Here is a 57,671-nt window from a genome sequence, read left to right as displayed (position 1 = left end):
CCGGGCGCGGGTTTCCTGAGACGCGAGAAAGACGCCGGGCGCGGTGGAGGGATCCTCCACCGCGCCCGGCGTCATTGCGTCACGAGCACCACGTCACGAGCACCGCCTCACGAGCAGCGCGTCACGAGCACCGCCTCACGAGCACCACGTCACGAGCACCGCCTCACGAGCACCACGTCACGAGCACCACCTCACGAGCACCACGTCACGAGCACCACCTCACGAGCACCACGTCACGGGGTGAGCGCGGGCTCCTTGGCGACCTCGCCGGACGGGTCCTCGTCCGCCGCGCCCTCCAGGTGCTGCTTCGGCCTGGCCGGGAGCAGGAACATCCCGACGAAGATCAGCGCGCAGACCCCCGCCACGACCCACAGGGAGCGCTGGAAGGCGTCCGAGAAGGCCGGGCCGATCTCGGTGAGCTGGAGGTCGTCGCCGATCGCGCCGAAGAAGACGACCGAGACCAGGCCGAGGCCCAGCGCGTTGCCCATCTGCTGCACGGTGTTGATCAGGCCGGACGCCGAACCCGCGTGCTCCTGCGGGACCTCGGAGAGGACCGCGTCGGTGAGCGGGGCCACGATCAGGCCCATGCCGATGCCGAGCACCACGAGCGGGAGCGCCATCTGCCAGGGGGCGATGTCCATGCCGTAGTGGCGCGCCTCCCAGATGTAGATCAGCAGGCCGAGGGCGGTGATCAGCGCGCCCGCCTGGAGCACCTTGCGGCCGAACTTCGGCACCAGCGACTGCACCGACATGCCCGCCGCGGCCGACATGGCGATGGAGAACGGGACCCCGGTCAGACCGGCGCGCAGCGCGCTCCAGCCCAGGCCTATCTGCATGTACAGCGTCCAGACCAGGAAGAAGATGCCCATCGCGAGGCCGAACGTCATCTGGACCGCGATGCCGGCCGCGAAGCTCTTCACACGGAACAGCGACAACTCCACCAGCGGCGAGCCGTCCTTGGCCGCCTTGTACTTCTCGTACGCCACCAGCGCGCCGAAGACGACGAGGCTGCCGGCCATCGACAGGTGGCCCCACAGCGGCCAGCCCAGCTCGCGGCCGCGGGTCAGCGGGTAGAGCAGCATCAGCAGGCCGAGCGTGACGAGCGCGACGCCCACCAGGTCGAGCTTGAGCGCCTTGGGCGCCTTGGACTCGGAGATGAACTTGGCGCCCAGGACCAGGCCCGCGATCCCGACCGGCAGGTTGATCAGAAAGATCGGGCGCCACTCCAGGCCGAACAGGTTCCACTCGGTCAGCAGCGCGCCCAGGATCGGGCCGGAGACCGCGCCCAGGCCGATGACCGCGCCGAACATGCCGAACACCTTGCCGCGCTCCTCCGCCGGGAAGGTCGCGTGGATGATCGAGAGCACCTGCGGCACCATCAGGGAAGCCATGCCGCCCTGGAGGATGCGGGAGGCGACCAGCATCTCCGGGTTGGCCGCGAAGCCGCAGAGCGCCGAGGCGATGGTGAAGCCGGTCATGCCTATGAGGAACAGCTTCTTGCGGCCGTGGATGTCGCCGAGGCGGCCGCCGGTGATCAGACCAGCGGCGAAGGCCAGGGCGTACCCCGCGGTGATCCACTGGATCGAGGCGAAGGTCGCTCCGGTGTCCTTCTGGATCGAGGGAATCGCTACGTTGACGATCGTGACGTCGACCAGGTCCATGAAGGCCGCGGTCATGACGATGGCCAGGGCGAACCACCGTCGGCGGTCGTTCGCGGCGGCCGCTGTGCCGGGGGCCGCGGCTTCTGGGGGATTGGTCGTGGTGGAGGTCATGGAAGAGAAGTTAGACCCCATGTAGGTCAGATGGCGTCCTAATTTTCCCGCATCCTGGATCTCATGACGGACACCCCGGCTCGGCTCCTCCAGCTCCTGTCCCTGCTCCAGACGCCCCGCGAGTGGCCCGGCGGCGAGCTCGCCGACCGGCTCGGCGTCTCGCGGCGCACGGTCCGCCGGGACGTCGACCGGCTGCGGGAGCTCGGCTACCCGGTCCAGGCGACGCTGGGCGCGGACGGCGGGTACCGGCTGGTGGCCGGGAAGGCGATGCCGCCGCTGGTCCTCGACGACGAGGAGGCGGTGGCCATCGCGGTCGGGCTGCGGGCGGGCGCGGGGCACGCGGTCGACGGGGTGGAGGAGGCGTCGGTACGGGCGCTGGCCAAGCTGGAGCAAGTGCTGCCGTCCCGGCTGCGGCACCGGGTCTCCAGCCTCCAGGCCGCGACGATGCCGCTGGTGGGGCCGTGGCGCGGCGACGGCGCGAGCGTCGACCCGCACACGCTGACCGTGATGGCGTCGGCCGTCACCGGCAAGGAGCGGCTGCGGTTCGACTACCGCAAGGGCGACGGCAGCGAGTCGCGCCGCCAGGTCGAGCCGTACCGGCTGGTGTCGACGGGGCGGCGGTGGTACCTCGTCGCGTACGACATCGAGCGCGAGGACTGGCGTACGTTCCGGGTCGACCGGGTGGCCTCCCCGTTCGCCACCGGATCGCGGTTCGCACCGCGGGAGCTGCCCGCGCAGAACGCGGCGGAGTTCGTGAGCCGGTCGCTGTCCCGGATGCAGCCGGAGCTGGATCTGGACGTGACGTTCGAGGCGCCCGCGGACTTCGTGGCGGCGCGGCTGTCGGGGTCTTTGGGGACGCCGGTTGCGCTGGGGGAGGCGCGGTGCCGGCTGCGGGCGCGGGCCACGGAGTCGCTGGAGTGGGTGGCGATCCGGTTGGCGCTGGTGGATTGCGAGTTCACGGTGGCGGGGCCGGGGGCGCTGACGTCGTATCTGGCGGACCTCGGGTCCCGGCTGACCCGGGCGACGGGCTCCTCACGGACGTGAGTGAGCCCCCGGCACCAGGGGGGGAGGGTGCCGGGGGCTCGTCCATGGGGGCGCGCTTCCGTCTGCGGGTCGGTGGTCCGAGACGTTCGGCGCCGGGGGCCGGGGGCCGGGGCAGAGCCCCGGGGGCCGGGGGCCTGCGGCCCCTGCACCCCGCTTCGGCTCACGCCGCCGCGTCGAAGCCCGTGTCCCTCGCCATCTTCTTCAGTTCCAGCAGCGCGTGCTTCTCTATCTGGCGGATGCGCTCACGGGTCAGGCCGTGCTCCTTGCCGACCTCCGTCAGCGTGCGCTCGCGGCCGTCGTCGATTCCGTACCGCATCTTGATGATCGAGGCGGTGCGCTGGTCGAGCTTGCCGATCAGGTCGTCGAGCTCCTCGCTGCGCAGCAGCGTGAGCACGGACTGCTCGGGGGAGATCGCCGACGTGTCCTCCAGGAGGTCGCCGAACTGGGTCTCGCCCTGGTCGTCGACCGCCATGTTGAGCGAGACCGGGTCGCGCGCCCAGTCCAGGACGTCGATGACCCGCTCCGGCGTGGAGCCCAGCTCCGCCGCCACCTCGGTCGCCTCCGGCTCCCGCCCGTTCTCCCGGTTGAACTCGCGCTGGACGCGGCGGATGCGGCCCAGCTCCTCCACCAGGTGGACGGGGAGGCGGATGGTGCGGGACTGGTCGGCTATCGAGCGCGTGATGGCCTGGCGGATCCACCACGTCGCGTACGTCGAGAACTTGAAGCCCTTGGCGTAGTCGAACTTCTCCACCGCGCGGACCAGGCCCGCGTTGCCCTCCTGGATGAGGTCGAGCAGGGGCAGGCCCGCCCTCGGGTAGCGCCGGGCGACGGCGACGACGAGGCGGAGGTTGGAGCGGATGAAGAGGTCCTTGGCCCGGTCACCGGCGGCGACCAGGGCTTCGAGCTCCTCGTGAGAGGCGCCGCCCGCCTTGCTCTCCACCTCGCCGGCGAGGATCTGGCGTGCGTACACACCCGCCTCGATGGTCTGGGAGAGCTCGACCTCCTTGGCGGCGTCGAGCAGCGGCGTCCGCGCGATCTCGTCGAGGTACATCCCGACCAGGTCGCGGTCGGCGATCTCCCCGCTGACGGCGCGAACACTGCTCCCCGACCCGGATCCGCTGCTGGCGGTCCGACGGGCGACGGCGCGGGTTGCCATGCGTGCTCCCTTGCTGTGTAGGTCGCGACACCCTCCCGGGTGCCCTGCATCCGATGGAAACAACGGCTGGAATCCGGACAGAATTCCCGACCCGCCCATCGATTTTCCTGATCATGCAGTACCCTGTGCCGCCACCAGGGGCGGACGGATGCCGCGGGAACGTACAGAGGCGCAGGTCAGAGCCGGTGCCGGGACTCCGCGTCCACAGCCGCGAGCACCGCTCATATGAGACCGGCGTCACACCCGAAACAGTTGCCTTACCCCGGAAGAGCCCCATCCCCGTTTCGCTCTCCCACCCAGAAGACGACCCGCACCGCCTTCTGGTTGCTCAGGATGTCCAGACTGCCCGGCTTCCCGGCCACCCGTATCAGCAGGTCCCCGTATCAGCCGAACTGCACCGACCTCTTCGCCAGCCCCATCCAGAAGCCCTCGATGACGCTCCGGGCTCCGCCCAGCTCCCCCTCCGAGGCGCCCAGCGTCACGAACAGCGGGGCGAAGTGCTCGGTGCGGGGGTGCGCGAGGCGGCCCGCCGGGGATTTGTGCTCGAAGTCGAGCAGGGCGTCCACATCGGCAGCGGCCAGGGCGCGCGCTCCCCAGTCGTCGAACTCGGCCGACCACCCGGGCACCCCGCCCGCGTGGCGCAGCGCCGCCAGGTTGTGGGTGAAGAAGCCGCTGCCGACGATCAGCACGCCCTCGTCGCGCAGGTGCGCCAGCTTGCGGCCGATGGCCATGAGCTCCTGGGGGTCGAGCGTCGGCATGGAGATCTGGAGTACGGGGATGTCGGCGGCTGGGTACATCTCCACCAGGGGGACGTAGGCGCCGTGGTCCAGGCCGCGGTCCGGGATGTCCTGCACCGGCGTTCCTGCGCCGCGCAGCAACTTCCGTACACTGTCGGCGAGTTCGGGGGCACCCGGAGCCGCGTACCGCACCCGGTAGTAGTGCTCGGGGAAGCCCCAGAAGTCGTACACCAGCGGGACCGTCTCGACCGCGCCGAGGGCGAGCGGGGCCTCCTCCCAGTGGGCGGAGACCATCAGGATCGCCTTCGGGCGGGGCAGCCCGGCCGACCAGGCGGCCAGCTCGCCCGGCCAGACGGGGTCGTCGGCGAGCGGCGGGGCGCCGTGCGAGAGGTAGAGGGCGGGCATCCGCCCCGCACCGGAACCGGAGGTACCGACAGCACCGGCCGCGTCGGCGGCCACACCGGCGGCGCCTGCGGTGACTGCGGCGGCTGCGGAAGTGGCGGCCATGGCGGACTCCCTGTCTACTGGACCCTGATGTCTACTTGAACTTTAAAGCTTTCCGCTATGTCGAGATTAGCGGTACCTTGTTCAACTTTCAAGGAGTGGCCTTACAGTGGAGACCATGACCACCACCCCCGCCGAGGAGCCGCGCTGGCTCAGCGACGACGAGCAGCGCACCTGGCGTGCCTACCTCCACGCCACCACGCTCCTGGAAGACCACCTGGACCGCCAGCTCCAGCGTGACGCCGGGATGCCGCACATGTACTACGGCCTGCTCATCCAGCTCTCCGAGGCGCCCCGGCGGCGGCTGCGGATGACCGAGCTGGCGATCGGCGCCAAGATCACCCGGTCCCGGCTCTCGCACGCGATCGCGCGTCTGGAGAAGAACGGCTGGGTGCGGCGCGAGGACTGTCCCTCCGACAAGCGCGGCCAGTTCGCGGCGCTCACCGACGAGGGCTTCGCCGTCGTGGAGCGCACCGCGCCCGGCCATGTGGCCGCCGTACGCCAGGCGATGTTCGACCGGCTCAGCCCCGAACAGACCGAGCAGCTCGGCCAGATCATGCGCGCGATCGCCGAGGGGCTCCAGCCCAAGGACGCGAACGCGGACCTGCCCTGGCTCCGCTGAGCCGGACAGGTCCGCGTTCGCGTTCCGTTCCCTCGCCCTACGCGTCCCCCACGTAGGCGGCGGGTGTCAGTGGGCGACCACCGGGACCCGGATCTCGTCCTCGACGCCGTCCGCGTCACCCGAGCCGTCGAGCGAACCGGTGTCCGGGCGGCCGGTGTTGATGAAGGTCACCGCGATCGCCGAGGCGACCACCAGGATGCCGACCGCCCACCAGATGGCGCTGGTGAAGCCGTGCACCATCGCCTGGAGCTTCAGCAGCTCCAGGCTCTTGGCCCCGGCGGCGTGCGAGGTGGCGTACGCCGTGGTGGCCGAGGCCGCGATGGTGTTCAGCAGGGCCGTGCCGATGGCGCCGCCCACCTGCTGCGAGGTGTTGACCATGGCGGAGGCGACACCCGCGTCACGCGGCTCGACCCCGATGGTGGCCAGCGACATGGCCGGCATGAACGCGGTGCCCATGCCGAGGCCGAGCAGGATCTGCGCCGGCAGGATCAGCCCGGCGTACGAGGTGTCGATCTGCAGCTGGGTGAGGATCAGCATGCCGACGCCGGCGGTCAGGAAGCCGGGGCCCATCAGCAGGCGCGGGGGCACCCGGGTCATCAGGCGGGCGCCGATCTGCGTGGAGCCGGTGATCATGCCCGCGATCATCGGCAGGAACGCGAAGCCGGTCTTGACCGGCGAGTAGCCCTTCACGACCTGCAGGTAGTACGTCAGGAAGAGGAAGAGGCCGAACATCGCGATGATCGCGAGGCCGAGGGAGAGGTAGACCCCGCCGCGGTTGCGGTTGGTGATCACGCGCAGCGGCAGCAGCGGGTGCTTGACCTTGGCCTCGGTGGCGACGAACGCGAACAGCAGCACGACCGCGGCGACGAACATCGACACGGTCAGCGTGTCGGACCAGCCGGCCGACTCGGCGCGGGTGAAGCCGTACACCAGGGCGACCAGGCCGAGGGTGGACAGGACCACGCCCGGGACGTCCAGCGGCGAGCGGTTGCGGGTGCCGGAGGGCTCACGGATGACGAAGTAGGCACCGGCGGCCGCGACGATCGCGAACGGGATGTTGACGAAGAAGGTCCAGCGCCAGTTCAGGTACTCGGTGAGGAAGCCGCCGAGGATCAGGCCGACGGCGCCGCCGCCGCCCGCGATCGCGCCGTAGATGCCGAACGCCTTGGCGCGCTCCTTGGCGTCGGTGAACATCACCGCGAGCAGGGAGAGCGCGGCGGGCGCGAGCAGCGCGCCGAACGCGCCCTGGAGCGCGCGGGAGCCGAGCAGCATGGCCTGGCCGGTGGCGGCGCCGCCGAGCGCGGAGGCCGCGGCGAAGCCGAGGAGGCCGACGACGAAGGTGCGCTTGCGTCCCCAGAGGTCGGCTATGCGGCCGCCGAAGAGCAGCAGACCGCCGAAGGCGAGGGCGTAGGCCGTGATGACCCACTGCTTGTTGCCGTCGGAGATGCCCAGGTCGGTCTGGGCGGAGGGCAGGGCGATGTTCACGATCGTCGCGTCGAGCACGACCATGAGCTGGGCGAGCGCGATGAAGGCGAGGGCCTTCCAGCGACTGGGGTCAGGAGCGAGGTCCTGGGGCTCGTTCTTCCGAGCCTGGACTGTTTTCGACATGGGTGTAGCCACCTTGGGACGCGTTGTGCGATGAGCTGGTGCTGACGTACGGGTGCGCAGGGCGAGGACGCCGCCCGTGCGCGGGATCGGTTACGGCTGGCTGAGGTCCTGCAGGGTCGCCGCCGTCCCTGGCAGCCCGGACCGCGCCGGGGCCATGAGCCCGTCGAGGAAGAGCTGGAGATGGCGGTGGACGAACCGGTCCATGTTCGGGCAACCGGTGCCCGGCAGCGGCCGGGTGAGCTGGGTGAGGGCGACCATCAGATCGCCCACGTCGACGTCGTCGCGCAACTGGCCGCTGCGCCGGGCCCGCGCCATGAGATCCCGGACGGCCTCGTCCAGTCGCTCACGGGAGGCGTTGAGCTCCGGCAGGTTCTTGTCGAAGCCCTCGGAGAGCATCGGGCACAGGGCTCCGATGCGCTCGTCGGCCGCCGCGAACACGAACCGCCGCAGCGCGGCGAAGGCGTCGGGCTCCTCGGCGGTCGCGGTCTCCGCGGCCGTCGAGACCCGCTCCATGACCGCGAGCACCACGCTGGTGATCAGCTCGGCGCGGTCATGGAAGTGCCGGTAGAGGGTGGCGTTGCCGATGCCCGCGCGACGCGCGATCTCGTCGAGCGGCACCATGGCGCCCTCCTCGACGAACATCTCGCGCGCGGCCGCGATGATCCGCTCCCGGTTGCGCAGGGCGTCGGCCCGCGGCCGCGGGGCGCGACGGGGCTCCGCTGCGGTGGTCGGGGTGGCGGTGGACACGGCGTGCTCCTTCTTCTCCGGCCACTTCTGGCCTCTGGTTGCTTCCGGCTTCGCCGGCTGCTTCTGGCTTCGCCGGCTGCTTCTGCCTGCTGCGTACGAAGTCGTCGTCACACCACAAGCGGGGAACCTCTCCCCGTTTTGGCGGGACACAGGTGCAAACGGGGAAAGGTTCCCCGGTTATTTCCGGCCGGGGGAGCTGTTTCCTGTGACCTGAGTCACACCTTCCTCCGGCGAAACCACACGCCCGGCCCACCCAGCGCGCGCTCGCGACACGCCCGACACAGGGTGATCGCACGAGCGCAGTCAGGAACGGCCTGCTGCCGGTGGCCGAAGGCGAGCGTGGCGCGCATGGAGGAGTCCGGCAGACCGCGCCGTCGGATATCCCGCGGGCCGCGCGACCCGCGCCGCCGCCGCACCCTCGCGGGCGCGGCCCTCGCCGCCGTCGTGCTCGCCTCGATGACCTCGGGCAGCACCACCCTGGCACCCCCCTTGCGGGCGTCGGCCGGACCGGTGGCCGCCGGCGGCGAGACGGCGCTCGGCCCGTGCCGGATCACGGCCACGCTCGGCGTGCAGATGTCGGAGGGCCTGCCCACCCCGCCCGGCTACGCCCACTCCACGGGCACGGTCCGCGCGCTCACCCTGATGGTCGACTTCCCGGACGCGCAGGGCACGGGGTCCGCGCTCAGCCGGTACGCGGAGTTCTTCCCGCAGACCACGCAGTGGTTCCGCACCGCGTCGTACGGGCGGCTGGACTACCGGCCCGACGCCCCCCTTCCGCAGTGGCTGCGGATGCCGCAGGCGTTCTCGGCGTACGGCATCGAGCGCGGCTCGCCGTACGAGCCGGGCTACCGGCACCTCGTCAAGGACATCGTGGCGGCGGCCGACTCACGGGTGAACTTCGCGGAGTACGACCTGGTCAACATCCTGATGTCGCCGAACGCGGGGCCGTCCGCGCTGGACACGGTGCTCTCGGTGACGTTCTCCGGGAACGAGGACGCGCCGCTCGCGGACGGCGTCCCGCTCTCCAACACGTCCTTCGTCTACAGCCGCCAGGACGACGGCTCCGGCTCGTACCGCGAGACGGGCTACCGGGTGCTGCCGCACGAGAACGGCCACGTCTTCGGCCTGCCCGACCTGTACACGCCCGAGGGCGGGGGCGCGGTCGGGCACTGGGACATCATGTCCGAGGACTGGGGTGCCAACAACGACATGCTCGGCTGGCACAAGTGGAAGCTGGGCTGGCTGGACAACGCGCAGGTGGGGTGTGCGGGGCGGGCGGGCGTGAGCGAGTACGTCCTGACCCCGCTCTCGGCGCCGGGCACCGGGCGCAAGCTGGTCTTCGTCCCGCTGTCGGACGAGTCCGGGTACGCGATGGAGGTGCGGACCCGGACGGGGAACGACGAGGCGGTGTGCAAGCCGGGGGTGCTGGTCTACCGGGTCAGCACGGATGTGGATACGGGGCGGGGGCCGGTGACGGTCGCGGACAGCGCGAAGGACAGCGGCGGGTGCACGCGCCGCCCCAACGTCCAGGCGGAACTGTCCGACGCGCCGTTCGGGGCCGGGGAGGCGTTCATCGACCGGGAGCGGGGGGTGCGGGTTTCGGTGCTGGGGGTGGACGAGGGGGGGAACTACCGGGTGCGGGTGGCGCGGACCTGAGGGGCCCCCACCCCGCCCCTGACCACCAAGGGGCGCGGGGAACCGCGCGAGCAACCACAGACGGTCCGCATCCGAACGGCAGCCCTCGGAGAGTTTCGGGAAGGGGCGGGGTGGGGGCTCAACGCCCCAGCCACCCCTCCACCTCCGCCCGCAGCTCCCGCTTCAGTACCTTGCCCGTGGCGTTCCGCGGCAACGGGTCGAGGCGTATGAGCACGTGCACAGGCACCTTGAAAGCGGCCAGCACCCGCCCCGCGTACCGCCGCAGCTCGTCCGGGGCGACGGGGGAGGCCACCCGCACCACCGCCGCCACCTCCTCCCCCAGCTCCTCATGCCGCGCCCCCACCACCGCCGCGTCCAGCACCGCGGGGTGGCCCAGCAGGACCGATTCGACCTCCACGCAGTAGACGTTCTCGCCGCCCCGGATCACCACGTCCTTGATCCGGTCGACGACCGCGTAACGGCCGTCCCGCGCCACCGCCAGGTCGCCGGTCCTCAGCCAGCCGTCGACGAAGGCGCGTTCCGTGGCGGCGGGGTCGTTCCAGTAGCCGCGCACGTTCGCCTGGGCGCGCAGCCACAGCTCGCCCACCTGGCCTTCGGGGACGTCGGCGCCGTCCTCGCCGACCACCCGCACCTCGGTGGTGGGCGTCGGGCGGCCCACGCTGCCGGGCCACTCCCGGTACTCCGCACCGAAGTTGGCCAGCACTCCCCCGCTGGTCTCGGTCAGCCCGTACCCGTTGCGCGGCTCCACCCGCTCGCCGTAGCGGGCGGTCAGGCGTGCCACCAGGCCGGGCGGGGCGGCGGACCCGCCGGTGTTGAACATGCGCAGCGACTCCATCGGGTCGCCCGCCCGCTCGGCCTCGTCGAGCAGTTGCAGGGCGGTGGTGGGGACGCCCGCGTAGTGGGTCACGCCGTGCTCGCGGATCAGCGCGAGCGCCCTCCGCGCATCCCACTTGCGCATCATGACCAGGGTGCCGCCCGACCCCATCACTGAGTAGAAGCCGCTGAAGCCCGCGACGTGGAAGAAGGGGTATGTGACGAGGGAGACCGGGGCCGGGCCCTGGCCCGGCACCACACCCCGGCCCAGCGCCGACATCGCCGCGTGGAAGCGCGGGTTCATCGCGGCCCCCGCCTGGGCGAGGTGCGTGGCGACGGCACCCTTGGGGCGGCCGGTGGTGCCGGAGGTGTAGACGATCGTGGCGTCGTCCTCGGGCGAGACCGTCACGTCCGGCGGCCCGGCGGCGGGGTCGGCCCCGCCCAGCTCCTCGTACGCCTCGAAGCCCTCGGGCAGCGGGCCCACCCCCGCGAAGACGACGCCCCGCACCCTCGCCTCGCGCGCCCAGCCCTCGACCCTCGCCATCCGCTCCCCGTCGACGAGCAGCACGCCGGGCGCGCAGTCGTCGAGCGCGTACGCCAGCTCGGCCTCGGTCCACCACGCGTTCAGCGGCACCGCCACCAGACCGGCGAGCTGGGCGGCCCAGAACGCGATGTGCCACTCGGGGAGGTTGCGCATCGCCACCACCGCCCGGTCGCCGGGCCGCAGCCCGTACTCCCCGGCCAGGCGGCGGGCCAGCGCGGAGGCGGCCGCGAAGAACTCCGCGTAGGTGTACGTGCCGCTCTCCGCCACCAGGAACGGGCGCTCGCCGTACGCCCAGGTCACCTCCACGAACTCGCGCAGGGTCCGTGGACCCCCCACGTAGACGGGCACCCCGTCCGGCCCCCGCTCGACGGCGAAGGGCGCCCCGGGTGCGGTCAGGAGCGCTTCTGCTGCGGCGGGGGTGTATGGCACGAGGGGCCCTCCTGGGCGGCGGGTGCGGGGCGCGGGGCTCCTCGTAACATAAACGCCGGCTCAGCCGGAGCCGAGACCGCCCGGGCAGGAGCGGAGTGCTCCGGTCAGCGCCTCGGCGAGGATCCGTACGCCGTCCTCGGTGAGCACCGACTCGGCGTGGAACTGCATCGAGGCGAAGCCCGGGCCGCGCAGCGCGTGCACCTCGCCGGTGGCGGGGTCCCGGCTGATCTCGATGACGCCGTGGTCGGGGTGGGTAAGCTTGTCGTCGGCGCTGCGGGCCGCGAACGTGTTGTAGAAGCCGACCCGCTCACCCACCCCGAACAGGTCGATCTCCTTCTGGACGCCCTGGTTGGGGGTGTCGCGGCGGGCCAGGCCGAGGCCGAGCAGCGTCGACAGGACCTGGTGGCTGAGGCAGACCGCCACGAACGGGCGGCGGTCCGCGAGCAGCCGGGCCACCGCGCCCCGCAGATGCGCGATCTTGAGGTGGGCGGTCTCCCGGGGATCGCCCGGACCGGGGCCCATGACGACCAGGTCGTGGCCTTCGGGCTCGTACGGCTCGTCGAAGCGACGGACCGTCACATCCAGTCCCAGGGAGGCCAGTTCGTGGCCGATCATCGACGTGAAGGTGTCCTCCGCGTCCACGATCAGCACCTTGCGCCCGGCGAGCTCCTCGACGGGGGCGGACCGCTGTCCCGGCTCGCGCAGCCAGAAGCGGGCGATACGGTCGTTGCGCCGCTCCAGGGCCTCGCGCACCCGCGGGTGCCCGGCGAACCGCTCGACGAAGGCCGCGCCCGGCGCGCCGGTGGTGTCCGCGTCGAGCGCGGCGAGCAGCCCGGCGGCCTTCGCCCGGGTCTCGGCGACCTCGCTCACCGGGTCGGAGTGACGCACCAGGGTCGCGCCGACGCCGATGCTGAGCCGCCCCTCGTCGCTGATGTCGGTGGTGCGGATGAGGATGGCGGAGTCCATGGTGCGCCCGCCGTGCTCGTCCCGGCCGATGAGGGCCATGACGCCGCTGTAGTAGCCGCGCCCCTCCGGCTCGTACCGGGTGATCACCTTGCAGGCGCTCTCCAGCGGGCTGCCGGTGACGGTGGGGGCGAACATCGTCTCGCGCAGGATGTCGCGCACGTCGTGGTCGGTGCGGCCCTCGATGAAGTACTCGGTGTGCGCCAGGCGGGCCATCTCCTTGAGGTACGGGCCGACGACCCGGCCGCCGCCCTCGCAGATCCGCGCCATCATCTTGAGCTCTTCGTCGACGACCATGTAGAGCTCGTCGGCCTCCTTGCGGTCGGCCAGGAAGGCCATCACGCCGGGCAGGTCGGGGCCCGCCGCCGGGTAGCGGTAGGTGCCGCTGATGGGGTTCATCACGGCGGTGCCGCCGTGCAGGCTGACGTGCCGCTCGGGGCTCGCGCCGACGAAGGTGCGCCCGCCGGTGTGCACCAGGAACGTCCAGTACGCGCCGGACTCCCGCTCGACCAGCCGCCGGAAGAACGACAGCGCGCTGTGCGGCGTGTACGGGGTGATGTCCGCGACGAACGCCCGCTTGATGACGAAGTTGGCGCCCTCCCCGTTGCCGATCTCGCGCTCGACGACGTCGCGCACGATCGCCGCGTAGCTGTCGTCGTTCACGTCGAAGCGGCCGTCGGCGAGGGTGACCGGCTCGTCGGGCAGCCGCCGCAGCGCCTCGGCGAGCGGCAGTTCGCCCTGCTCGGCCACGGCCATGACGAGCAGCGGCTCGCCGTCGTCGGTGCTGGTGAAGCCGCGCTCGGCGATCTGCCGGTACGGGACGACCGCCAGCACTTCGTGGCGGGCGCCCGGGCCGGCGGGCGCCTCGGGCAGCGGTATCTCCGCGAGCGTGCCGGCCGCCGACACCTCACCGAGCAGCACTTCGAGGACGTCACGGCCGACGGTCTCGGGCCGGTGCAGCAGGGCGTACGCGGCGGGGTCCCGCGCCAGCACCCGGCCCAGCAGGTCCGCGTCCGAGGGGAGTCGGTCCACTTCCGAGGGGAGCCGGTCCGCCGTCATCGGCCCGCCCCGTCCACGGGCGCGAGCTCGGCGAGGACCGACTTGGTGGTGGTGACCACGGCGCAGCGCTCGGCCGCGTAGTCCAGGGCGAGGCGGTGGTACCGCTCGGAGAAGTCCGCGACCGCGTCCGCGACCACGAAGGTCCGGATGTCGTTGGTGAACGCCTCCACCGCCGTCATCAGGATGCCCACGTGCGCGTACACCCCGCAGACGATCAGCTGGTCGCGGCCGGCCGCGCGCATCCGCTCCAGGAGGTCGGACTTGAAGAAGGCGCTGTAGCGCCACTTGGTGAACACCCAGTCGTCCGGGCCGGGTTCGAGCGCGTCGGTCACCTGGCGGTCCTCCGGCGCGATCCGCATGCCCGGCCCCCAGAAGTCCTTGAGCAGCCCGCGCTCCTGGTCGCTCATCCCGCCGGGCTGGGCGGTGTACGCCACCGGGATCCCGGCCGCCGCGCAGCTCTCGCGCAGCAGCACGGCGTTGCGCACCAGGGCCGCGCCGGGCGACCGGTCGGCCGGGAACGGCCGCAGGAAGTAGCGCTGCATGTCGTGGACGAGCAGCACGGCGCGGGTTTGGTCGACCTTCCAGGTCGCGGTGTTCGCGGGGAGGTCGCCCTCGGAGGGCATCGGGTACGGGTCGATGGTGGGGAGGCCCGCCATGGTGGTCCTTTCGCTGTGTGCTCGCGTGCCGGTGCGTACGACGCCGTGTTCGGCTGCGGGTTGTGTGTGGCTGGTCGCGCAGCCCCCTGGACGTCAGCCCGGCCAGGCCGAGGCCACCGAGACCGCCTGGCGCGGGTTGAGGCGCGGGTCGCAGAGGCTCGTGTACTTGTCGCCGACCTCGTGCAGCCGGTCCTGGTCGGTGACGCACTCGGTGACGTCGTCCGGGGTGGTCTCCAGATGGATGCCGCCGGCGGTGCCGCCCGCCGCGGTGACCGCGCGGTGGAACTCCACGACCTCCCGTACGACGGTCTTGACCAGCCGCGTCTTGAGTCCGTCGGGGCCGCTGACGGTGTTGCCGTGCATCGGGTCGGTCAGCCAGATCACCGGGTGGCCCGCCGCCCGCACGGCCGCCACCAGCGACGGCAGCCGCTCCCCCACGGTGTCCGCGCCCATCCGGGCGATCAGCGTGAGGCGTCCGGGCACCCGCTCGGGGTCGAGCCGCTCGCACAGCGCCAGCAGCTCCGCCGAGGTCGCCCCCGGGCCGATCTTGCAGGCCACCGGGTTGGCCACAGCCGCGAGCAGCGCCACATGGGCGCCGTCCACCTGGCGGGTGCGCTCGCCGATCCACGGCCAGTGGGTGGAGGTGAGCAGCGGGCGGCCGTCGTCCTGGGTGCGCACCATCGGCAGTTCGTAGTCGAGCAGCAGCGCCTCGTGGCTGGTCCACACCGGCGCCTCGTGCCGGGCCCCGCGCGCCGGGCCGCTCCAGCCGAGCAGCTCCAGGATGCCGCGCGCCGCCCGGTAGCCGGTCAGCATCCGGGTCGGGTCGGGCCTGCGTAACTCGGGGTCCGGCTCGGGGCCGTTGACCATATGGCCCCGGTAGACGGGGAGTTCGACCCCGGCGACGGTCTCGGTGGGCCGGGAGCGGGGCTTGCCGTACTGGCCCGCGAGGCGCCCGACCCGTAGCACGGGCTTGTGCGAGGTCATCCGCATGACCCCGGCCAGGATGTCGAGCAGCCCCACCTTGCGGGCCACGTCGCCGTGGCCGTCCTCCGCCCAGTCCTCGGCGCAGTCGCCGCCCTGGACGACCTGGACCCGCCCGGCCGCCACCTCGGCCAGCCGCGCCCGCAGCCGCTCGACGTCGTCCGCCTCGACGAGCGGCGGCAGCGCGGCGAGCTCCTCTCTCACCCGTACGAGGTCCGCGTGGCCTTCCCAGTCCGGTTGCTGCACTGCGGGGAGCGAGCGGAGGAACGCGTGGACGCTGTTCACCTGATACCTCCCAGGGGGCGTGGGCACCGCTCACCCGGGGGCGGATCGGCAAGCGGCCGGACGCCGACTCTCGCCGACCGCGCGAGGAAAACCGAAGCCTGTTTCCGCGACTCCCGGAAGTGCGGGCGCAACCTGGGCCCCGACTTGACGGAGTGTCCGCCGCGTCGGCGCGCTCCCAGTGCCGAGCCACCCACGCGGCGGCGCGACGGGGTGCCCCGTACACCTCGCCCGTCACACCGGGCCCCGGACATTCTCGGAACGGTGGCCTCGACCAGCCGCCCGAACAGGTCTTGGAGGGGGTTTCTGTGAGCGTTCCCGCCGGCAGTACCAGGTCTGTGTGGAACCGTCGCGCCGTGCCGTCGCAGCGCACCGCACCGGCGGTCATGTACGAGCGCGAGTTCATGCTCAGGGACATGAGCAACGTGCTGTTCGCGTCCTTACCCAGGCGGGACCAGCGGCACAAGGGCGAACAGTATCTGCGCGGGCTGCTCACCGCGAAGGGGCGCCGGTCCATCAGGAACGTGGCGGCCTGTCTGGGCGATCCCACCCTGGAGCAGACCCTGCACCACTTCATCTGCAACTCCACCTGGGAGTGGCAGCCGGTGCGCGAGGCGCTGGCCTGCTGGCTCGGCCAGGTGATCGCGCCGCAGGCCTGGGTGGTGCGGCAGATGTCGATCCCCAAGTCGGGCAGCCACTCGGTGGGTGTGGGCCGCAGCTTCGACTTCTACCGCAACCAGATGTTCCACGGCCAGCAGGCCTTCGGCGTGTGGTGTGCCTCGCAGGAGGCGGGGGCACCCGTGAACTGGCGGCTGGTCCTGCCCGGACGGCCGGGCGACGAGGAGGGTACGGCCCCGGGCGCGTCCCGCGGAAGGTCCTCGCGCCACACCGCCGAGACGCCGGAGGAGTGCGCCACCACCGCCGCCCTGGAGGTCGCGGGTCTGCACGGCGCGCCCCTGCTGCCCGTGGTGCTCGATCTGCCGGTGCGCGACCCGGGCGCGGTCGTACGGCGCTTCGGCGCGGCCGGGGTGCCGGTGCTCGCGCGCGTCGGGGCCGACGCCCTGCTCACCGTGGACGAGCCCGCGCCGGCCCGGTTCGGCACGGGCGCGCTGCCGGTGCAGCAGATCCTCGACTCGGTGAAGGGGCGCCGCCAGCGGGTCGGCAGGTTCGACCCGGGCGCGCCCTCGGGCGTACGGCACGCACCGGCGGTCAAGGTACGGGTGGGGCTGGCGGGCGGGCCGCCGGTGTTCCGGGACGCCCGCGAGGGCGGGCTCGCGCTCCTCGGGGAGTGGGCGGACCAGCACCGGGCACCCACCCAGCTGTGGCTCACCAACCTGGGCGGCCTGCCCACGTCCACGCTGCTGAGCCTGACCCGGCTCGCCGACCGGGTCGGCCGGGACCTCGCGGACCACGGGGACCGGTCGGGGCTGCGGGACTTCGAGGGGCGCTCGCTGCGCGGCTGGCACTGCCACATGACGCTGGCGTCGGCGGCCCTGGCCCTGGAGGTCCTGACCGCGAGCCGCAGGCGGTCGCAGGGCTGCTTTCCCAAGGTGTCCTGAGCCGGCGGGGATATTTCCGGAGGGTGACCGAAGCCCGCGGGGGTATTTCCGGAGGGTGGCCGGAGCCCGCGGGGGTATTTCCGGAGGGTGGCCGGAGCTCGTACGGCCACGGCCGCAGGGTGACCGGAGCCCGTACGGCCACGGCCGCAGGCTGACCGGAGCCCGTACGGCCACGGCCGCAGGCTGACCCGAGCTCGCTCGGCTACGACCCCAGGGCGACCGGAGCTCGCACGGCTACGACCCCAGGCTCTCCGGGCCGCTCCCCAAGGTGTCCTGGGCGTCGGTCGCGGCCTCCCGTCGGCCGAGCACCGCCTCCCGTCGGCGGCGCAGGACGTCCCGGGCGCGCAGCAGCCGTAACGCGAGCTGGGCTTCGGTGGCGCGCTCGGGCTGCTGCCAGCCGGGGCCGAGCAGCTCCGTGATGCGCTCCAGGCGGCGGGTCACCGTGTTGGGGTGGACGTGCAGGCCGCCCGCCGCGCGGGTCGGGCTGCTGCCCGCCGCGAAGTACGCCTCCATCGTCGCCGCCAGCCGCGTCGCGCGCTCGGCGTCGTGGTCGAGCACCGGCCCGATGACCGAGGCGACGAACCCGTCGACGTCGTGGTCGTCGGAGAGCAGCAGCCCGAGGAAGCCCAGGTCGTCGATGGAGGCGGCGCTGCCCGCGCCGTCGAGCGCGAGCAGCGCGTCGAAGCAGCGCAGCGCCTCCTGGTACACCTGGGCCACCGAGGCGAGCGAGGCGGCGGGGCCCGCCGACGCCACCGTGACGGGCGCGGCGAGCAGCGGGGACAGCTCGCCGGAGACCGCGCGGGCGACGGCCGAGGCGTCGGTGCCGGGCAGCAGCAGCACGATGTCGCCCTCGTGCACCTTCATCAGACCGGAGCTGCGGTACGCGTACGACGAGGACCACACCACCGCCTTGGCGTGCTCGCCGCCCTCCGGCCGGGCCACCACCACGACGTGCGGCGCGTCCGCGTCGAGCCCCAACCGGTAGGCCTGGCGGGTGAGTTGGCCCGGCGGCTGGGTGGCGTCGGTGAGCAGCCCGGCGAAGAACTCGTCGCGCAGCGGCCCCTCGGCCACGGCCGTGCTGCGCTGCACCACCAGCAGGAGCGCCACCGCCCGGCCCACGGAGGCGAGGAAGTCCCGCTCGTCCTCGGTGAGTTCGCGCTCGGCCCGCAGCAGCACCAGGCCGCGCTCCTCGCCCGCGCCGACGGGAGCCGCCCAGACGTTCGGGGCGATCTCGACGGGGCCGCCCGCCGCGTGCGCTTCGAGCGCGGCGTCGCGCGTACGCGCCCCGTCGAGCTCGGGGGCCTCCCCGGCGCGCGCGAGAGTGCGCCCGCAGCCGTCGCTCACCACGAGCCCGGCGTCCAGGGTCCCGGCGGCGGCCTTCACGAGTTCGTGCAGATCGCCGCCGCCGAGCACCAGGCCGACCAGCGAGGCCAGGGCCCCGGACAGCTGCCGCAGCCGCGCGATGGTGTCCTGCGCGCGCACGCCCTCCGACTCCAGCTCGACGATCTCCTTCCGGGAGCGCTCCAGGAGGCGGGCCTTCTCCAGGGCGACCGCGGCGAAGTCCGCCAGGTACCGCATGAAGCTGATCTCGTCGGGCGTGAAGTGCCGTACGACCCGGTCCGCCCCGTATAACGCCCCTATGGAGACGCCGCCCTGGCGGATCGGCACCACCATGATGGCGTGCAGCCCCTCGGCCCGTACGACCGCGTCGAGCTGTTCGCCGTGCGGGATCCGCTCGTCGTTGAGGTAGTCCGAGGTCCAGTAGGGCGCGCCCGTCTCGTGCGCCAACTCGCCCAGGCCCTGGCTCTCCTCGACCACGAGCCCCACGTTGAGCGAGGTGGTGTCACCGTCCGAGCTGTGCACGTACGAGCCGCCGCCGGGCCTGCGCAGACTGATGTAGGCCATGTCGAACCCGAGCAGTCTTCGAGCGCGGCTCGTGATGACCTTGAGCAGCGTGTCGGGGTCGTAGGGGATCGTCATGTCGTGGACCGTGTTCACCAGGTCGGCCATGATCGACTCCCGTTGCCGGCGCTGATGGCTGGAGGCCTGGATTTTCAGGGCGAGACGGGTCGCCCTTTCGAGTTCCTCCAGCGGCTCGCGAGGCAGGTTTTCGCGGCGGGCGCGGTCGAGCAACTCCTGAAAGTGCCCCGGGGGTGAATCCAGTGCGAGCAGTTCCAGAACGGCCAGCGCCGGGGCATCCGCGAATGCCTTGCCATCCACCATGTCGCCGCCCCCCATTGGCTCGGAACAGGGCGCAAGCCCTCATCGAACTTACGTTCCCGAGTAGGGCGGGTCAAGTCGCCGACCAGCGGGCGGCGGGGCCCCGAGCGGCGATCGGGCGAGGGCCGTCGATGCCGCGAACAGGCCGTGTGCGACGCGGAGATGAACGCGCGGGGTCCGGCCTCACAGGCCGGCCGACCAGCCCGCACGGGACGAAATCCGGGCGCGGCGCGTCGGTCGGGCATCGACCATTTCGACAATGGCGGCGCGTTTAGGGAAGGGGCCGGGCCGAATCGCCGGTATTCGGCGATGCCGATTCCGCAGGGGGTTCGGCGGGGGATTCGGCTCGGCGGGCGATTCGTTGGGGGGCGGCGTGAATTCGCCGCGCCTCCGCGAATTCGGCGATGCCGCTCAGCGGGCGGCGGGGCGGGGCGGCGCCCCGTACATCCGTAGCCGGGAGCGCGGCCGTCGGCGTCGCCCCCACGGTTGCGCATCCGATCACGCCGATGCCGGGCATGGGGTGCTCCCTCCGGGTGCTCCCTCCGGCAGAGGGCCCGGGTCAGCGGGCGCCGACCGGGCCCGGGTCAGCGGGCGCCGGACGGGCCCGGGTCAGCGGGCGCCGGGCGGGGCCGGGTCAGCGGGCGCCGGGCGGGGCCGGGGGGGATGGGGTGGTAGCCGCGGAACAGGTTCCCGGGGTCGTACACCGCCTTCAGCGCGGTCAGCCGCTCGTGGTCCGCCGCGTCGTAGCAGGCCCGCAGCTGCCCGGCCGTGACGGGCCCGCCGAGCAGGAAGTTCGGCGCGATCCCGAGGACCCGGTCGCCGAAGAGGGCGTAGACCCGTTCGTGGCGGGCCCGCTCGGCGCCCGCCACGGCCTCGCCCGCCCCGGGGGCGAGGCGGCTGAGCACCCGTACCAGGAAGCGGGCGTCGCGGTGGCCGACCGCCGAGGGCACGGCGGGGCGGCGGGCGAGGGCGCCGCCCAGGTGACTGATCTGAACGATGCAGTTCAGCCCCGACCCCGGCCCGGTCAGCTCCGGGATCCGCCCGGCCGTCGCCGCGTCGAGCCCGTCGAGCAGGACGTTGGTGCCGTAGTACGCCATCGGGCCCGGCGGGTCGCGGTAGATGGAATCCGAGGCGGTGTACGGCATCTCCGTGAGCGTGTCGAGCACATACGGCCCGATGGAGCGCAGCGGGGCGACCGCCGCCGCGCCGTCGGACGGGCCGCCGGTGTGGGCGATCCGGATGTGCGCGGCGTACCGGCCGCGCACCGGCGCGGGCACCGCGGGCTTGTCCGGGAAGGCCACCAGACCGATCGAGGAGGTCGTCTCCTCGCCCACGCCCGCCGTCCACTCCAGCCAGGAGCGCAGGGCGTCGGGCACGTACCGCTCGGCGAAGTACAGCCCGCCGCCGTAGATCCTGGGCTGGCGGACCAGCTCCAGGTCGAGCGAGGTGACCACGCCGAAGTTGCCCCCGGCGCCGCGCAGCGCCCAGAACAGATCGGGGTCGCTCCCGGCGGTGACGTGCCGCAGCTCGCCGTCGGCGGTGACGACCTCGGCCGCGGTGACCCGGTCGGCGGCGAAGCCGTACGTGCGGGCCAGCAGGCCGATGCCGCCTTCGAGCGTGTAGCCGATCGCGCCGACGCCGAACGTGCTGCCGGACAGCGGCGCGAGGCCGTGGAGCCCCGCCGCCCGGATCACGTCGCCCCACGGGGTCCCGGCCCGGATCCGGGCGATGCGGCTTCCCGGGTCGACCTCCACGCCGCGCATCCGCGCCGTGGTCACCAGGACGCCGCCGGTGCGGTCGCCGGGCAGGCCGTGGCCGGTGGACTGGACGGCGAGGGGCAGCCCACGCCCGACGGCCAGCCGGACGGCGGCGCGGACGTCGCCCGGCCCCGTCGCGCCGACCACGACGTCCGGCCGCTGGCCGAACCCGAGCTGGTGGGCGGCGAGTTCGTCCTCGTACCCCGCCGAGCCCGGGCCGAGGACGGGCCCTTGGGCGCCGATGTCTACGGGCAGGGGCGCGGGCACTGGCACTGGCACTGGCACTGGCACTGACACTGACACGGAACAGCCTCTCTGTCCGTATTCGCTCAGACGTAGATCGTGCCGCGAGCGACGACGGCGCCGTGCCCCCCGACGTGCACCGCCCCGACCCGGTCGCCCTCGCCCTCGGCCTTCGCGTACATGGGGGACGGCCGGCCCATCTCGACGCCCTGGAGGATCTCCAGGTCCTGGCCGTACGCGGCGAGCCCGTGGCGCGCCAGGTGGATGGCCAGCGGCCCGGCCGCGGAGCCGGTCGCCGCGTCCTCGACGACGCCGTACGCCGGGGAGAACATCCGCGAGCGCCAGTGCGTGCCGGAGCCCGCGAAGCAGTAGGCCGACATGTCGGGGAAGGCGCGCAGCGCGTTGTGGTCCGGGGTCAGGGCGGAGAGCGCACCGATGCTCTCCAGGCCGACGAGCACGTGCCGGGGCCCGTTCCGGTACGCCTCGACGGGGGTGACCGACGCGTCGAGCCCGAGCGCCGCGAGCAGCGGCGCGGTGTGCTCGTACGGCTCCCAGACGGGGGTGGGCTGGAGCATCCGTACGGAGGTGGCGTCGTCGTCGTGGACCAGCTCGAAGGGGATGGCGCCCATGGCGGTCTCCAGGAGCAGCCGGTCCGCCTTGCGCGGGCGCCCGATGGCGACCGCCGTACCGAGGATCGGATGCCCGGCGAACGGCAGCTCGTTGACCGGCGTGAAGATCCTCACGCGCGCGTCGCCGCCCTGCTCGGCGGGGAGCACGAAGGTGCACTCGGAGAGGTTCATCTCCTTGGCGATCCGCTGCATCACCTCGGCGGGCAGGTCCCCGGCGTCGAAGAACACGGCCACCGGATTGCCCGCCAGCGGGGTACGCGCGAAGGCGTCCACCACCGTGTACTCGTGCATCAGGTGGGGATTCCCTCGCGCTTCACCACCGGGACCGGGATGCCCAGGGCGCGCAGCTGCTGGTTCGGGTTCATGAACTCCCGCTGCAGCTTGATCTTCCCGTTCTCGAACTCGAAGGAGTGGAGGAAGTGGTTCTGGTAGTACCCCTCGGGATAGCCCGGGAAGAGGATCTTGCCTTCGCCGTCGCACTCCACCCAGAACCGGTTCGGGTCCTGCGTCTCGAAGATCTCCACGTTGATCCACGCCCAGTCCGGGAAGCACTTCAGCGACCACACCGCGTGCTCGCCGAGCGTGTCGCGCCCGCGGATGGCGATGGGCTCGCCGGTGTCGGTGGTCCACAGCCCGCCGACGCCGTCCTCGGTGAAGAGCAGATGACGCTTCAGCCGGTCCTCGCCACGGCAGTTCATGTACTGCTCGACGACGGCGCGGTTGTTCCGCCGAACCTGGGCGTCGTCCTGTTCGTGGAAGGGTTGGGGCTGGGGGGCCTGTTCCTGGGAGGCCTGGGTGGTCTCGGACATGGCTTGTCCTCCAAGTGCGGCGTGCGCCGTGGCCGGGGGCGTGTGGTGTCGTGTGGTGTCGTGTCGTGTCGTGTCGTGTCGTGTCGTGCTGCGACCCTGTTCCGGGGCAAGGCGCACTGGCAACCGGGCATCGGGGACTTTGGCAAGTACCGGCGAGAGAGCGCGCGGACCTGACGGAGTCCGGGGCTGCGGCTCGGCTTCAGCGTGCTCGGGGCGGCCGAGTGTGCGGATCGGGGCTCAGCGCGCCTGGGGCAGGGGGGTGCGGGCGTGGGCGATGAGGGCGGCCCCGGCGGGGTCCCCCTCGCCCCACGACGGCGGACGGACCGGCGCACCCCGGCACCGGCCCGCCCGCCTCGCCGCCCCAGCACCATCCGCTACCCTGTCCTGGGCTGCCCACCACGGGCGGGCCGGACGCGCCTCCGTAGCTCAGGGGATAGAGCACCGCTCTCCTAAAGCGGGTGTCGCAGGTTCGAATCCTGCCGGGGGCACAGTTGTGTGACCAGCGCGCTTGCCTCTCCCGGGCAGGCGCGCTGTTCGTCGTGGCCATGGCATTAGCCATGAATTGGTTCCAGATCCAGGCCCGGGGCCACGCCGGGCGGGGCCCGCTGACGAAGGAAGAAGGACGTCTACTTCCACGACCAGGAAGCGACCCGCGTGACGTTCCTCTGACGATTGCACGCCATCTCCTGGTCTGAGGTGAGCGGTCGCGGCGGTCGGCTTGCGAACCGGATGCGCAACCGCGCGCCCAAGTTGAGGCTGCGTATCGGTTCGCAGCCCGGTTCTGACCAGGCGCGGAGCACACAGCCCATGGCATACTTGAAGTATGGCAACCCGGAAGATCACCATCACCATGCCGGAAGAGCTGGTGGAATCGATCAAAGAACGCGCCGACGCGCGCGGGGTGTCCGGCTACATCGCCGCCGCCGCCGCTCATCAGGACGCCATGGACCGACTGCGCGAGTTGGCCGAACGTCTCGAAGAAGAGCACGGCGCTGTGACGGACGACGAGCAGCAAGCAGCACTGGACCGCATCGCCGCCATCGACGGATGGCATGACGAGCAGCGATCGCGGCGTTCGGACGAGGTCGCGTGACCCGCACCGCCCGAGCGAAGCTGCACCAGCCGCGACAGCGCGTCTTTGTGTTCGACTCCGAGGCTCTCTCCAAGGCCGTTCAGGGCGATCGGGAGATGGCTGCGCTGATCAAGACGGCTCCGCGGCTCGACATCCCGATCGTCACCTCGGCCCTCGCGACCTTGGAGGCGTGGCACCCTCGCGAAACGTCGAGGCAGGCGCTGTGGAACTGGACGCTGTCCCGGATTCGCATCGTGCATACGGACGACCAACTGATCGCCATGGCCCGCGGCATGCTGAAAGCAGCCAGCCTGCATGGGCACAAATATGCCCTTGACGCCATTCTGGCGGCTGTGGCCGGGCGGGAAGCCGCGCAGGGAGCTCAGGCGACCGTCTTCACCTCCGACACCGACGACATGAATCAACTCCTCGCCGGACACTCCGTGCGAGTCGAGAAGGTCTGACGCGACGTCGCTCGCACCTCACTCCGACCACGCGCCGGCTCCCCCGAGCACCCCGTGCCCGCGTCAGACAGCGTCGGCCGGCACGTATTCCGTACGCACGGGAACGGGCTCTGGCTCTTCGCCGTAACTCCCGCACTGCATACGGTCTGACGCGTGCTGGATACGACCTCACCCGCTAGGCGATCCCCGATCTCGTACGGGCGTCGCCCCGGCCGCTCCAGCGGCTGGCAGCGACCCACGCAGAGACCAGCGCCCGCCCCCGGTTTCGTGACCAGAGCCGGGGGCGGGCGGTCATCGGGGCAGCGACGGCGGCTCTGCGTACAGCGGATTTCCCGGGGCCGGGCTGACCCGGGCGAACGAGGTCACCAGCGCCCGGAACCCGTCGTGGTCGTGTCGGCGGGCGGTGTGCTTGATCGCCCAGTCCTCCGGCCCCTCTGGCGAGGCAGCGGGCTCAGACGTGGCGAGGCACGTCGTGCACTCCATCACGAAGATCGGCTCGGAGGCTCCCGGCGTGGTGTCCCTGCCGAGCATCCACTCCGCGTAACGGATCACCGAGCGGGGGCTCACAGCGTCCGCTCCGGTGCCGGCACCTGAAGCAGCCTGCCCTGCCCCAGCGCCACCAGGTCGGCCACGGCCCGCGCCGCGCACACGCTGCCCACCGCGCTGGGTGGCACGGCCCAGTACGGGCCCGGCCGCGCGGTCAGGTCGAGGCGCGGCACTCCCAGCCACGTTCCCGGCCGCAGACACTCGACGTCCGGCACCCGCCAGTCGGCGTACGTGCCCGGCGGAACGAGGGCGTAGTACCAGACGCCAACGCCGTACGCGTCATGGATGACCGCCCCGTCCTCGAGGACCTCAGCGAGGAACGAGGCGACGGCGTCCGGGTCTTCGCTGTCCGCCGCCGCGTGGACGACGGGGGCGGGCAGGCGGATCGCGTCGAACACGGCGCCCGTCCGCAGGAGCGCGATACCCACATCGAGCTCCCGCCCGGCCTGCGCGGGCACGTGGTGCGCGGAGGCGAGCCAGTCGGTGATGGCTCTGCTGGTCTGGTTCATCACGGCGTGATCACCTCGGTGGGCTGGACGTAGCGGATGAACGCGGCGGCCGCGCGGCCGCGGAGCGGGAGCGCAACGGCGAGGTGAGCCTCCGACGGCGTCACGACCCCCTCGATCCGCCCGTCCTCCATGAGCCGCAGCACGCGTACCAGGCCCGGCCGTTGGTCCTTCGCGCGGTCCAGCGGCCCGACGTCGTACAGGGCGGCCGTCACCGTCCATGCCTGGGCCGTGGCGTACATGCGCAGCGCGTCGAGCGCTACGTCCGGGTCGTTGCCGTCTGAGATGGAGGCGTACAGGGCGACGTTCACGCCTTGCCTGCCGGTTCCGATGGGGAGAGCGAACACGGGACAGCCCCTTGTCAGTGGTGGGTTGGCTCCACCGACGACCGTAGGAGCGTGCGGGCGACATCATGGGTACGGCCCGTGCCTACTCGATTACAGGTACAACCCGTACCTACGCGGGGACGTCCCACGCGCGAGCCAGCCCACGCGCGTCAGGTCGAATTGCTGCCGGGCCCGCCTCGACGAGGTCCACCACTGTCGCTCGCGCAAACAGGTTGTACCGGGCAGTCTCCGGCGACAGCGTCTCGGCCTGCTTGAGGAAGTGGACGACGGCGATGTCCTCGCCCGCCAGGCTGTATGCGCGCGCCGACTCGATCGCGTGGAATCCCCGCCGGGTCGCCGACGGCATCGAGGACACGTCGAGGCCGCCGGCCGCGTCGACAGCGGGACCGCGCTGAACGAGATCGACGCGCATGGTGAGTTGGTAGGCGTCCACCATGCCCCGCCCAAAGATCAGGTACGGGTGGCTGTACGACGCGCCAAGTGCCCGCGCCGCATCGTCTGCCATGTCCCAATGATGCTCGGCCGGCCCGGAACGGCCGGTCTTCGCGTACGACAGAGCGGCTGCCAGATGCAGGAGTCCCCAGCGCGCGGTGTCCTCTTCCCCGCGGTCCCGACGCAGTAGCTCGGCAGCCCGCATGGCGAGGTCCACGCGGGCATCGGCCGCCTCCCCGGCGTCGCGGTAGACGTGATTCATGTACCAGGCGGCCCCGGCGATCGCGCGCGGATCGTCGGCATCCTGCGCGGCTGCCATGGCCCGGTCCCCAGTCAGCAGCACGAGCTCAGGCACGGGCTGGAAGGACAGGTAGAGCTGGGTGAGGTGGTACACCTCGGCGAGCGCAGCCAGGGCCCGACGCCGCGGGCTGCCGTCAAGGGTCCGCGTTGCGGTCTGGAGATCGGTCAGCAGCCCGGGCAACACATCGGCGACATGGGTTCGATGGTCACCGATGCCGTGCCACAGCAGCCATGACTGGCGTACGCGCGCGGTCAGATCCTCGATTCGAGGCGGCTCGGTGTCCGGGATGGTGAGCGTGTAGGCGGTGAGGGCCTTCTTCACTCGCTGGAGCGATGGGTGGGCAGCGTTGCGGTACGTGGACGCGGTGACGCGGTCGTCGCCGGTGAGGTCGGCGAGGGACGCGACGTCGAGGGTGTCGGCCATGCGCATGAGCATGGGCAGGCGCGGCATGCGGAGGTGTCCGGATTCGATGGCTTTCCACCATTCCATGGACTTGCCTACTCGGGCAGCTGCGTGAGCGCGCGTCATCCCTTTCCGCTCCCGAGAGCGTCGCACGCGCTGCGCAAAGGTTTCGGTGTCCGGCGCGTTGTCAGTCTGATCGGGCATACTGAACTCCGTTCTGAACCTGGACAGTCAGAACGCTACTCCCCTTGGTGTACGGGGAGATGACGAAAGTGCCGCCTCCCTCCCGAAGGCGAGAGGGGGTGCAGCACATCATCTGCCCGGGGAGACGCGCGCGCTGTTCGTCGTGGCCGTGGCATTAACGTCAGCGGGTTCCCCAGCACGCGAACGCCGATCCCAAGCCCGCTCAGCGAGGCGGCATCCGATGCTACGGATCCGGCTACAGGCCGGCGTCTGTGTGTGCCGCGCACGAAGAAGATCTCCCTCTACGAGGGGGCGGTCGCACCTGGCGCTGACGCCGGCCAGGAGCTCTTCCGGAGCAGCCCGTTCCCTCCCTGCCCCGGGCACCCGCACCCGATGCGCGTGATGACGAGCGCCGAACAGGTCTACTGGGCCTGTCCGCGACGTCCTGAAGTGTCCGTGGCGTTCATCTACGCCAACCACTGAGCTCGACAACGCCACACGGACCGCACCCGGGCACCCGGGCCCCACCCAGGCACGCGCGCCCCGCCCGCGGCGGCTCGGCCTCCGTCCCCGTGGATGCCGAGGCTCAGCCCATGGCCCGCAGGGACGACTCCCTCGGCGTGAGGCGCGCCGGGACGGTCTGTCCAGCCCCGCCTTGGCCGCCCTCGACGAGGTCCGCGAGCGCGGCCACCGCGGCCCCGGCCGTGCGGTGCGGGGCGAGCGTGACGGTGGAGACGGGCGGGGCGGTGGTCTCGTACGCCGGATCCTCACTCGCGCACACCACGAGCAGGTCGTCCGGCACCCGCAGTCCCCGGCGGGCCGCCGAGGCGAGGAGGCGGTGGCCGCACGGATCGTAGAGGCCGTACACGGCGTCCGGCCGGCCGGGTCCGCCGAGCAGGGCGTCCAGGGTGCGGCCGTCGCGGTCGCCGAAGTCCAGCGGCACGACCCGGGGTTCGGCCGCGTGCGCGGCGCACCACTCCTCGTACGCCGCCCGGCAGCTGCGCGTGTAGTGCTCCTCGCCCGGCCCCGCGATCAGGGCGATCCGGCGCGCGCCGCGCTCGGCGAGGTGGTCCAGGACGTCGTGCGTGGTGGCCCGGTGGTCGTTGTCCACCCACGCCTCGCGCGCGCCGAGCCGGGCCGGGCGGCCGTCGAAGACCAGCGGCAGGCCCCGGGCGCGCAGGATGCGGACGACGGGGTCGTCGGCCGGGCTGTCCAGGAGCACCACCCCGGCGACGGGCACGGTCCGCCACAGCGTCTCGGCGGGCGCGGCCGGGAGGGCGATCAGGGCGTAACCGCGCCGGTGGGCGGCGGCCGTGGCGGCGCTGATCGCGCGGGCGTAGAACGGGATGCCGGCGAAGTCCCAGGAGAGCGTGCCGTACGTGGTGACGGCGAGGGCGAGGGTACGCGGCGGGGGCTCGCCGTAGCCGAGCGCGGCGGCGGTCGCCCGGACGCGAGCCCGGGTCGGCTCGGCCATGCGGCCGGTGCCGTTCAGGGCGTTGGAGACGGTCGCCACGGACACCTCGGCCGCGCGGGCCACGTCGGTGAGGGTCACTCGGGGCACGGGCTCAGCGTACGGAATCCGTCGCCCGAGCGGGAGTTCGCGGGGCAGATCGGCTGCGCCGGGGCGGTGGTGGTTAAGGGATTAATCGCGAAGGGTGCGGTGTCGGACGAGCCGCTGTGCGGTGGCGGATGAGCCACTGCGCCGTGGCGGACGAACCACTGCGCCGTGGCGGACGAACCACCGTGCCGTGGCGGACGAACCACCGTGCCGTGGCGGACGAACCATTGCGCCGTAGCCGACGAACCATTGCGCCGTAGCCGACGAACCACTGCGCCGTAGCCGACGAACCACCGTGCCGTGGCGGACGAGCCACTCGAACCCCCAGGAGTCCCCGTGAATCCGAGCTCGACACCTTCCCGCCGCCGGATCCTGGCGACGAGCCTGGGCGCCGCGGTCGCCCTCCCCCTGGCGTCCCCGGGTACCGCCTCCGCCTCCGCCTCCGCCTCCCGGCGGCGCTCGGCGGCGCTGGTGGTGCACCACGCGCGGGTCCTCACCGGCGAGGCGCACGCACCCGTCGAGCAGGCCGTGGCGGTCGGCCGGGACGGGAAGGTGCTCGCGACCGGGAGCGACGCGGCGCTGCGGCGGTTCGTGGGGCGCGACACCGAGGTGGTGGACGCGCGCGGGGCGACGGTCATGAGCGGCATCCACGACGGCCACGCCCACCCACTGGGCGCGGGCGAGCGCTCCCTGCACCCGTCCCTGGGCGGAGCGACCCTGACGGTCCCCCAACTCCAGGACGCCGTACGGGAGTTCCTGTCCGCCGACGCGGCGCACGAGCCGGACGGCTGGCTGGTGGTCGAGGACTGGAACCCGGTCGGGCTGCTCCCCGCCGGGACCGTCCCGCACCACCGCGTGCTCGACGCGCTGCCCACCCGCCGCCCGATCGCGCTCATCGGCAACGACGGGCACAACGCGTGGGCCAACCAGCGCGCTCTGGACCTCGCCGGGATCACCGCCGCCACCCCCGATCCGGCGGGCGGCCAGATCGTGCGCGACGCGGACGGAAAGCCGGGCGGCCTCCTGAAGGACACCGCCCAGGACCTCCTGACGAGGGTGATCCCGCCACCGACGCGGGCGCAGCTCCTGGACGCCTGTGCGAAGGCACTGGCGCAGGCGGCGGCGTCGGGCATCACCACGTTCATGGACGCGTCGGTGGACACGCACCAGCTCGACACGTACGCCGCGCTGGCCGCCACGGGCCGCCTGCCCCAGCGGATCGTGCCCGCGCTGCTGATCGGCCCGGACCTGGCGAAGGACCCGGCGGGGGCGCTGCGTCACGTACGGGACCTGCGGGCGCGGTACGGGCAGGTGCCCGGGCTGCGGTTCGGGACGGCGAAGGTGTTCCTGGACGGGGTGATCGAATACCCGTCGCAGACGGCGGCGCTGCTGAGCCCGTACCTGGACGCGGAGGGCAGGCCGACCGGGCACCGGGGTGATCTGTACGTCTCCGCCGCCGACTACGGCCGGCTGGCGACGGTCTTCGACCGGGCGGACTGGCAGTTGCACGCGCATGCCATCGGGGACCGGGCGGTACGGACGGCGCTCGACGGGTACGAGGCGGCGGTGCGCGCCAACGGCCGCCGCGGCAACCGCCACACCGTGGCGCACCTCCAGCTGGTCCACCCGTCCGACCACCGCCGCTTCGCGCCGCTCGGGGTGGTGGCGTGCATGCAGTTGCAGTGGGCGATGCGGGACATCTGGACGATGGAGGCGCTGCTGCCGTACATCGGGGCGGAGCGGCACCGGCTGATGTACCCCGCGCGCAGCCTGGAGCGCCACGGGGCGGCGCTCGCGGGCGGCTCCGACTGGCCGGTCGACCCGCTCCAGACCTGGAACCAGATCCGCACGGCGGTGGACCGGGAGGGGGCGGAGGCGGGGGAGGGAGCGCTCTACCCGGAACTGGAGGGTCTGAGCCGCGCCTCATCCCTCCGGATGCACACGGCCGGGACGGCGCACCAGCTGCGCATGGAGCGGGTCAGCGGGCGCCTGCTGCCGGGGATGGCGGCGGATCTGGTGGTGCTGGACCGGGACGTGACGCGGGTGCCGATCGCGGAGGTGTCGGGGGTGGGGGTCCGTCTGACCCTGGTGGGCGGCCGGGTGGTGCACGAGGGCACCACACCCCCGCCCCGGCCCCGCTCCGCACCCCGCCCGGCCTCCCTGACAGGCGTACACGGCGACCGCCACGGCGCGTGCGGGTGCGGCCGGGGCTGAGGCGGGGGCGTACCCACCCGCGGGTACACGGCGACCGCCACGGCGCGTGCGGGTGCGGCCGGGGCTGAGGCGGGGGCGTACCCACCCGCGGGTACGCGGCGACCGCCACGGCGCGTGCGGGTGCGGCCGGGGCTGAGGCGGGGGGCGTGCCTACCCGGCAACGGGGTGCCGCTGTGCCCACCCGTGCCGCCCTGGCGGCACGATTGCCCACAGCTGGGGGGGGAGGCGCCGGAGCCCTGAACAGGGGGGAGGGGCCGCAGGCCCCGTCCCTTAGGGGCGCGGGGAACTGCGCGACCAGCCCCCACCGGCCCGCAGACGAACAGGGGCCGGGGCGAAGCCCCGAAGCGGGGCGCAGGGGCCGCAGGCCCAGGGGCACAGGGGCCCGAGGGCAGAGCCCCGCACCGGGGGCCGCAGGCCACGCGCCGACGGGGCAGGGGCCCGGGGCCGCAAGCCCCCCACCCCCGGGGGGGCGGGGGCGTAGCCCCCGGGGCTAACGGTCCGGGCGGAGTTCCGTCGGGCACGCCGTCCCCCGGCGGAGACTGTACGGCGCGGCAAGCCGATACGTACCGGCATGCGGAGCCAGCAGCTCCGTCCACTCGTCCCCCGCCGCGTCCTCCGCCGCCTTCCACAGGCACCCGTTCGGATTCGTGTACGTCTTGGGCTCCCCGTGCCCCCGCCGCTTCGACTCCGCAGTCTCCTGCGGCGGCTCCACACCCTTCCCCTTCTCGTCGACCAGCTTCAGCCACGGCGAGTACGGGATACGGACGAGGACCCGCCCCGGCGCGGACACCTTCAGCGTCCACTCGCCCTCTCCCGCGCGCTCCACCACCGCGGGCAGATCGGCGAGCGGGGTCGGGTTGTCGACCGCGAAGAGCCGCCAGTTGGCGTTTCTCCACACTTCCTTCAGGTACGGCTGGCCCTTCTCGACCAGCTTGGCCTCCTGCACGGCGCCGTTGGAGTCCGCCGGGCCCATCGGCAGCACCACGTAGTGGACGGCCCAGCGGTCCAGCCAGCCGTGGTAGCTCGACGGGTTCAGCGTGTCGTCGTAGAAGAGCGGGTTGCGCTCCATGTCGGCCTGGCGGTTCCAGCCCCGGGCGAGGTTGACGTACGGCGCCAGCGCCGAGGCCTCGCGGTGGCTGGAGGCGGGGACCACCTCGACGCGCCCGCGCTCGGCGCCGACCTCCTGGAGCTGGTCCACGAGCGGCGCGAGCTCGCGCGCCCAGGACGCGGCCGGCAGGGTGCTGATGATGTCGTCGGCGGCCTTGAAGCCGACCCAGAAGTTCATCCCCGCGAAGGCGATGACCAGCGCGTACCACTTGCGCGAGCGCGGTGCCACGTACGGCAGGGCGGCCAGGAACACCACGCCCGCGAAGAGCATCGCGAGCCGGGTCACGTTGGACCCGATCTGCGAGTCGATCAGCCAGGTGAGCAGCGTGCCGATCCCGTACACCGCGGCCCCCGTGCGGACCGTCCTCCAGTCCTTCGGGACCGCGAAGAGGATGATCACCGCGAAGAGGAACGGCAGCGACACCGAGGCGAGCGACATCGGCTGGGTGCCCGAGAAGGGGAACAGCAGGGCGGAGAGCGCCACGACCGCGACCGGCGGCAGACCGAGGGCGTACGCGCCCGGGCGGCGCCCGTTCAGGAATAGCGCGGCCGCGACCACCCCGAGGAAGAGGCCCGCGACCGGGCTGCTCGCCGTGGCGAGCCCGGCCAGCGGCGCGGCGACCGCGCCCTTGGCCCACCGCTCGGTGCGCCAGCGGTGCGGCCAGCAGAAGACCGCCGCGACCGCGCCGAGCGCGAACATCGTGCCGAGGCCGAAGGTCACACGGCCGGACATGGCGTTGCACAGGAAGGCGAAGAGCGCCGCGAAGGCGCACGGCAGCGGATTGCGGACGGCCCGCACCCGCACCAGGATCAGCGTGATCAGCCCGGCCGACACGGTCCCGGCGATCATCATCGTCGAACGGACGCCGAGCATCGACATCAGATACGGCGAGACCACGCTGTACGAGACGGGGTGCATCCCGCCGTACCAGGCCAGGTTGTACGCGGAGGCCGGGTGGCGGCCGACGAACTCGGCCCAGGCGTCCTGCGCGGCGAGGTCGCCGCCGCTGTTGGCGAAGAGGAAGAACCAGAGGACGTGGCCGACGGCGGCGATGGCCGTGACGGCGTACACGGGGTGCCGGACGGTGAAGGCCCGCACGCGCCGCACCAGGTCCCGGCCCGCACCCGGGGCCGTACCCGGGGCCTTGTCCGGGTCCGTGGCGGTGTCCGGGGCCTTGCCCGCGGCCGGGTCCGGTGCCGGAACCGTCTGCGGCTCCTCGTCCGGGACCGTCTGCGGCTCCTCGTCCGGAACCGTCTGCGGCTCCTCGTCCGGAACCGTCTGCGGCTCCTCGTCCGGAACCGTCTGCGGCTCCCCGTCCGGGACCGGCCTGTCGTCGTCCAGGACCGCGGCCGCGTCGGGGGCCCCGGTCAGGTTCTCTTCCCTCACCGGGTCCCTGTTCTCGTCGTTCTCGTCCTGTATTCGTCCACCCGGCCGAGAAGGGCTGCTGCCGTCGGCGCGGGTGGGCGTCGGCTCAGCGGTGGTCACTGCGGCTCTCCCGCCTCACACAGTCTCAGGACGTCTCTCGCCCCGTCGTTCATACGGACGCCGCCCAGCGTCCCCCAGTTGACCGAAGCTAGCACGAGGGCGCCACCGGAGACCGGGGCGCCCTCGTCCGTATCAGCTCGCCATCGGCTCGCGGATCGGCCCGGACGGGTCAGCCCAGACGGGTCAGCTTCGACCCGAAGCCGGGCTCGGCGAGGGCCTTCTGGAGGGCGACCGGGGCGGAGACCTGGCCGGGTCCGGTGCCCACGGTCAGCTTGCCGACCACTGTGCCCGCCTTCGCCGAGTGCGGCACCTTGGCGTCACTGGGAGTGAGCGAGATCGCCGCCTCCAGGCTGGGCCATCCGGCGAGGGTCAGGTCCTTGGTGGCGACGACGGGGGTCTTGCCGCCCAGGCCGTCGTCCACGTACCCGACGACGTCACCCTTCTTGATCACCGTCTGCGACGTCAGCGACTTGCGGGTGGCGATCAGGACGTCCTTGCTGACCTTGTTGACCAGGTCCAGGATCGAGATGGCCTTGTGCTGGCCGAAGACCGCGCCGACGATCGTCTGCTTGGTACCGCCGACCTCCTTGGTGGCGGCGAACAGCAGGTTGCCGCCGGCCTTGGTGGTCGAGCCGGTCTTGATGCCGATCGCGCCGTTCTGCGGCACGAGGGTGTTGTAGTTGCGCCTCTTCACGCCGTTCGGGTCGATCCAGAACGGCTGCCGGGTGATGTCGACGAGCGCCGGGTCCTTCACCAGCTCCGTGGCCAGCTTCACCTGGTCCACGGCGGTCGAGACGGTGGTGGCCTGCAGACCGGACGGGTCGGTGTACGTGGTGTTCGTCATCCCGAGCTGCTTCGCGGTGGCGTTCATCTTCTCGACGAACGCCGCCTCGGAGCCCGCGTCCCAGCGCGCGAGCAGGCGCGCCACGTTGTTCGCGGACGGAATCATGATCGCACTGAGCGCGTCCTTCTGGCTGAGGGTCTGGCCCGCCTTGATGGTGTCGAGGGTCGACTCGTCACCGGTCTTGTTGTAGCCGCCCTCCTTCTCCGCGAGCTTGTCGACGGGGATGGAGGCGCCCTTCTCGCCCAGCTTCATCGGGTGGTCGCGCATGATGATGTACGCGGTCATCGACTTGGTCACGCTGGCGATCGGGACCGGCTTCTCCTCGCCGAACCGCCCCACCGTGCCGAGGCCCGCCACGGTGATCAGGCCCTGGCCCTCCTGGGGCCACGGCAGTTGCGGCGCGGCACCGTCGAAGGTGAACTGCGGCGCCGCCGTCATCTTCAGGGCCGGGTCCGGGAGCGGGCGTACGAACTGTACGACCGCAAACACGATCAGCAGCAGGATGACCAGCGGGGTCCAGATCTTGAACCGCCGCACCGCGGTGCGGACCGGGGTCTGCGCCGGGGGCGGGGTGTTGGTGAGCTCCGCGAGCAGGTCGAGCGGCGGCTTCGGCGGCAGCGGCTGCTGCCGGGTCCGCTCGGCGGCGTCGGGGTCCGGCACGGAGATGCGGGGCGAGGCGGGGGCCTTCGGCGCGGCGGACGCGGCGGGTGCGGCGGGAGCCGCGGGCGCGGCGGCCTTCGCGGCCTCGGCCTCCGGCTTGCCCGCGTCCGGGGCCTTGGGGGTCGCCGGACGTACGTCGTCGGAGCGCAGCGGTACGAACGTGCTGGCCCGCTCCGCCGTCGGCTCGGCCGCGCCCGGCCGCCGGATGGCGGTGGTCGGCTGATCCACGACGGGCGGCTTGACGGCCTTGAAGGCGGTGGTGGGCTGGTCGACACCGGTGGCGGCGGTGGCGGGGCCGGGCTTGCCCGCGCGGTCTTCGGCGCTCGGCTTGCCCGCGCTGTCTTCGGCGCTGGGCTTGGCGCCCCAGGAGGCGGCGCGGGCGTCGGCGCCGGGCTTGTCGGCGGCGGGCTTGTCGGCGCCGGGCTTGTCGGCGGCGGGCTTGTCGGCGCCGGGCTTGTCGGCGGCGTCGGCCTTGGGGGTCGGTTTGTCGGCGCCGGGGGCGGGGGCTGCCTTGGCGGCGGGCGCGGGGGCGCGCTCGGGCTTCGCGTCGGCGGCGGGCTCGGTACCGGGGGCGGACTTCGCGTCGGCCTTGGCGGCGGGCGCGGAGGCCCGCTCGGGCTTCGCGTCGGCTCCCGGCTCGGCGCCGGACTCGGACTTCGCCTCGGCCTTGGACTCGGACTTCGCCTCGGGCTTCGCCTCGGGCTTGGTCTCGGGCTTCGAGGCCGTCCCGGGGTTCGGGGTCTCTTCGGGGCTCGCCTTGGCCTCGGGCTTCGCTTCCGGCTTGTCGGCCTGCCCGGCGTCCTGGGCGGGCTCGTCGGCCGCCTTGGCGCCCGGCTCGGGGGCCGAGGCGTCGTCGGAGGCGGGAGCGGGCCTGTCGCCGCGCTCCTGAGCCGCGGGCTCGTCGTCGGAGGCGTCGTCATCCGTCTCGGGCGCCGCCGTCGGCGCGGGCACGGTCTCCCGTACGGGCGTAGCCTCGGCGGCTGGCTCCTCGTCCGTGTCCTCCTCGGCGGCAGGCGAAGCCGGAGCCGGGGCCGGAGCCGGGGTGTCCGCCTTCGCGGAGCCGGAGCCGGAGCCAGCGGCTGAGCCGGAGCCGGTCTCCTCGGCCGCGTCCGCGTCCGCCTCCCCGTCCGTGGCCACCCACGCCGCCACGGCCGCCCGCAGGCGGGTGTCGCGGGACTCGTGGTCCTCCTGGCGCGGGGCGCGGAAGACGGCGGTCGCCTGGTCCACGGGGGCGGAGCCGCCGGCCGTGGCCCGCTCGGCACCGGAGCCGTTCACGGAACCGTTGGCGGAACCCTTCGGCGATCCGTTGGCCGGGCCGGCCACAGACCCGCCCGCGGAGCCGTTCGCGGACCCGCTCGCGGAGCCGTTCGCGGACCCGCTCGCCGAACCAGCCGCGGAGCCACCCCCGGACCCCTTCGCGGAAGCGTCCCGCTCCGGCGCGGAACCGGACGCGGTGCCGGGGCCGTCATCCGGGCGGAACACCGCCACACGGGGATCGCGTTCGCTCGGAGTCGTCTCCCCCGACGACTGCTGCTGCTTCGACCTGTCGGGGGACTCGCCCGCCACCGATGCCTCCTCCCGGCGCCCCGGGGCGCCGTCCGAACCTGTCCGAACCATCTACCAGTGTCCTGTGTGCGGGGTTGACCCTCGTGCTAGACGAGAACGACATACCTATCGGTTCCCGTACTTACCGCCCAGGCGCTCTCGACAGATGAATGTGAGAGGGGTCACCCTGTCATTCATCCACGCGGGGAGGCATGGATGGGCAGGAGCCGCAGAACAATTCCGGAGGAGCTTCTGCTGCTCGCTCTGGACCCGGCCACGGGTACCACAGCGCAGCCGCAGTCGCTCGACCTCGGCCTCGCCGGAGCACAGCTAGTGGAGCTGGCTCTGGCAGGACGGATAGCCCCAGACGGGGATCGTATCGCCGTGGTGATGGCACGGCCGACAGGAGATCCGACACTGGACTCCGCACTGGAACTGCTGCGCAGGCGCGGCAGCCCGGTCCGGGCCGTCCACTGGATCGGCGGGCCCCGACTGGGGCTGCGCCAGATTTACCTCGCGCACCTGGAGCGGTGCGGCATGGTCCATGCCGTGGCGGGCCAGATGTGCGGAGTGCTGCCGACGACTCGCTACCAGGCGACGGACACGGCGATCAGCCGGGACATCAGGGCCCGGCTGGACAGTGCGATCCGCACCGGCGTACCGCCGGACCCGCGGACCGCGGCGCTCGCCGCCCTGGCCCATGCGGTCGGACTCGGCAAGCACCTCTACCCCGGCAACGAGGGGCGTTCATCGCGCTCCCGCCTCCGGGATCTGATCAGGCACGACCCCATGGGCGGACTGGTGGCGCACGCCGTCATGGACGTCCAGAACGGAGTGGGCGCACAGCCGCGCCGCAGCGCCAACGGCACCGGTACCGGCGCCGCGGCGGGCACCCGCGCGACCGCGACCGCCACCGCGCCCGGCGTTCCGATGCAGCCGCACCGCGGCAGCATGGCCCGCGCCGTGGCCCACTAGCGGCCGCTCCGGCACCACCTCAGGCACGAGAGCACGACGGCACCACCCCAGGCACGAGAGCACGACGGCACCACCCCAGGCACGAGAGCACGACGGCACCACCTCAGGCACGAGAGCACGACGGCACCACCCCAGGCACCACCTGCACCACCCGCACCACCCAGCACCAGGGCACCACCCCGCACCACCCGCCGCACCGACGTCCCCCTCACGACCCGGTTCGGGAGTCGCACCACGGGCGCGCGGGGCCGGCCTTCGCCGGTCCCGCGCGCTTCGCGTCTGCCGAGGCCCGGCGCTCGTACCCCCGGTAGCCGGTACCCCACCGTGTGTGGCCATTTCCCAGCGCGGCCCGGAACATTGGTGGCAGTCTGCAGAGCGAAAGAGCAGAAGAACAGCAGAAGTGCCGCAGCCGGAGGTGCAGTTCCCGTGGCGTCCAACGTCAATCCCACCGTCAGGCGACGCCGACTGGGCCAGGAGCTCCGTCGACTCCGCGAGCTCAAGGGCATGACGGCCGAGGAGGTCGCCGAGCGCCTGCTGGTCTCCCAGTCGAAGATCAGCCGCCTGGAGAACGGCCGCCGCTCCATCAGCCAGCGCGACGTACGCGATCTGTGCGGGGTGTACGAGGTCGAGGACCACCGGATCGTCGACTCGCTGATGCAGATGGCCAAGGACTCCCGGCAGCAGGGCTGGTGGCACGCCTTCGGCGACATCCCGTACAGCGTGTACATCGGTCTGGAGACGGACGCGGCGAGCCTGCGCGTCTACGAGTCGCTGATCGTGCCCGGGCTGCTCCAGACCCGCGAGTACGCGCAGGCGGTGATCGAGGGCATGTGGCCCGAGGCCGCCACCAGCGACATCGACAAACGGATCCAGATCCGGCTCAAACGCCAGGACCGGCTCACCGACCCGACCAATCCGCTGCGCTTCTGGGCGGTCATCGACGAGGCGCTGCTGCGCCGCGTGGTCGGCAACGAGCGGATCATGCGCGACCAACTGCTGCACCTGGCGCAGCTGAGCGAGCAGCCGCACGTGACGCTCCAGGTGCTGCCGTACGACGCGGGCGCGCACCCGGGCATGTACGGGAAGTTCGCCATCCTGGAGTTCCACGACGCCATGGACGCGAGCGTGGTCTACCTGGAGGGCGTGACCAGCGACCTCTATCTGGAGAAGGCCAACGACGTCCAGAGCTACACGGTGATGTACGAGCACCTGAGGGCCAAGGCGCTCAGCGCCGAGCAGTCGCGGGCGTTCATCCACCGTGTGGTCGACGGGTACTCGTTGTGAGCGAGTGACACGAGAAAAGCCCTGGGGCGCCGTGTGGGCGCGCACAGTACACCTGCGCGACCCCAACTGAGAAGAACCCGATGGAACATGCCACCCGGATGGATGAAGGGCCCCTGTCATCGGTGATGTTGCGGCGTAGCGTCACACGCAGAGCCGCTGGCCTTCAGCGGCCCGGCACATCACCCGGGCAACCGGACCAACCATCGGAGTAACTATGCGCGTTCAGCAGCATGCACTGACGGAGTGGACCAAGTCCTCGTACTCCGCCGTGAACGGCGACTGCGTGGAAGTCAAGGCGGCACCTCGCTCGACCGTGTCCGTCCGCGACTCCAAGAAGCCGCTCAACGGAATGCTCGACTTCGCCCCCGAGACGTGGTCGGCCTTCATCCAGGACGTCAACCGCAGCGCGCCGCGTGGAGCCTGACCTTCACCGGCACCGCTCCACCGCAAACCGCTCCACCGCACATCGCTTCATCGCAAACCGCTCCACCGCACACCGCTCCACCGCGAAGTGAGCAAGGCCCTCTCGACTGGTCCGCCGTCCTGGCCGAGGGGGCTGGTTGCTGTCCGGGCCGAGGGGGCGGGTCGCTGTCCGAGGGGGCTGGTCGCTGTCCGGGCCCGCCCGCGCTCACTCCGTCCGACGCAGCCGGTCCACGTACCGGTCCGTCCCCGGCACCGTGGGGATGAAGGGGGCGACCAACTCGACGCGCCCCAGCCCCGATTCGGCCACCGCCGCGTCCAGCCCCGCGAAGTGCTCCTCCCACACCTCGGCCGGGTCGCGTTCCAGGAACCACAGCAGCGTCAGCCGGGTGTCGACCCCCTCGACCTGCTTGACGTACGTCATCCGGTCGCCCGGCAACGGGGTCGGCCGGAAGACCGTCACCAGCGCGGCGGGCCCGCCCGTCAGCCGGCGCGGCAGATGCCGCGACCGCAGCCACTCCACCAACTCGCAACGCTGCCCGGGCCCTTCGGCGTCGATCACCTGGAGCACGAGCCCCGCGTACGGGTGGTCGAGGGCGTGGTAGTCGCGCGGGCCCGCCGCCCCGTCGCGGTAGACGGTCGCCTCGTGGTCCTGGAAGGCGGTGAAGACGTGCGTACGGTCCTGGTAGACGCGGCCGTCCCGGTTGAGCCGCCGGTTGATGCCGACGGTCCACTTCATGTGGTCGTCGTAGCGGCCGTCGGTGATCCAGTACGTGGAGAGGTAGCACCCGGCGGTCACCGGCTGGGCGATCGCGGACTTCTCCGGGTAGCGCAGCTCCTGGAGCTCGCGGGTGGCCACCCAGCGCCGCCCCGCGAACATCCAGGGCATGGCCATGGCCCCGGCGTAGTAGTGGTCGTCCTCGTACCAGCGGTTGTACGCGTACTCGTGGCCCGGGTGCGGCTCCACCATGGTGATCAGGGCGTGGCCGGGGTGCACCCCGTACGGCCCGACCGCCGCCAGCTCCGCGTACTCCTGGCTCCTCGTCTCCTCGCTCACGACGCCTCCTCGCTCACGACGCTCCCCTTCCCTCCTGCTCCGGACCGCCCTACTCTGACGCCCCGTCAGAGGAAGTGCCAGAGCCGGGAGGCGCCCAGATGTTGCTGAACGGGAAGACGGTCGTCGTGTCCGGCGTCGGCGCCGGGCTCGGTCACCAGGTGGCCGCGACCGTCGTACGGGACGGGGGCAACGCGGTACTCGGGGCGCGGACCGAGCAGAACCTCGTCAAGGCGGCCCACGAGATCGACCCCGAGGGCGCGCACACCGCGTACCGGCCCACCGACATCACGGTCGAGGCATCGTGCGAAGCGCTGGCCGCCCTCGCGGTGGAGCGGTTCGGGCGGATCGACGCGGTGGTCCATGTCGCCGCCTGGGACAGCTACTTCGGCGGCGTCGAGGACGCCGACCTCGCCACCTGGCAGGGCGTACTCGACGTCAATCTGCTCGGCACGCTGCGGATGACCCGGGCGTGCCTGCCGGCCCTCAAGGAGCGCGGCGGCTCGGTGGTCGTCATCGGCACGCAGTCGGCCATCGCCGCGCCGTCCCAGGTGCGCCAGGCCGCGTACGCGGCGTCGAAGGGGGCGCTGACGTCGGCGATGTACTCCATGGCGCGCGAGTTCGGCCCGCACCGGATCCGGGTGAACACGGTGCTGCCCGGCTGGATGTGGGGCCCGCCGGTGCAGGCGTACGTCCGGTTCACCGCGCACACCGAGAAGGTCCCCGAGGCCGAGGTGCTCGGGCGCCTGACCGAGCGGATGGCCCTGCCGGAGCTGGCGACCGACGGGGACGTGGCGGAGGCGGTGACCTTCCTGGCGTCGGACCGGGCGAGGGCGATCACGGGGCAGTCGCTGCTGGTGAACGCGGGCGAAGTCATGCGCTAGTCGGACCGGTGGAACCAGGTGGACCCGCCTCTCTCGGCCGCACGGGACCCGCATCCCGTGCGGCCGCTCACGTATGTAGGCGTGTACGCCTGTACGTGTGCACGTGTGTACGCGTCTGACGAAGTGGCCCGTTCATGGTGTGGCGGGGGCCCTGGGGGCGACAACACTCGATGAAGTAAAGGCACGGCAAATTCGTTCTGCTTCCTGATCTGTGTTCATATCCATGACCGTTGAAGGCCTTGACCACGCCTCCGAACAGGCGGTTCAATCCCCGGAAGTCCCCGCTCCCGCACGGGGCCCGCTGAGCCGGACGTAACTGACGAAGAGCACCGGCAGACACATCGACGTTCACAAGGCGGACCCCTCGGAGGGGACAATGAACAGTCTCGACTGGGCTGTGCTCATCGGCTATTTCGGCGTGATGGTCGCGATCGGCGTCTGGTCCCACAAGCGGGTGGACGACGTCTCCGACTTCTTCACGGCGGGCGGCAAGATGCCGTGGTGGCTCTCGGGCATCTCGCACCACATGTCCGGGTACAGCGCGGTGATGTTCACGGGGTATGCGGGGATCGCGTACCGCTACGGCGTGACGTCCTTCGTGACCTGGTCCTTCCCCATCGCGGTCGGCATCGGCATCGGCGCCAAGCTCTTCGCGCCCCGGCTCAACCGGCTGCGCTCGCGACTGCACGTCGCCTCACCGCTCGAGTACCTCAAGAACCGCTACAACGTCTCGACGCAGCTGGCGCTCGCCTGGTCCGGAATGCTCCTGAAGATCGTCGACGTCGGCGCGAAGTGGGCGGCCATCGCGACCCTGCTCTCCGTGTTCACGGGCATGTCCATCAATCAGGGCATCCTCATCACGGGCGTCATCACCGGCATCTACTGCACGGTCGGCGGCCTGTGGGCCGACGCCCTCACGGAGCTCGGCCAGTTCATCATCCAGCTCTGCGCGGGGGTCGCGATGCTGATCGCCGTGATGTCGAAGCTCGGCGGCTTCAGCACCCTGTGGACCGTCTGGGACAAGCTCCCGGACGCACACACCCACCCGACGGCGGGCCCGTACACGGTGACGTTCCTGCTCGCCTATCTCTTCATAAAGACGTTCGAGTATTCGGGTGGGATGTGGAACCAGGCCCAGCGCTACATGGCCACCGACTCGGCCCGCTCCGCGACCCGTTCGGCCCTGCTCTCCGCCATCCTGTGGCTGATCTGGCCGCTGGTCCTGTTCTTCCCGATGTGGTGCGCGCCGCTCCTGGTGCACGCCAAGAAGCCGGACGCATCCGACTCGTACGCCCTGATGACCGAGAGCCTGCTGCCGCACGGACTGCTCGGCCTGGTCATCGTCGGGTTCTTCTCACACACGATGGCGATGTGCTCCTCGGACGCCAACGCCATCTCGGCGGTCTTCACCCGGGACGTCGCGCCGGCGCTCTCCGGGCGGGCGCGCGGCTGGGACTCGCGGGCGGGGCTGCTGGCGGCGCGCATCTCGACCCTGGTGTTCCTGGGCCTGTCGATGTCCATCGCCACCCAGGTCAACTCGCCCGCCTTCCACGACATCATCACCGTGGTGATCAAGTGGGTGGCCGGGCTGATGGGGCCGATCGCGATCCCGTTCATGCTGGGCATGCTGCGTACGTTCCGCAAGTCCGGGCCTACGGCGGCGCTCACCAGCTGGGGGGCGGGTCTGGTGGCCTTCTTCTTCGTCAACTACCACCTGGACGGCTCGGACCGTACGAGTGTGGCGCTCCAGTACCAGGTGTCGGTGCCGCTGGCGATCTCGCTGGTTCTCTACATCGTGATCGGCCTGATCAGGCCGGAGGACACGCCGGAGCGGGACGCGCTGCTTGAGCGGATCAACTCCGACGGCGACGGTGACGGCAAGGGCCCGGGTTCGGCTTCGGCGGCGGCGTCCATTCCGGCGCAGGCGGGCGAGCCGGAGGTGATGGAACGCTGACGCCGACCGGCTCCGCGGGGGTTACGCCCGGGGGTAACGCGCCAGCCAGCCCGGGCTGTTGACGGCTGGGCCGTGCAGGGCCGGGCCCTGGGTCATTTCCATGGCGAAGTCGTCGGCCAGTTCGAGGACCGTGGAGCGTCCTTCCAGCTCGGCGAGCCAGCCGGGCGGGAGGGCGGTCTCGCCGTGGAGGGCGCCCATGAGGGTGCCGCAGAGGGTGCCGGTGGCGCCGGAGGGGCCGTCGTGGTTGACGGCGAGCAGCAGGCCGTGGCGGATGTCCTCGCCGACCAGGGCGCAGTACACGGCGATGGCCAGCGCCTCCTCGGCGAGGTGGCCGTCCCCGAGCGAGGCGACCAGGCCGGGGCTGGGCATGCCCTGGCGTACGGCGCCGAGGGCGTGCTGGAGGGCGTCCGTGACGGGCTGGTGGCCGGGGCGCTGGGCGAGCAGGGCGAGGGTGCGCTGGACGGCGGCGTCCAGGGACTCACCCCGGGCGAGGCCGTGCACGATCACGGCGAAGGCCCCGGCCGAGAGGTACGCGGCGGGGTCACCGTGCGTCTGGGCGGCGCACTCCACGGCCAGCTGGAGCACCAGCTGCGGCTCCCAGCCGACGAGCAGGCCGAAGGGGCCGGAGCGGGTGAGGGCGGCGGGGTCGCGGGCCTCGGGGTTCTTGGGCCGGTCGAGGGTGCCCATGACGTCGTCCGCGAGCCCGAGCAGGCAGGGGCGGACGGGGTCGCGTCTGCTGTAGAGCCACTCCTCCTTGGCGAGCCACCCGTTGTCCTTGCGGCGCTCGTCCGGTCCCCAGTCGCGCTGGGTGGCGCTCCAGCGGAGGTACGCGCGGTGGACGTCGGTCGGGGGGTGCCAGGCGCCGGTGTCCCGGCGGACCTGGGCGCGGATGAGGCCGTCGACAGTGAAGAGGGTCAGTTGGGTGGCGGCGGTGATGCGGGCGGTGGGGGTGGTGGGGGTTTGGGTGGGGGTGGTTGGGGTGGTGCGGGGGCCGCCTGTGGCGCCGCCTGGCTCGGCTTCGGTCGGGGCCGTGATGCCCTCGGGGCCGTACCGGGTGCGGATCGCTTCCAGGGGGAGGGGGGTGACGGGTGCGCCGAGCGCGTCGCCGATCGCGCCGCCGAGGAGGCTGCCGCGGACTCGGCTGCGGAAGTCCTGTTGCTCGGTGCGGCCCCATATGGACGTGGTGGGTCCGGTGGCTGCTGCGCTCATGGCGCAGCACTGTAATTGATTGGGTGCGGGCGAATAAGACCGCGAGGGGTTTGGGAAGGGGCGCCCTTTGAACGGTTTTTGTCCCCCACCCCGCCCCTTCCCTAAACCCTCCGGGGGCGGGAGGGTGGCTGAGGCGGTCTGCTGGGGGCTACGCCCCCAGACCCCCTTCGGGGCTTCGCCCCGGACCCCGTTCGTCTGCGAGCCGTGCATGGCTGGTCGCGCCCGCGGCGGAGCCGCACATGTCACAGGCCCGCGCCCCTAAAGGCCGGCTGTCCGTCGGGAGCGGGCTCGTTCGGGCTGGTCGCGCCCACGCGGCGGCACCGCACGCCCTGGAAGCCCGGCCGTCCGTCGGAGCGGCCCACTCGGGCCGGTCGCGCCCACGCGGCGAAGCCGCACATGTCACAGGCCCGCGCCCCTAAAGATCCGGCCGACCGTCGGGAGCGGGCCCACTTGTGCCGGTCGGGCCCCCGTCGGCCTGTCTCACGGGCAGGCTCAGCCCCGGCCTCCCAGGGGCGCGGGGAACTGCGCGATCAGCCCCCGCCGGGCCGCAGACGTACGGCCCCCGGTCGCCCGGCGAGGGACTAAGGGAAGGGGTGGGGTGGGGGGCACCCCTCCAGGCGCCTCCATGCCCGTTCCGTTCGGGTCGACAGCGCCTCCCCCGACCCCCCGGCGCACAGCCTCAGTTCCTCCAGCCCCTCCGCCTCCGCCGCCGCCTCCTCCCACGACACGTCCCGGGCCGGCGAGAGCAGTTCGTCCGCCCGGGGCCAGTCGCCGCGGGCGCAGGCCGCCACCAGGCCGTCGCCCTGCCAGGGCGCGGACGCGCAGCCCCGGCGGCTCGCCGCCATCGCCCGGTGGAACGCGCCCTCGGGGCCGGTCAGGGACGCCGCCGCGTCCGCCGCCGGGCCGAGGTTCCCCCGGGCCCGGTGCGAGGCCGCGAGGGCGGGGCCGGACCGCGCGCGGCCGTCCAGCAGCTCCAGGCAGTGGTCGAGGAGCGGGCCCGCCGCGCCGCCCCCCGCCAGGCACACCCGCGCCCGGCGCCCGTACGCCCAGCCGATCTCCGGGTCCAGCTCCAGGGCGCGGTCGAGGGCCGACAGCGCCTCCCCGGGGCGCGCGAGGGACAGCAGGGCCGCCGCCAGCGCCGCGTGCAGCGCCCCCTGGCCGGGGTCGAGCTCCACCGCACGGACCAGGCACGCGTACGCCTCCTCGTGGCGGCCCAGAGCCCGCAGCACCTGGCCCCGGCCCGCCACCGGCACCGCGTCCCGGGGGTCCTCCTCGGCCGCCGCCGCGTAGTCCGCGAGCGCCTCCTCGTACCGGCCGGCCCGGCGGTACGCCTCTCCCCGTACCGCCCGGATTCCTCGCTCGTCCGGGCCGGAGACCTCCACCGCCCGCTCCAGGTCCGCCAGTTCGCCCTCCGTGTCGCCCAGGTCGGCCCGCAGGAAAGCCCGTTCCACCAGCGGGGACGGGCTGTCGGCGTGGAGCCGGACCGCGCGGTCCAGGTCCGCCAGCGCCTCCTCCACCCGCCACAGCCGGCGCCTCATCCGGCCCCGCCAGGTCAGCGCGTACAGATCGTCCGGCGCCTGCTCCACCGCCCGGTCGAGGTCCGCAAGGGCGCCCTCGGGGTCGGACAGTTCCGAGCGCAGGCGGGCGCGCATGATCAGGGACCAGGTGTAGGCAGGATCGAGCTCCAGCGCCCGGCCGTAGTCCGCCAGGGCCTCCTCGAAGCGGCCCAGGGCCTCCAGGGACAGGGCGCGGCTGCCCAGCGCCCACGCGTACCCGCCGTCGAGGGCGAAGGCGCGGCCGTACTCCGCCACCGCCTCCTCGTGGCGGCCCGTCGAGCGCAGCAGGTCGCCGCGCTCCCCGACCACCCACGCCGGGTCCGTCGACAGCCGCTCCGCGCGCTCCAGGTCGGCGAGCGCGCCCGCCGTGTCCGCGAGGCCTCGGCGCACCTGGGCGCGGCGCACCAGCGCCCACTCGTAGTCCTGGTTCAGCTCCAGGGCCCGGTCCAGGTCGGCCAGGGCGCCCTCCAGGAGGCCCAGCTGGTGGCGGATCCGGCCGCGGCTGGCGGGGGCCCAGGCGTCGCCCGGGTCGAGGAGGATCGCGCGGTCCAGGTCCGCCAGCGCCTCCTCGAAGCGGCCGAGCCGGCGGTACATGTCGCCCCGGTAGCCGAGGTAGTACGCGTCGTCCGGGGCCAGTTCGCAGGCCCGGTCGAGGTCGGGGAGCGCGGCCGCGGGGCCGTCGAGCGCGTTGCGCACCACGCTGCGGCTGTAGTACGCCCGCACCCGCCCCGGGTCGAGCGCGATCGCCTGGTCCAGCTCGGCCAGCGCCTGCGCGTGCCTGCCCTCGTGGCGCAGCTCCCGGGCCCGTACGACATGGGCGCCCGCGCGGCCCTCGGCGCTGAGCCCGCCCCGGGACAGCAGCAGGGCCAGCACCTTCTCCACGCCGCCCTGTTCGTCGGCGAGCGCGGCCAGGCAGTCCGCGCCCCAGCGCCGCAGCGGCTCGGCGTCGGCGTCCTCGCCCGCCTCGGCCAGGGTCGTGGCCCAGCGGCGGGCGACGGCGGGCCCGGCGTCGCAGGCGTCGACGCCGTCGCGGAGCATCTGGGCGAGCGCGGCCCCGGGCCGGGCGCACAGCAGGTGGTACGACTCCTCCAGGCGCAGCTCGCGCCACCGCTGCCCGCTCCACAGGCGGTGTGCCGGGCCCGCCTCCGCGGCGGCCTCGCGGCGGGCGCCGATCGCTTCGGCGAGCCGCTGGTGGCAGGCGGTCCAGCGCTGCGGCGAGCCGGTGCGCTGGACGCCGAGCATGGCGGCGCGGACGACGCCGTGGTACTGGGCGCGCCCGCCGTGGTCGCTGACGAACGGCAGCGACCGCAGCCAGCCGTACAGGCCCGCCGCGTCCTCGTCGACGGCCGCCCGGAACACGTCCTCGTCGATGTGCCGGGGCAGCGCGCAGGCGAGCGCGGCCGCCCGCCGCACGGGGTCGCCCTCCCACTTCAGGAAGCGGTCGACGGCGGTGGTGCCGGGGGCGCGCGCGTCGCCGGGGTTCTCCGCGAGCGTGGACACCAGGACGGGCAACCGGCCGGAGAGCCGCAGCACGTCGCGGACGACCTCCTCGTCCACCACGCCCTTGGCGGCGAGCAGTTGGCGCGCCTCGGTCTCGGTGAACAGGTCCAGCGGCAGCTCCGCCACCAGGTCCGCGCAGTCCGCCCAGCAGCCGGGGTCCAGGCGGCGCTGGCCAGCGAGGACCACCACGACCTGGGCGGGCAGCGCCCCGTACCGCTCGGTGGTGAGCAGGTCGCGCAGCCAGGTGTCGAGGAACGGCGAGGTGCGTTCGTACGTGTCGAAGAAGAGGACGGTCCACGGCACGTCGTCGGCGATCCGCACCAGCTCCGCGACCAGGACCGGGGTGAGGACCTTCACCGGGTCCAGGACCAGCTGGACGTCCTCCTGCTTGCCGAACCGGGCGCTCAGGGCCGCCCGCATCCGCTCGGCTCCCAGGGCCAGTTGCTGGGCGTCCATGCCGCCCGCGAGCACGCCCACGCCGGGCACCAGGCCGAGGCCGACCAGGGACGCCTGGGCGAGTGCGGTGGAGCCGGGCGAGGGTGCCGCCGGGTCGGCGGGCGCGGTGGTGGACTCCGCCTCGTACCGCCGCTGACGGTAGGTGGCCAGGAGCCGCTCCAGGGCCTTGAGCGGGTGGCCCTGGCGGGTGAAGTGCGCGCAGATCGCGGCGAGCGTCTCGGGGACGCTGTTGACGGCCTCGTCGGCGTAGGCCGTCACCGCGCCGCGCTCGCGCGCGGTGTGCTCCAGTTCGCGGACGAGCGACGTCTTGCCGACTCCGGCGGCGCCGTGGACGTGGAAGACGAACCGGTGCCGTTCGTCGTCGACGGGGGCGTCGAAGTTCTCCCGGAACAGGGCGAGTTCGTCCCGCCGGCCGACGAACCCGGCCCGTCTGCGCCGGCGGATGAGCTCCTGCATCGACGGTTTGCCCACTGCCATGGGATCAGTATGCGACCCCCTGGCGCACCCGGGCCGCTCAGTCCCCCAACACCGGCAGCAGCTGCGGCAGATGGCCGTCCGACGCGTGGGCCGCGTCCTGCCTCTCGCGCGGCACCTCGCCGTACAGCGTGGTGCGCGGCCTGGCCGGACGGCCCGCGGCCTCCGCGATCGCGGTCAGGTCCTTGATGGAGCGGTAGGAGCCGTAACTCGATCCCGCCATCCGGGAGATGGTCTCCTCCATGAGCGTGCCGCCCAGGTCGTTGGCGCCCGAGCGCAGCATCTCGGCGGCGCCCTCGGTGCCCAGCTTCACCCAGCTGGTCTGGATGTTGGGGATGTGCGGGTGCAGCAGGAGGCGGGCCATCGCCATCACCGCGCGGTTGTCGCGGGTGGTGGGGCCGGGGCGGGCGATCCCGGCCAGGTAGACCGGCGCGTTGGTGTGGATGAAGGGCAGCGTCACGAACTCGGTGAAGCCACCGGTCTCCTGCTGGATGCGGGAGAGCGTACGGAAGTGGCCGAGCCAGTGGCGGGGCTGGTCCACGTGCCCGTACATCATGGTCGAGGAGGAGCGGATGCCCAGTTCATGGGCGGTCTTCACGACCTCGATCCAGGTGGCGGTGGGCAGTTTGCCCTTGGTGAGGACCCAGCGGACCTCGTCGTCGAGGATCTCGGCGGCCGTCCCGGGGATCGAGTCCAGGCCCGCCTCCTTGGCGGCGGTGAGCCACTCGCGGATCGACAGGCCGGTGCGGGTGGCGCCGTTGACGACCTCCATCGGCGAGAAGGCGTGCACGTGCATGCCCGGCACGCGCTCCTTGACGGCTCGCGCGATGTCGAAGTAGGCGGTGCCCGGCAGGTCCGGGTGGATGCCGCCCTGCATACAGACCTCGACCGCGCCCACATCCCAGGCCTGTTCGGCCCGGTCGGCCACCTGGGACAGGGAGAGGGTGTACGCGTCGGCGTCGGTGCGGCGCTGGGCGAAGGCGCAGAAACGGCAGCCGGTGTAGCAGACGTTGGTGAAGTTGATGTTCCGCGTGACGATGTACGTGACGTCGTCGCCCACCACGTCCCGGCGCAGCTCGTCCGCGATCCGGCAGAGCGCGTCCAGGGCCGGGCCGTCCGCGTGCAGCAGCGCCAGCGCCTCGTCGTCGGTGAGCTTGGTGGGGTCGTCGGCGGCCGTCGCGAGCGCGGCCCGTACGTCGGTGTCGATGCGGGAGGGCACCAGGCCCGGGGCGGCCGCCTCGCGCAGCGCCTCCCAGTCGCCGTACACCTCGTCGAAGTCGTCGCGGCGGTCGAAGGTGCGGCCCTCGGTGTCGATGGTGCGGTGCAGATCGGTGCGGCCGGTGGCGGTGAAGGCCTCCTCGGGCTCCTGCCAGGGGTGGCCCTCGACCACCGCGTCGGGCCGCGCGAGACCCGTCCCGGGGTCCGCGAGCGCCCGGACGTGCGGCAGCAGCCGGGGGTCCAGCCAGGGCTCGCCCCGCCGCACGAACTCGGGGTAGACGCAGAGGCGTTCGCGCAGCTCGAAACCGGCGGCGGCCGACTCCGAGGCGAGCTGCTCGATCCGCGGCCAGGGCCGCTCGGGGTTCACATGGTCGATGGTGAGCGGCGAGACCCCGCCCCAGTCGTCGATGCCCGCGCCGATCAGCCGTCCGTACTCGCTGTCGACGAGGTTGGGCGGCGCCTGGAGGCAGCCGGAGGGGCCCATGATGTGCCGGGCCACCGCGACCGTGGCGACCAGCTCGTCCAGCTCCGCGTCCGGCATGCCGCGCATCGCGGTGTCGGGCTTGGCGCGGAAGTTCTGGATGATGAGTTCCTGGATGCCGTGGTACGAGCGTGCCACGCGGCGCAGCGCGAAGAGCGACTCGGCGCGCTCCTCGTACGTCTCGCCGATGCCGATGAGCAGCCCGCTGGTGAACGGCACTGACGAGCGGCCCGCGTCCTCCAACACCCGCAGCCGCACGGCCGGTTCCTTGTCCGGGGAGCCGTGGTGGGGGCCGCCCGGCTCGGACCAGAGGCGGGTGGCGGTGGTCTCCAGCATCATGCCCATGGACGGGGCCACGGGCTTGAGGCGCTGGAAGTCGGTCCACGACATGACACCCGGGTTGAGGTGCGGCAGCAGGCCGGTCTCCTCCAGGATGCGGATGGAGATGGCCCGGACGTACGCGATGGTGTCGTCGTAGCCGTGCGCGTCCAGCCACTCGCGGGCCTCGGGCCAGCGGTCCTCCGGCTTGTCGCCGAGGGTGATCAGGGCTTCCTTGCAGCCGAGGCGGGCGCCCCGGCGGGCGATGTCCAGGACCTCGTCGGGGGACATGAACATCCCGTGCCCGGCCCGGCGCAGCTTGCCGGGGACGGTGACGAAGGTGCAGTAGTGGCACTTGTCGCGGCACAGCCGGGTGAGCGGGATGAAGACGCTCTTGGAGTACGTGATGACTCCGGGGCGGCCCGCGGCCGCGAGGCCCGCGTCGCGCACCCGGGCTGCGGAGGCGGCCAGGTCCACGAGGTCGTCGCCGCGCGCCTGGAGCAGCACGGCCGCCTCGGTGGCGTCCAGAGCGACGCCGTCCCTGGCTCGTTTCAGCGCGCGCCGCATCGCGTTGGCGGTCGGTGCGTCTGCCTGCGGTCGCTGCGCGCTCGGAGTCATCCCCCGAGCATACGAGCGGTTCCCGTACGACGACATGCCGCCCGGGATCTTCGCGTTCCCGCACTTTTCCGGCCAATCTTCCCCGACTGCCAGGAACTCGCTCCGTGTTCACACCGATACTGAGAGTCGCTCCGGGCCCGGGGGTGATCGATCCGCCATCCGATCCGTACCACTGAGAAACGGGACGGTACTGACGTGACATCAGAACGTACGCAGCCGACGACCCTCTACCCGGAGCTGGACGAGGACGCGCTCAAGCGGTACTTCGAGGCGCTCACCAGCGGCGACACCACGCACGTGGCGCCCGCGCGGGCCGCCGAGATCGAGGAGGCCAGGGCCGTCGCCCTGCCGGTCCGGGTGAAGATCCCCGGGGCGCGCGGGGACGAACTCGACGGGGTGCTGTGGAAGCACCTGGCCGGCGCGCGGGAGCGGCCCGCGGTCATCATGCCCTCGCCGTGGACCTCGCTCGGCTGGCTGGTCTACGTGGCGCAGGCGACCCGGTTCGCGGCCACCGGATACAACGTCCTGGTCTACTCGGCGCGCGGCTTCGGCGCGTCCGGCGGCGAGGTGGAGGTCGCGGGGCCGCTCGACGTCGAGGACGCGGGCAAGGCCATCGACTTCCTGACCGACCGGGTGGGCGCCGCCCCCACCGCGCTCGGCTTCCTCGGCGACTCCTACGGCTCCGGCATCAGCCAGCTGATCGCCGCCCGCGACGAGCGCGTCCACGCGGTCGCGGCCCTGTCCACCTGGGGCGACGTGGGCGAGGCGTTCTACGAGAACTCCACCCGCCACGTCGCCGCCGTCGCCACCCTGCTGAGCGCGGCGGGCGACGCACGGCTCAGCGAGCGCACCCGGCGGGCCTTCGACGACCTGCTCGCCGACCGCAACATCGAGAAGACGCTGGAGTGGGCGGCCGAGCGCTCCCCGCTCACCTACGTCGACGCCCTCAACCGCCGCTCCGTGCCGGTGTTCTTCGCGCACGCCTGGCACGAGACGCTCTTCCCGGCCAACCAGACCCTGCGGATGTTCCAGGCACTGACCGGCCCCAAGCGGATCGACCTGTCCATCGGGGACCACTCCGGTCCGGAGATGACCGGCATGCTCGGGCTGCCCAACCGGATCTGGGAGGACGCGCACCGGTTCTTCGCCCACCACCTCAAGGAGGTGGACAACGGCGTGGGCGGGCAGGACCAGGTGGTCAGCCAGGTCATGTGGGGCGCGGCGCTGGAGTCGCGGCCCACCTGGGACGCGGTCACCGGCAGCACCGAGCGCCTCTATCTGACCGGCTCGGCCGTCGACGGCGACGGCGGTCTCGCCGACAAGCCCGACACCGGCTGGAGCGTCCGCATCCAGACCGGCGCCGACACCCCGGCGACGGTGGCCGACGCGATCGTGACCGCCGGGTACGCCGAGATGGCGGGCAACCCGAAGGTGTACGCGGTGAACGAGATCGACCGCGCCGACGCGGGGGTGTGGGCGAGCCAGCCGATGGCGGTGACCACCAAGCTGCGCGGCATCCCGCGCCTGCACCTCGCGTACACGCCGAGCGCCCACCACTCGACGCTGATCGCCCACCTCTTCGACGTCTCCCCCGACGGCGCCGCGCACATCGTCACGCACGCGCCCTTCACCCACCTCGGCAAGGAGCCCGGGCAGCGCGTCCGGGCCGAGATCGCGCTCCAGGCCACCGGTTACGACGTGCCGGCCGGGCACCGGCTGCTGCTCGTGATCGACGCCCGCGACCCGTTCTACGGCGACGCCAACCAGCCGCGCGCCACCATCGACATCGCGGCGGACGACGAGGACCCGTCGTACCTGGACATCCCGCTCGGATGAGGTCCGCGGGGGGCGCGGCGGCCCGGCACCGGCCGGCCGCCGCGCCCTCACACGTACGTCCTCACAGGCACGTCCTTACCCCTACGCCCTCACACGTACGGCGCGAACTCGTCCAGCGCCTTCAGTACGGTCCGCTCGTCGCCGGACGGCAGCTGGAGGACGATCTCGTCGATGCCCAGGTCCGCGTAGTGGGTGAGCTTGCCGGGCGAGGGGAGCACCGCGTACGGGACGATCCGCAGGTCGTCCGGGGCGCGGCCCGCCTCCTCCCAGGCCCGGCGGAGCAGCGGCAGGGAGTCGGTGAGCCCGCCGCCGCCGATCGGCAGCCAGCCGTCCGCGTACTCCGCGATGTGCGCGAACAGCTTCGGCCCCGCCGCGCCGCCGACCAGGACGCGCGGCGCCCCGTTCCGCACCGGCTTGGGGTGCGCCTCGCTGGGCCGCACCGAGCCGTAGGCGCCCTCGTACCCGGTGGGCTTCTCGGCCCACAGCGCCCGCATCAGCGCCATGCGGTCGCGCACCAGCTCACGGCGCGTGGACCACTCCACCCCGTGGTCTGCGGCCTCCTCGCGGTTCCAGCCGTAGCCGACGCCGAGCGTGAAGCGGCCGCCGGAGAGGTGGTCGAGGGTGGCGGCCTGCTTGGCCAGGTCGATGGGGTCGTGCTGGGCGACCAGGGTGATGCCGGTGCCCAGGCCCAGCGACGGGGCGACGGCGGCCACCTGGCCGAGCGCGACGAACGGGTCCAGGGTGCGGCCGTACTGGCGCGGCAGCTCGCCGCCCGGCGGGTACGGCGAGAGCCGTTCGACGGGGATGTGCGTGTGCTCCGGCAGATACAGCCCGGCGAATCCGCGCTCCTCCAGCTCGCGGGCGAGCCGGACGGGAGTGATCGTCTCGTCGGTGAGGAAGATCGTGGTGGCGATACGCATCCCCACTTCCTATCCCCGGCGGGTCGAGGGTGCAAGAGAGCGATGCGGCCGTCGGCCGGTCATCGACCGGCCATCCGCCAACTTCCGCCCCTTGCAGCGGAGTTCACGGAGGCGTACGACTGTGGACACCCACCCAGCCGCCCCTTCCACCCCCCTGGGAGCACTGGCCATGACCGGACCCGAGGACAGCACCCCCGAGGACAGGACCATCGGCCGCCGCGCGCTGTTCGCGACCGGCGCGGCCACCGCGCTCACGCTCGGAACCGTGAGCTTCGCGAGCGCGGCCCCCGGCGGCGAGAGCGGCGGCGCCCCCGCCGAGCGGACCCGGGTCGTCGCCGGCACCCTGCCGCCCGGCACGCCCGACTTCGTGTATCTGCCGGTGGAGGTCCCGCGCGGGGTGCGCGAGATCGCGGTGTCGTACACGTACGAGAAGGCGACGGTCCCGGCGGGCACCCAGAACAACGCCCTGGACATCGGCATCTTCGACGAGCGCGGCACGGAGCTGGGCGGCCGGGGCTTCCGGGGCTGGTCGGGCGGCGCCCGCACCGAGTTCTTCATCCGCGCGGACGCGGCGACGCCCGGCTACATCCCGGGCCCGGTGCGCGCCGGGACCTGGCACATCGTGCTCGGCCCGTACACGGTCGCGCCGCAGGGCCTGCCGTACACCGTGACGATCACCCTGAAGTCCGGCGAGCGGGGCACTACGCCCAAGCCCGTGTACCCGCCGCCGCGGGCCAAGGGGCGGGGCCGGGCCTGGTACCGGGGCGACTGCCATCTGCACTCCTGGTACTCGGACGGCAAGCGCACCCCGGCCGAGATCGCGGCGCTCGCGCGGGCGGCGGGCCTGGACTTCATCAACACCTCCGACCACAACACCCATGCCTCGCACCCGGCGTGGGAGGGCCTGTGGGGCGACGACCTGCTGATCCTCACCGGCGAGGAGATCACCACCCGCAACGGGCACGTGCTGGCGCTCGGCACCGACCCGGGCACCTTCGTCGACTGGCGCTACCGCGCCCGCGACAACCGCTTCGGCCGCTTCGCCCGGGAGATCCGCCGCGCCGGGGGCCTGGTCGTCCCGGCGCATCCGCACGCCACCTGCGTCGGCTGCAACTGGAAGTTCGGGTTCGGCGAGGCGGACGCGGTGGAGGTGTGGAACGGCCCGTATACCCCGGACGACGAGGTCTCGCTCCAGGAGTGGGACAACACGCTCGCCCTGGCGGGCCGTTCGGGCGGCTCCTGGACCCCGGCGATGGGCAACAGCGACGCGCACCGCGACCCCGACCGCATCGGCGGCCCCCAGACGGTCGTCCTCGCCGACGACCTGTCCCGGGAGGCGATCCAGGCGGGCCTGAAGGCGGGCCACTCCTACGTGGCGGAGTCGTCGGCGCTCTCCCTCGCCTTCACCGTCTCCGGCGGCCGTGGCGGCCACGCGGGCATCGGCGAGAGGCTGCGGGTGGCTCGCGACGAGCCGGTCACCGTGCGGCTCGATGTCACCGGTGCGCCGGGCTGCACGGCCGCCTTTGTCACGGACCAGGGGACGCTGTTCACCGCGCCGGCGGGGGCGGTGGAGTGGCGGACCACGGCGTCGTACGCGACGTACGTACGGGCCGAGGTCCGCCATCCGCCACTGGTGGCGGGGTTGCCGGGCCCGCTGGCGGCGTTCACGAACCCGGTGTTCCTGGGCGACTAGGAGTTCGACCGGGCGGGTTGTTCGTCGACTGCGGGCCGGTGGTGGGCGCGACCAGCCCACCACCGGCCCGCAGACGAAAGCCCGGCTAGCTGCCGCCCGGCCAGACGATCGCCTGCATCTCGCTGTACGCGTGCAGCGCGTACGAGCCGACGTCACGGCCCACCCCACTCCGCTTGAACCCCCCGAACGGCGCCTCCATGTTCCGGCCGATCGTGTTCACGCCGACGCCCCCCGCCCGCAGCCGACGGGCGACACGGAAGGCGCGCGCCACATCACCGGACCACACATAGTCCAGCAGGCCGTAGTCGCTGTCGTTGGCCAGCGCCACCGCCTCCTCCTCGTCGTCGAAGGGGACGACGACCACGACCGGCCCGAAGATCTCCTCGCGGACGACGCGCATGTCATTGGTGCAGTCGACGAGGAGGGTGGGGGCCACATAGAAACCCCGCTCCAGCGGCGGACGTTCGCCGCCGGCCACCACCCGCGCCCCCTCCTTGCGGCCTAGCTCCACGTACGACTCGACGCGGTCGCGGTGCGCCGCAGAGATCACCGGCCCCACCACCGTGCCCGCCTCCGCGGGATCGCCCACCTTCAAGTGGCCGATATACGCGGTGAGTTGCTCCACCAGCCGGTCATGCACCGCCCGGTGCACCAGCACCCGGGTCGGGGCCGTGCAGATCTGGCCGCTGTAGAACGAGAACGTCGTGCCGATGCCCATCACCGCCGCCCCCACGTCCGCGTCCTCGAAGACGACCGCCGCACCCTTCCCGCCGAGCTCCATGAGCTGGCGCTTCATGCCCCGGCCGCACACCTCCGCGATGCGCTGCCCCACCGCCGTGGAGCCGGTGAAGCTGACCATGTCGACGTCCGGGGAGTCCACGGCCGCCTCCCCGACGGCCGGGGCCGAGCCGGTGACCACGTTCACCACCCCCCTCGGCACGCCCGCCTCCGCCAGCGCCTCGGCCATACGGAAGACCGACAGCGGGTCCTGGGGCGCGGGCTTCACCACCACCGTGTTGCCCATGGCGAGCGCGGGCGCGACCTTCCCCGCCGGGTTGGCCCAGGGGTTGTTGTACGAGGTGACGCAGGTGATCACCCCCACCGGCTGGCGGACGGCGACGGCCCCGAAGACGCCCGCCCGCCCCATCGGCCCCGCCTCGTTGATCTGCGGCGCGATCGCGCTCTCCACCGGCTCCAGGGCGCCCCTCGCGTACCGCCGGAAGCGGGCGGCGCCCACCGCGACCTGCATGCCGCGCGCGGTGGCGGTGGTGGCGCCGGTCTCGGCGCGGGCGAGTTCGGCGTACGGGGTGAACTCGCGCTGGATGACGTCCGCCGCCCGGTCCAGGATCGCGGCGCGCTCCTCGGGGGCGGTGCGGGACCAGCCCTCGAAGGCCTCCCGGGCGGCGGCGGCCGCCGCGTACACCTGGTCCCGGCTCGCCTCGGGGGCGAGCCCGACGACCTCCTCGGTGGCGGGGTCGAGGATCTCGTACTGCCCGCCGTCGGGCTCGACCCACGCGCCGTCGATGAACAACTTCGGCTCGTACAGCGTCACTTGACGGACACCGTCCTCGTGTCGCGGCCGGAGCGCAGGACCGTGCCCGGCACCGCGCCCGTCACCACGTCGTCGCGGATCGTCTCGACGCCGTTGACCCGGACCGAGACGACGCCGATCGCCTTGGAGTCCAGGCGCGGGCTGTCGCCGGGCAGGTCGTGGACGAGGGTCGCGGGGCCGGCCTCGATGCGCTCGGGGTCGAAGAGGACGAGGTCGGCGTGGTAGCCCTCCTCGATCCGGCCCCGCTCCCGCAGCCCGAACAGCCGCGCCGGGTCGTCGCTGAGCATCTGCACGGCCCGCTCCAGCGGTACGAGCCTGCGGCCGCGCAGACAGTCCCCGAGGAAGCGCGTGGTGTACGGGGCTCCGCACATCCGGTCCAGGTGGGCGCCCGCGTCGGAGCCGCCGAGCAGGACGTCCTCGTGCTGCCAGGTCTCCTGGCGCAGCGCCCAGCTGGCCGGGTCGTTGTCGGTCGGCATGGGCCAGAGAACCGTACGCAGACGGTCGTTGGCGCAGATCTCGACCAGGCAGTGGAAGGGGTCCTGGCCGCGCTCGGCGGCGATGTCGCGCACCACACGCCCGGTGAGCCCGGCGTTCGCCTCGGAGTAGGTGTCCCCGATGACGTACCGCCCGAAGTCCGCGAGCCGCCGGAAGACCCCAGCCTCCTTGCTCTCGGCGCGGCGCAGCATCTCGGCGCGTACGGCGGGTTCGCGCAGCCTCGCGACCCGCTCGGGGACGGGAAGGTTGAGGATGTCCCCCCACCCCGGGATGAGGTTGAGGGCGCAGAAGGTGCCCAGCGACATGTTCATCGGGGT

At 72.7% G+C, this 57,671-nt stretch carries 42 protein-coding genes and 1 tRNA gene (2 of these 43 cut by a window edge); 16 read left to right on the top strand and 27 right to left on the bottom strand.

All coding sequences use genetic code 11. The annotated features are described in order from the left end of the window. Nucleotides 1-19, top strand: the end of a protein-coding gene (locus AB0G17_RS17680) for a DUF6227 family protein (RefSeq protein ID WP_361382777.1). It extends 743 nt beyond the left edge of the window; the window shows 19 of its 762 coding nt (coding positions 744-762); its start codon lies beyond the left edge, outside the window; it ends in the stop codon at nt 17-19. Between the two features lie 214 nt (nt 20-233). Here AB0G17_RS17680 and AB0G17_RS17675 read toward each other — a convergent pair whose 3' ends face one another. Then, nucleotides 234-1,772 (bottom strand): MFS transporter, encoded by a 1,539-nt coding sequence (locus AB0G17_RS17675; protein WP_361382774.1) that lies wholly within the window; start codon nt 1,770-1,772, stop codon nt 234-236. 63 nt (nt 1,773-1,835) lie between these two features. Between AB0G17_RS17675 and AB0G17_RS17670 the strand changes: the two genes are divergently transcribed. Then, nucleotides 1,836-2,816, top strand: coding sequence for a WYL domain-containing protein (locus AB0G17_RS17670; RefSeq protein WP_361382771.1), 981 nt, complete (start codon nt 1,836-1,838; stop codon nt 2,814-2,816). Between the two features lie 160 nt (nt 2,817-2,976). On the opposite strand, the gene AB0G17_RS17665 is transcribed toward AB0G17_RS17670, so the two are convergent. Together AB0G17_RS17665 and AB0G17_RS17660 are read right to left on the bottom strand one after the other, a co-directional pair. Beyond that, a complete protein-coding gene (locus AB0G17_RS17665; protein WP_361382768.1) occupies nt 2,977-3,972 on the bottom strand; it encodes a sigma-70 family RNA polymerase sigma factor in 996 nt (331 codons plus the stop codon). 383 nt (nt 3,973-4,355) lie between these two features. Further along, nucleotides 4,356-5,114, bottom strand: a complete 759-nt coding sequence (locus AB0G17_RS17660; RefSeq protein WP_361382890.1) for a class III extradiol ring-cleavage dioxygenase — start codon at nt 5,112-5,114, stop codon at nt 4,356-4,358. A gap of 217 nt (nt 5,115-5,331) precedes the next feature. On the opposite strand from AB0G17_RS17660, the gene AB0G17_RS17655 reads away from it, so the two are divergent. Further along, nucleotides 5,332-5,835, top strand: a complete 504-nt coding sequence (locus AB0G17_RS17655; protein WP_361382765.1) for a MarR family transcriptional regulator — start codon at nt 5,332-5,334, stop codon at nt 5,833-5,835. 66 nt (nt 5,836-5,901) lie between these two features. Here the strand turns inward: AB0G17_RS17655 and AB0G17_RS17650 are convergent, their stop codons facing one another. Both AB0G17_RS17650 and AB0G17_RS17645 read right to left on the bottom strand, forming a co-directional pair. Further along, nucleotides 5,902-7,443, bottom strand: coding sequence for an MFS transporter (locus AB0G17_RS17650; RefSeq protein ID WP_361382762.1), 1,542 nt, complete (start codon nt 7,441-7,443; stop codon nt 5,902-5,904). A gap of 90 nt (nt 7,444-7,533) precedes the next feature. Further along, entirely contained in the window at nt 7,534-8,190 is a 657-nt protein-coding gene (locus tag AB0G17_RS17645) for a TetR/AcrR family transcriptional regulator (protein ID WP_361382759.1), read from the bottom strand. 348 nt (nt 8,191-8,538) lie between these two features. Between AB0G17_RS17645 and AB0G17_RS17640 the strand changes: the two genes are divergently transcribed. After that, on the top strand, nt 8,539-9,846 hold the full coding sequence (locus AB0G17_RS17640) for a M6 family metalloprotease domain-containing protein (protein ID WP_361382756.1): 1,308 nt from the start codon (nt 8,539-8,541) through the stop codon (nt 9,844-9,846). A 118-nt stretch (nt 9,847-9,964) separates the two neighbouring features. On the opposite strand, the gene AB0G17_RS17635 is transcribed toward AB0G17_RS17640, so the two are convergent. The 4 genes from AB0G17_RS17635 to AB0G17_RS17620 form a co-directional block, all read right to left on the bottom strand. Further along, nucleotides 9,965-11,632, bottom strand: coding sequence for a class I adenylate-forming enzyme family protein (locus tag AB0G17_RS17635; protein WP_361382753.1), 1,668 nt, complete (start codon nt 11,630-11,632; stop codon nt 9,965-9,967). Nucleotides 11,633-11,692: 60 nt separating this feature from the next. Then, nucleotides 11,693-13,654, bottom strand: a complete 1,962-nt coding sequence (locus tag AB0G17_RS17630; RefSeq protein ID WP_361382750.1) for an anthranilate synthase family protein — start codon at nt 13,652-13,654, stop codon at nt 11,693-11,695. Further along, nucleotides 13,651-14,310, bottom strand: a complete 660-nt coding sequence (locus AB0G17_RS17625; protein ID WP_361382747.1) for an isochorismatase family protein — start codon at nt 14,308-14,310, stop codon at nt 13,651-13,653. The genes AB0G17_RS17630 and AB0G17_RS17625 overlap by 4 nt, the downstream gene beginning before the upstream one ends. A gap of 93 nt (nt 14,311-14,403) precedes the next feature. Then, nucleotides 14,404-15,576 carry a 3-deoxy-7-phosphoheptulonate synthase gene (locus tag AB0G17_RS17620; RefSeq protein ID WP_361382744.1) on the bottom strand — a complete coding sequence of 391 codons (1,173 nt, stop codon included), beginning with the start codon at nt 15,574-15,576 and terminating at the stop codon, nt 14,404-14,406. 353 nt (nt 15,577-15,929) lie between these two features. On the opposite strand from AB0G17_RS17620, the gene AB0G17_RS17615 reads away from it, so the two are divergent. Beyond that, the gene (locus AB0G17_RS17615) at nt 15,930-17,132 is read left to right on the top strand and encodes a transposase (protein ID WP_361382741.1); all 1,203 of its coding nucleotides are present in this window, start codon (nt 15,930-15,932) and stop codon (nt 17,130-17,132) included. 234 nt (nt 17,133-17,366) lie between these two features. Here the strand turns inward: AB0G17_RS17615 and AB0G17_RS17610 are convergent, their stop codons facing one another. The 4 genes from AB0G17_RS17610 to AB0G17_RS17595 form a co-directional block, all read right to left on the bottom strand. Continuing rightward, nucleotides 17,367-19,355 carry a GAF domain-containing protein gene (locus AB0G17_RS17610; protein ID WP_361382738.1) on the bottom strand — a complete coding sequence of 663 codons (1,989 nt, stop codon included), beginning with the start codon at nt 19,353-19,355 and terminating at the stop codon, nt 17,367-17,369. Between the two features lie 581 nt (nt 19,356-19,936). Beyond that, entirely contained in the window at nt 19,937-21,376 is a 1,440-nt protein-coding gene (locus tag AB0G17_RS17605) for an FAD-binding oxidoreductase (RefSeq protein ID WP_361382735.1), read from the bottom strand. A 62-nt stretch (nt 21,377-21,438) separates the two neighbouring features. Next, nucleotides 21,439-22,272 (bottom strand): PhzF family phenazine biosynthesis protein, encoded by an 834-nt coding sequence (locus AB0G17_RS17600; RefSeq protein ID WP_361382732.1) that lies wholly within the window; start codon nt 22,270-22,272, stop codon nt 21,439-21,441. Beyond that, nucleotides 22,272-22,790 (bottom strand): PhzA/PhzB family protein, encoded by a 519-nt coding sequence (locus AB0G17_RS17595; protein ID WP_361382729.1) that lies wholly within the window; start codon nt 22,788-22,790, stop codon nt 22,272-22,274. The genes AB0G17_RS17600 and AB0G17_RS17595 overlap by 1 nt, the downstream gene beginning before the upstream one ends. A 415-nt stretch (nt 22,791-23,205) precedes the next feature. On the opposite strand from AB0G17_RS17595, the gene AB0G17_RS17590 reads away from it, so the two are divergent. The 3 genes from AB0G17_RS17590 (at nt 23,206) to AB0G17_RS17580 (ending at nt 24,326) form a co-directional block, all read left to right on the top strand. Continuing rightward, nucleotides 23,206-23,278: transfer RNA gene (locus AB0G17_RS17590), tRNA-Arg, on the top strand. A gap of 335 nt (nt 23,279-23,613) precedes the next feature. Then, nucleotides 23,614-23,883 carry a hypothetical protein gene (locus AB0G17_RS17585; RefSeq protein WP_361382726.1) on the top strand — a complete coding sequence of 90 codons (270 nt, stop codon included), beginning with the start codon at nt 23,614-23,616 and terminating at the stop codon, nt 23,881-23,883. Further along, on the top strand, nt 23,880-24,326 hold the full coding sequence (locus AB0G17_RS17580) for a hypothetical protein (RefSeq protein ID WP_361382723.1): 447 nt from the start codon (nt 23,880-23,882) through the stop codon (nt 24,324-24,326). The genes AB0G17_RS17585 and AB0G17_RS17580 overlap by 4 nt, the downstream gene beginning before the upstream one ends. A gap of 291 nt (nt 24,327-24,617) precedes the next feature. On the opposite strand, the gene AB0G17_RS17575 is transcribed toward AB0G17_RS17580, so the two are convergent. The 5 genes from AB0G17_RS17575 to AB0G17_RS17555 form a co-directional block, all read right to left on the bottom strand. Continuing rightward, entirely contained in the window at nt 24,618-24,893 is a 276-nt protein-coding gene (locus tag AB0G17_RS17575) for a hypothetical protein (RefSeq protein WP_361382720.1), read from the bottom strand. Beyond that, on the bottom strand, nt 24,890-25,381 hold the full coding sequence (locus tag AB0G17_RS17570; RefSeq protein ID WP_361382718.1) for a hypothetical protein: 492 nt from the start codon (nt 25,379-25,381) through the stop codon (nt 24,890-24,892). The genes AB0G17_RS17575 and AB0G17_RS17570 overlap by 4 nt, the downstream gene beginning before the upstream one ends. Further along, the gene (locus AB0G17_RS17565; RefSeq protein ID WP_361382715.1) at nt 25,381-25,725 is read right to left on the bottom strand and encodes a hypothetical protein; all 345 of its coding nucleotides are present in this window, start codon (nt 25,723-25,725) and stop codon (nt 25,381-25,383) included. Before AB0G17_RS17565 ends, AB0G17_RS17570 begins: the two co-directional genes overlap by 1 nt. A 109-nt stretch (nt 25,726-25,834) precedes the next feature. Continuing rightward, a complete protein-coding gene (locus tag AB0G17_RS17560; protein WP_361382712.1) occupies nt 25,835-27,064 on the bottom strand; it encodes a helix-turn-helix transcriptional regulator in 1,230 nt (409 codons plus the stop codon). 565 nt (nt 27,065-27,629) lie between these two features. Further along, nucleotides 27,630-28,604, bottom strand: coding sequence for a LacI family DNA-binding transcriptional regulator (locus tag AB0G17_RS17555; protein ID WP_361382709.1), 975 nt, complete (start codon nt 28,602-28,604; stop codon nt 27,630-27,632). Between the two features lie 333 nt (nt 28,605-28,937). Between AB0G17_RS17555 and AB0G17_RS17550 the strand changes: the two genes are divergently transcribed. After that, nucleotides 28,938-30,815 (top strand): amidohydrolase, encoded by a 1,878-nt coding sequence (locus AB0G17_RS17550; RefSeq protein WP_361382706.1) that lies wholly within the window; start codon nt 28,938-28,940, stop codon nt 30,813-30,815. Between the two features lie 490 nt (nt 30,816-31,305). Here the strand turns inward: AB0G17_RS17550 and AB0G17_RS17545 are convergent, their stop codons facing one another. Together AB0G17_RS17545 and AB0G17_RS17540 are read right to left on the bottom strand one after the other, a co-directional pair. Further along, nucleotides 31,306-33,033 carry an MFS transporter gene (locus AB0G17_RS17545; protein WP_361382887.1) on the bottom strand — a complete coding sequence of 576 codons (1,728 nt, stop codon included), beginning with the start codon at nt 33,031-33,033 and terminating at the stop codon, nt 31,306-31,308. 544 nt (nt 33,034-33,577) lie between these two features. Continuing rightward, nucleotides 33,578-36,187 carry a D-alanyl-D-alanine carboxypeptidase gene (locus AB0G17_RS17540; protein ID WP_361382703.1) on the bottom strand — a complete coding sequence of 870 codons (2,610 nt, stop codon included), beginning with the start codon at nt 36,185-36,187 and terminating at the stop codon, nt 33,578-33,580. Between the two features lie 486 nt (nt 36,188-36,673). On the opposite strand from AB0G17_RS17540, the gene AB0G17_RS17535 reads away from it, so the two are divergent. The 3 genes from AB0G17_RS17535 to AB0G17_RS17525 all read left to right on the top strand — a co-directional run bounded on the left by AB0G17_RS17535 (nt 36,674) and on the right by AB0G17_RS17525 (nt 39,140). Further along, nucleotides 36,674-37,432, top strand: coding sequence for a GPP34 family phosphoprotein (locus AB0G17_RS17535; protein WP_361382700.1), 759 nt, complete (start codon nt 36,674-36,676; stop codon nt 37,430-37,432). 426 nt (nt 37,433-37,858) lie between these two features. Continuing rightward, the gene (locus AB0G17_RS17530) at nt 37,859-38,716 is read left to right on the top strand and encodes a helix-turn-helix transcriptional regulator (protein WP_361382697.1); all 858 of its coding nucleotides are present in this window, start codon (nt 37,859-37,861) and stop codon (nt 38,714-38,716) included. Nucleotides 38,717-38,930: 214 nt separating this feature from the next. Continuing rightward, nucleotides 38,931-39,140, top strand: a complete 210-nt coding sequence (locus AB0G17_RS17525) for a DUF397 domain-containing protein (RefSeq protein WP_361382694.1) — start codon at nt 38,931-38,933, stop codon at nt 39,138-39,140. A 204-nt stretch (nt 39,141-39,344) separates the two neighbouring features. Here the strand turns inward: AB0G17_RS17525 and AB0G17_RS17520 are convergent, their stop codons facing one another. Then, the gene (locus tag AB0G17_RS17520) at nt 39,345-40,193 is read right to left on the bottom strand and encodes a hypothetical protein (protein ID WP_361382691.1); all 849 of its coding nucleotides are present in this window, start codon (nt 40,191-40,193) and stop codon (nt 39,345-39,347) included. A gap of 98 nt (nt 40,194-40,291) precedes the next feature. On the opposite strand from AB0G17_RS17520, the gene AB0G17_RS17515 reads away from it, so the two are divergent. Then, complete coding sequence (locus AB0G17_RS17515; protein WP_361382688.1) at nt 40,292-41,074, top strand: SDR family oxidoreductase; 783 nt, start codon at nt 40,292-40,294, stop codon at nt 41,072-41,074. A 376-nt stretch (nt 41,075-41,450) separates the two neighbouring features. Then, entirely contained in the window at nt 41,451-43,028 is a 1,578-nt protein-coding gene (locus tag AB0G17_RS17510) for a sodium:solute symporter family protein (protein ID WP_361382685.1), read from the top strand. 21 nt (nt 43,029-43,049) lie between these two features. On the opposite strand, the gene AB0G17_RS17505 is transcribed toward AB0G17_RS17510, so the two are convergent. The 3 genes from AB0G17_RS17505 to AB0G17_RS17495 all read right to left on the bottom strand — a co-directional run bounded on the left by AB0G17_RS17505 (nt 43,050) and on the right by AB0G17_RS17495 (nt 50,858). Then, nucleotides 43,050-44,237 carry an ADP-ribosylglycohydrolase family protein gene (locus AB0G17_RS17505; RefSeq protein WP_361382682.1) on the bottom strand — a complete coding sequence of 396 codons (1,188 nt, stop codon included), beginning with the start codon at nt 44,235-44,237 and terminating at the stop codon, nt 43,050-43,052. Nucleotides 44,238-44,818: 581 nt separating this feature from the next. Next, a complete protein-coding gene (locus tag AB0G17_RS17500) occupies nt 44,819-48,226 on the bottom strand; it encodes a tetratricopeptide repeat protein (protein ID WP_361382679.1) in 3,408 nt (1,135 codons plus the stop codon). A 37-nt stretch (nt 48,227-48,263) separates the two neighbouring features. Further along, nucleotides 48,264-50,858: a bifunctional FO biosynthesis protein CofGH gene (locus AB0G17_RS17495; protein ID WP_361382676.1), complete on the bottom strand. Its 2,595-nt coding sequence runs from the start codon at nt 50,856-50,858 to the stop codon at nt 48,264-48,266. 195 nt (nt 50,859-51,053) lie between these two features. Between AB0G17_RS17495 and AB0G17_RS17490 the strand changes: the two genes are divergently transcribed. After that, a complete protein-coding gene (locus tag AB0G17_RS17490) occupies nt 51,054-52,694 on the top strand; it encodes a CocE/NonD family hydrolase (protein WP_361382673.1) in 1,641 nt (546 codons plus the stop codon). An 89-nt stretch (nt 52,695-52,783) separates the two neighbouring features. Here the strand turns inward: AB0G17_RS17490 and AB0G17_RS17485 are convergent, their stop codons facing one another. Further along, the gene (locus AB0G17_RS17485) at nt 52,784-53,614 is read right to left on the bottom strand and encodes an LLM class F420-dependent oxidoreductase (protein ID WP_361382670.1); all 831 of its coding nucleotides are present in this window, start codon (nt 53,612-53,614) and stop codon (nt 52,784-52,786) included. Nucleotides 53,615-53,783: 169 nt separating this feature from the next. On the opposite strand from AB0G17_RS17485, the gene AB0G17_RS17480 reads away from it, so the two are divergent. Then, on the top strand, nt 53,784-55,307 hold the full coding sequence (locus AB0G17_RS17480; RefSeq protein ID WP_361382667.1) for a CehA/McbA family metallohydrolase: 1,524 nt from the start codon (nt 53,784-53,786) through the stop codon (nt 55,305-55,307). An 85-nt stretch (nt 55,308-55,392) separates the two neighbouring features. Here the strand turns inward: AB0G17_RS17480 and AB0G17_RS17475 are convergent, their stop codons facing one another. Both AB0G17_RS17475 and AB0G17_RS17470 read right to left on the bottom strand, forming a co-directional pair. Further along, complete coding sequence (locus AB0G17_RS17475) at nt 55,393-56,859, bottom strand: aldehyde dehydrogenase family protein (protein ID WP_361382664.1); 1,467 nt, start codon at nt 56,857-56,859, stop codon at nt 55,393-55,395. Then, nucleotides 56,856-57,671, bottom strand: partial view of a D-aminoacylase gene (locus tag AB0G17_RS17470; protein WP_361382661.1) — the 3' portion only. It continues 927 nt past the right edge of the window; the window shows 816 of its 1,743 coding nt (coding positions 928-1,743); its start codon lies beyond the right edge, outside the window — the gene reads right to left on this strand; it ends in the stop codon at nt 56,856-56,858. Before AB0G17_RS17470 ends, AB0G17_RS17475 begins: the two co-directional genes overlap by 4 nt.

Source organism: Streptomyces sp. NPDC023838, from assembly GCF_040639555.1.
GTDB lineage: Bacteria > Actinomycetota > Actinomycetes > Streptomycetales > Streptomycetaceae > Streptomyces.
This window is presented reverse-complemented; position numbering and strand designations above follow the sequence as displayed.

Excerpts from the sequence above, each read along its gene's own strand:
- AB0G17_RS17675 (WP_361382774.1), bottom strand. The coding sequence starts at position 1,772 with ATGACCTCCACCACGACCAATCCCCCAGAAGCCGCGGCCCCCGGCACA.
- AB0G17_RS17670 (WP_361382771.1), top strand. The coding sequence starts at position 1,836 with ATGACGGACACCCCGGCTCGGCTCCTCCAGCTCCTGTCCCTGCTCCAG.
- AB0G17_RS17665 (WP_361382768.1), bottom strand. The coding sequence starts at position 3,972 with ATGGCAACCCGCGCCGTCGCCCGTCGGACCGCCAGCAGCGGATCCGGG.
- AB0G17_RS17660 (WP_361382890.1), bottom strand. The coding sequence starts at position 5,114 with ATGCCCGCCCTCTACCTCTCGCACGGCGCCCCGCCGCTCGCCGACGAC.
- AB0G17_RS17655 (WP_361382765.1), top strand. The coding sequence starts at position 5,332 with ATGACCACCACCCCCGCCGAGGAGCCGCGCTGGCTCAGCGACGACGAG.
- AB0G17_RS17650 (WP_361382762.1), bottom strand. The coding sequence starts at position 7,443 with ATGTCGAAAACAGTCCAGGCTCGGAAGAACGAGCCCCAGGACCTCGCT.
- AB0G17_RS17640 (WP_361382756.1), top strand. The coding sequence starts at position 8,539 with ATGGAGGAGTCCGGCAGACCGCGCCGTCGGATATCCCGCGGGCCGCGC.
- AB0G17_RS17630 (WP_361382750.1), bottom strand. The coding sequence starts at position 13,654 with ATGACGGCGGACCGGCTCCCCTCGGAAGTGGACCGACTCCCCTCGGAC.
- AB0G17_RS17625 (WP_361382747.1), bottom strand. The coding sequence starts at position 14,310 with ATGGCGGGCCTCCCCACCATCGACCCGTACCCGATGCCCTCCGAGGGC.
- AB0G17_RS17610 (WP_361382738.1), bottom strand. The coding sequence starts at position 19,355 with ATGGTGGATGGCAAGGCATTCGCGGATGCCCCGGCGCTGGCCGTTCTG.
- AB0G17_RS17600 (WP_361382732.1), bottom strand. The coding sequence starts at position 22,272 with ATGCACGAGTACACGGTGGTGGACGCCTTCGCGCGTACCCCGCTGGCG.
- AB0G17_RS17595 (WP_361382729.1), bottom strand. The coding sequence starts at position 22,790 with ATGTCCGAGACCACCCAGGCCTCCCAGGAACAGGCCCCCCAGCCCCAA.
- AB0G17_RS17585 (WP_361382726.1), top strand. The coding sequence starts at position 23,614 with ATGGCAACCCGGAAGATCACCATCACCATGCCGGAAGAGCTGGTGGAA.
- AB0G17_RS17570 (WP_361382718.1), bottom strand. The coding sequence starts at position 25,381 with ATGAACCAGACCAGCAGAGCCATCACCGACTGGCTCGCCTCCGCGCAC.
- AB0G17_RS17560 (WP_361382712.1), bottom strand. The coding sequence starts at position 27,064 with ATGCCCGATCAGACTGACAACGCGCCGGACACCGAAACCTTTGCGCAG.
- AB0G17_RS17535 (WP_361382700.1), top strand. The coding sequence starts at position 36,674 with ATGGGCAGGAGCCGCAGAACAATTCCGGAGGAGCTTCTGCTGCTCGCT.
- AB0G17_RS17525 (WP_361382694.1), top strand. The coding sequence starts at position 38,931 with ATGCGCGTTCAGCAGCATGCACTGACGGAGTGGACCAAGTCCTCGTAC.
- AB0G17_RS17515 (WP_361382688.1), top strand. The coding sequence starts at position 40,292 with ATGTTGCTGAACGGGAAGACGGTCGTCGTGTCCGGCGTCGGCGCCGGG.
- AB0G17_RS17510 (WP_361382685.1), top strand. The coding sequence starts at position 41,451 with ATGAACAGTCTCGACTGGGCTGTGCTCATCGGCTATTTCGGCGTGATG.
- AB0G17_RS17505 (WP_361382682.1), bottom strand. The coding sequence starts at position 44,237 with ATGAGCGCAGCAGCCACCGGACCCACCACGTCCATATGGGGCCGCACC.
- AB0G17_RS17500 (WP_361382679.1), bottom strand. The coding sequence starts at position 48,226 with ATGGCAGTGGGCAAACCGTCGATGCAGGAGCTCATCCGCCGGCGCAGA.
- AB0G17_RS17495 (WP_361382676.1), bottom strand. The coding sequence starts at position 50,858 with ATGACTCCGAGCGCGCAGCGACCGCAGGCAGACGCACCGACCGCCAAC.
- AB0G17_RS17485 (WP_361382670.1), bottom strand. The coding sequence starts at position 53,614 with ATGCGTATCGCCACCACGATCTTCCTCACCGACGAGACGATCACTCCC.
- AB0G17_RS17480 (WP_361382667.1), top strand. The coding sequence starts at position 53,784 with ATGACCGGACCCGAGGACAGCACCCCCGAGGACAGGACCATCGGCCGC.